This window comes from Pseudomonas sp. P4_B3, assembly GCF_056402295.1.
This window is the reverse complement of record NZ_JBFUHR010000008.1, coordinates 1-55,743: the sequence shown is the minus strand read 5'-3', so window position 1 is coordinate 55,743 and position 55,743 is coordinate 1. Positions and strand designations below refer to the sequence as shown.

Below are 55,743 nucleotides of genomic sequence, written 5' to 3'. Positions count from 1 at the left end.
GGCGGCCATGATCAGGTCGCCTTCGTTCTCGCGGTCTTCGTCATCCATGAGGATGACCATCTTGCCTTGGCGGATGTCTTCAACCAGTTCTTCGATGCTATTGAGCGCCACAAGGCACCCCCTTGAGTCAGGATTTGAGATAGCCATTGGCGGCCAGAAAGCTTTCGGTGATGTTACCTGGCCTTTGCGAAGAGTCGCTTGGTTCTGCGGCCTTGTCGCCGAGCAACAGGCGCTCCAGGTAACGGGCCAGCAAGTCCACTTCCAGATTCACCCGGCGGCCTGGCTGGTACGACGCCATGATGGTTTCGCTCAGGGTGTGGGGAATGATGGTCAGCAGGAACTCGGCGCCATCAACTGCGTTCACGGTCAGGCTGGTGCCGTCGACGGTGATCGAGCCTTTATGGGCGATGTACTTGGCCAGGTCCTTCGGCGCGCGGATGCGGAACTCCACGGCACGCGCGTTCTCGGTACGGGCAACCACTTCGCCCACGCCATCGACATGACCGCTGACCAGATGCCCGCCGAGGCGAGTGGTCGGGGTCAGGGCTTTTTCCAGATTGACCGGGCTGCCGCTTTTCAGGTCGTTCATGGCGGTGCAGTCGAGGGTTTCGCGACTGACGTCCGCCGCAAAGCCATTGCCGGGCAATTCCACGGCAGTCAGGCACACGCCGTTGACCGCGATGCTGTCGCCCAGTTTGACGTCGCTCAGGTCGAGCTTGCCGGTTTCGACGTGAACCCGCACATCACCGCCCTTTGGGGTCAATGCACGAATACTGCCGATGGATTCGATGATGCCGGTAAACATGAGGTTCTCCTCGAGAACAAAGCCAAAGCTTGCGCGATGGCCGGAAATTATACGCTTGCTGATGGCAAAGGAATGGCGATGACTCGCCAGTCATCGCCAACCGCACGAATTTCGATGATCTTAAGCTCAGGCGCATCCTTCATTTGCGCGAGTGGCCAGTCCAGCAGCGGCCGCGCCGAGGAACCCAAAAACTTGCCGGCGATGAAAATCTGGAACTCGTCCACCAGTCCGAGCTGGGCAAACGCACCCGCCAGACGCGGACCGGCTTCGACCAGCACCTCGTTGACGCCACGGTTGGCGAGTTCGACCAGCAGCTGACGCAAATCGACCTGGCCGTCATAGCCCGGCACGATCAGGCATTCCGGACCGTTGGCATATTGCTCTTCCACCGCCACGCAGGTGGCGACCAGCGCCGGGCCGACCTTGAAGAACGGTGCATCCAGCGGTACCCGCAGGCGTCCGTCAATCAGGACTCGAAGCGGGGGACGACTCATGGCCAGTGCGGTTTGCTCGGCATCAAGCCCCAACTCATCGGCGCGCACGGTCAACCGCGCGTTGTCCGCCAGTACCGTATCGGCGCCGGTCAGTACCACACTGGCTTGCGCGCGCAGACGCTGAACGGCCGAGCGCGCCGCCGGGCCAGTGATCCACTGGCTTTCGCCACTTTCCATCGCCGTTCGCCCGTCCAGGCTCATCGCCAATTTGACCCGCACGAACGGCAAGCCGTGTTCCATGCGTTTCAGGAAACCTTGATTGAGCTTTCGCGCTTCACCCTCCAGCACACCACTTTCGGTGGTGATACCAGCCTGAGCCAGGCGCTGCAGACCGCGACCGGCGACTTCCGGATTCGGGTCCTGCATCGCCGCGACCACCCGCGCCACACCGGCATTCACCAGCGCATCGGCACAGGGCGGCGTACGGCCGTGATGGCTGCACGGTTCAAGCGTGACATAGGCAGTAGCGCCACGGGCCAACTCACCGGCCGCGCGCAGGGCGTGAATTTCGGCATGGGGTTCACCGGCGCGCTCGTGCCAGCCTTCGCCGACAATCTGCCCACCCTGCACGATCACGCAACCGACCCGCGGATTGGGGTGCGTCGTGTAATGCCCCTTGCGCGCCAGTTCCAGGGCACGGGCCATGAAATGGGCATCGAGGATGGCTTGTTCTGCGGGCGTGTTCATTCTTTCACCGGTTCACGGGCCAGGCGATCGATCTCTTCGCGGAACTCGTTGAGGTCCTGGAAGCGCCGATATACCGAAGCGAAGCGGATGTAGGCGACTTCGTCGAGTTTCTGCAGCTCGGCCATCACCAGTTCACCGACCACGAGGGATTTGACCTCGCGTTCGCCGGTGGCGCGCAGTTTGTGTTTGATGTGCACCAGCGACGATTCAAGGCGCTCGACGCTCACCGGGCGCTTTTCCAGCGCCCGCTGCATGCCGGCGCGGAGTTTTTCTTCGTCGAACGGCTGGCGACTGCCGTCGGTTTTGATCAGGCGCGGCAACACCAGTTCAGCCGTCTCGAACGTCGTGAAACGCTCGCCGCAGGCCAGGCATTCACGCCGGCGGCGCACCTGTTCGCCCTCGGCGACCAGACGCGAGTCGATGACCTTGGTGTCGTTGGCACCGCAGAAGGGACAGTGCATGGTGGCAGGCAACAAAAAAAGGGAGGGCCATGGTAGCGCATCCCGGTGGCAAGACAAGCCATAGGGTTTGCGGTATACAGACGGGATGATCACTTGATCCATGGAATTCAGCTTTATGGAGCCACCAATGTCGTTACGTCCGCTCATTTTGCTCAGTATTTTCAGCCTGCTGGTGGCTTGCGGCAGCGACGCACCCAAGCCCCAGCCGCCAACGCCAGGCCCGGCGCCACAGCAAGCGCAGAAGAAAGCCCGGGAGGCCGCCGAACTTGGCCCGCTGCCCGCGTATCAGCGCGAATTGAGCGGCACGTTGCAAGGTGTGCCGGCCGGCGCCGAGGTCGAGCTGGCACTGTTGGTGATCGACGATAAAGACCGTCCGCAACAATTGCTCGCCAGTTCCAGCCTGATCGGCAACAACCAGGTGTTGCCGTTTCACCTGCGCTTCAACCCGGATGCCTTTCCGGTCGGCGCCCGCGTTGAACTGCGAGGCCGCGCCAGCCAGTCCGGGCAATTGATCCTGCACTTGCCATCGCAGCTGATCACCCAGCCGACCACCCAGGCCCTGGGCCAACTGCAATTCGTCAAAGCCCCATGAGTGCACCGCTCGACCTGCAAATGGCCTTGGAGGATCTGCTCGGTGACGCGCGATTGGTGGACTGTGATTTACCGGGAACCGATTTGAAACTGTGGCTGATCGACGGCGATAACATGGACCGCGCTTTCAGCCCGGAAGAAACCCGGCGCATCCTGCATGAGCCGCCGTACTGGAGCTTCTGCTGGGCCAGCGGCTTGGCCGTGGCCCGTTATCTGGCCGCAAACCCGCATTGGGTCGAAGGCAAGCGGGTACTGGATTTCGGTGCCGGTTCCGGGGTGGCGGGGATTGCCGCTGCCAAGGCCGGCGCGCTCGAGGTGCTGGCCTGCGACCTCGACCCGCTGGCGATTGCCGCGTGTCGGGCCAATGCCGAGCTCAATGACGTGCAGCTCAATTACTCGACGGATTTTTTCGCCGAGGCCGATCGCTTCGATCTGATCCTGGTGGCGGATGTGCTGTACGACCGGGCCAACCTGCCATTGCTCGACCAGTTCCTCAGTCGCGGCCGGGAGGCGCTGGTGGCGGATTCCCGAGTGCGGGACTTTCGCCATCCGTTGTACCGGCGCATAGAGATGCTGGAGGCGATGACCCTGCCGGACCTGGCCGAGCCCCACGAGTTTCGGCATGTGAGCCTCTACCACGCGCAGCGCGCTTGAAATCGCAAAAAGATCGCAGCCTTCGGCAGCTCCTACAGGATTGAATATTTACACGGCCAATGTAGGAGCTGCCGAAGGCTGCGATCTTTTACGCCAGCCCTTATAGTGAGCATATTCACGCTTCCAAGAGATTGCCCATGAGTCAGGAAACGCCGTACATCTTCGACGCCACGACTGCCGATTTCGACCAGTCGGTGATCGAGAACTCTTTCCACAAACCGGTGCTGGTGGATTTCTGGGCCGAATGGTGCGCACCCTGCAAAGTGCTGATGCCGATGCTGCAAAGCATTGCCGAGAGCTACCAGGGTGAGTTGCTGCTGGCCAAGGTCAACTGTGACCTCGAACAAGACATCGTCGCCCGCTTCGGCATCCGCAGCCTGCCGACCGTGGTCCTGTTCAAGGACGGCCAGCCTGTCGATGGTTTTGCCGGTGCCCAGCCGGAATCCGCCGTGCGTGCCCTGCTCGAACCCCATGTGCAGATGCCGCCGCCGGCCGCTGCCGATCCGTTCGAACAGGCCCAGGCACTGTTCGATGACAGCCGCTTTGCCGATGCTGAAGCCCTGCTCAAAGTACTGCTGGGTGAAGACAACACCAACGCCAAGGCGTTAATCCTGTACGCCCGCTGCCTGACCGAGCGCGGCGAGCTGGGCGAAGCGCAAGCAGTGCTGGATGCGGTCAAGAGCGACGAGCACAAGGCTGCGCTGGCCGGCGCCAAGGCACAGATCAAGTTTCTCGGTTTAGCCAAGGACTTGCCGGATGCCGCCGACCTGAAGGCCCGACTGGCGAAAGACCCGCTGGACGATGAGGCGGTCTATCAACTGGCGATCCAGCAACTGGCCCGTCAGCAGTACGACGCCGCGCTGGACGCATTGCTCAAGTTGTTCATCCGTAACCGCAGCTACAGCGAAGGCTTGCCGCACAAGACCTTGCTGCAGGTGTTCGAGTTGTTGGGCAATGATCACCCGCTGGTCAGCACGTACCGCCGCAAATTGTTTGCTGCTCTCTACTAATCACGACCTTGTAGGAGCAGCCGGTCGACGCTCGATTGCTCGCGATGGTCGTCAACGATGGCGAGGGCTGCCTGCATGACCGCAGCGCCCTGACGCCCTTCGCGAGCAAGCTCGCTCCTACAACCAGCTGTAGAGCGGTGTATCCCCGCCGCTCAATACCTTCACGTCCGAACTATGGCGCAGGCGCACCAGCAGGCGTTTGCCCGCCGCCGCACTGCCAGTCAGGCCTTCGAGTTGATCGAGCAGATCCGGCCCGCTGAGCTGCCCGGCCTTGCGCAGCAAATCCCTGGCGATCTGCCACAGCGCATCATCCTGATTCAGCGGTTTCGCCGCTGGCGCGCTGACCTCGGATTTTTCCACCTGCAACTGCGCTCCTAGTCGCGCCCAGTCCGCGTCGTCCATCTCCAGGGTCAAATCCACCGGCCAGTCGCCGATGCTTCCGCGAATTCGCAACATAGGTCTGCTCCCGCACTTTTCTTCCCCGCATGCTCCCATGGGACTTGTGCAACGCCAAGCAGGCAGTCAAACTCTCCGCGCTTACGTTATAAGATTACATAACATTTTCTTCATTTTACTTTTCGGAGACTCGCCATGCGTCGTCTGCTTCTCGCCCTGTCGTTTGCCATGTTGCCGCTGACTGTCGCCCATGCCGCCGACGAACACGATCATGAGCATGGCAGCCTGGGTGCCCACGAACATGGCGTGGGACGCCTGAACGCGGCGCTGGACGGCAAGACCCTGGAGCTGGAGCTGGAAAGCCCGGCCATGAACCTGGTGGGTTTCGAGCATGTAGCCACCAGCGACGCAGACAAAGCCAAAGTCGCCGCCGCCCGCGCCCGGCTTGAGCAACCACTGGCCCTGTTCAACCTGCCCAAAGCCGCCGGATGTGTGGTGGAAAACCAGGAACTGGAAAGCCCGCTGTTCGGCGACCAGCCCGATGCCGACGATGATCACGATGAAGACGCCAAGGACGAAGACGGCCACGAACATCACCATGATCACAGCGAAATCCACGCTCGCTATCAGTTCACTTGCGCCACGCCGGCGGCCCTGAAGTCGCTGGACCTGGCGAATATCTTCACCAGCTTCCCGGCCACCCGGACAATTCAGGTACAACTGATCGGCCCGAGCGGGCAGCAAGGGGTTGATGTGACGGCCAAGGCTGCCAACCTGAAGTTCTGAATCCACTGAAGATCCCCTGTAGGAGCGAGCAAGCTCGCTCCTACAAGGGTTCACCACCAACCACACCGGTTTCACATGACCCAAGCACTCATCGAACTGTCCGACCTGGGCTTCAGCTGGCCCGGTCACCCGCCACTGCTGGACATCCCGGCGTTTCGCCTGGAGCGCGGGGAAACCCTGTTCCTCAAAGGCCCCAGCGGCAGCGGCAAGACCACCCTGCTCGGCTTGCTCGGAGGCGTGCAGAAGCCTGATCGCGGCAGCATCCGCCTGCTCGGCCAGGAACTGACGCAACTCTCGGCCGGCGCCCGCGACCACTTCCGCGTCGATCACACCGGCTACATTTTCCAGCAGTTCAACCTGCTGCCGTTTCTGTCGGTGCGCGAAAACGTCGAACTGCCCTGCCACTTCTCGAAACTGCGCGCCGAACGGGCGAAACAACGTCACGGCAGCGTCGACAAAGCGGCCGCGACGCTGCTTGCCCACCTGGGGTTGAAGGATGAAAACATCCTCGGTCGCCGCGCTGATGCGTTGTCCATCGGCCAGCAGCAACGGGTCGCCGCCGCCCGCGCACTGATCGGGCAACCGGAACTGGTGATCGCCGACGAGCCAACCTCGGCCCTCGACTACGATGCCCGCGAGAACTTCATTCGCCTGCTGTTCGCCGAGTGCCGCGAAGCCGGGTCGAGCCTGTTGTTCGTCAGCCACGACCAGAGCCTGGCGCCGCTGTTCGACCACAACCTGTCGCTGGCCGAACTCAATCGCGCCGCCACCCCGTCCGAGGTCTGAGATGTATCTGTTTCGTCTAGCCATGGCCAGCCTGGCTAACCGCCGCTTCACCGCGATCCTCACCGCGTTCGCCATCGCCTTGTCGGTGTGCCTGTTGCTGGCGGTGGAGCGTGTGCGCACCGAAGCCAAGGCCAGTTTCGCCAGCACCATCAGCGGCACCGACCTGATCGTCGGCGCCCGCTCCGGCTCGGTGAACCTGCTGTTGTACTCAGTGTTCCGCATCGGCAACGCCACCAACAACATTCGTTGGGACAGCTTCGAACACTTCGCCAGCAACCCGAAAGTGAAGTGGGCAATCCCGATGTCGCTCGGCGACTCCCATCGCGGCTACCGGGTGATGGGCACCACCGAAGCCTACTTCGAGCATTACCAGTACGGCCGCCAGCAACACCTGGACCTGGCCGATGGCCGGGCGTTTGCCACCGACCCGTTCGAAGTGGTGCTTGGTGCCGAAGTGGCCGAGGTACTGCACTACAAACTCGGCGACAAACTGGTGCTGGCCCACGGTGTGGCGGCGATCAGCCTGGTCAAGCACGACGACAAACCGTTCACCGTGGTCGGCATTCTCAAGCGCACCGGCACGCCGGTAGACCGCACGCTGCACATCAGCCTTGGCGGCATGGAAGCGATTCACATCGACTGGCATAACGGCGTGCCGGCCCGGGGCGAGGGTCGCATCACGGCCGATCAGGCGCGCAACATGGACCTCACGCCGCAAGCGATCACCGCGTTCATGCTCGGCCTCAACAACAAGATTTCGACTTTTGCCCTGCAACGGGAAATCAACGAATTCCGCGGTGAGCCGATGCTGGCGATACTGCCGGGCGTGGCGTTGCAAGAGCTGTGGAGCCTGATGGGCACTGCGGAAAAAGCGCTGTTCGTGGTCTCGCTGTTTGTGGTGCTGACCGGGTTGATCGGCATGCTCACGGCCATTCTCACCAGCCTCAACGAACGCCGCCGGGAAATGGCGATCCTGCGCTCGGTGGGTGCTCGGCCATGGCACATCGCAACGCTGTTGGTGCTCGAAGCCTTTGCCTTGGCACTGTCGGGCGTGATCGCCGGCGTGGCGCTGCTGTATGTGTGCATCGCCGCCGCCCAAGGGTACGTGCAAGCCAATTACGGTCTGTATTTGCCACTGAGCTGGCCGAGCGAATATGAATGGACGCTGCTCGGTGGCATCCTGATCGCCGCGCTACTGATGGGCAGCGTGCCGGCCTGGCGCGCCTATCGCCAATCCTTGGCCGATGGCCTGTCGATCCGTTTATGAGGACGTTGAAAATGCCCCGCGCTGTACTTGCGCTGTTGATGCTGGTCGCCCTGCCTCTGTGGGCGGCCCAGCCAAAAGACCTGACCTGGTCGGAGATGATTCCGCCCGACGCGCCGAAAGAAGTGCCGAACATGACGCCGCTGCACGATCTGTCGCAGATGAGCAGCACGCTCTCGGCAGAGTCGGCGCCAGCAGCCAAACAGGACATGCCCAACGCACCGGTGGTCAAGACCCTCGACGGCCAGAACATTCGCCTGCCGGGCTACATCGTGCCGCTGGAAGTGAGCGAGGAAGGACGTACCACGGAGTTCCTGCTGGTGCCGTATTTCGGCGCCTGCATCCATGTGCCGCCACCGCCGTCGAACCAGATCGTGCACGTCAAAAGCGAAGTCGGCGTGAAGCTCGACGAGCTGTATCAGCCGTACTGGATCGAAGGCGCGTTGCAGGTCAAGGCGTCCACCAGCGAGCTGGCGGATGCGGGGTATCAGATGGAGGCGGAGAAGATTTACCTGTATGAACTGCCGGAGTGAATACCAACCAGCCTGAAGTTGCAGGGTTGCCCTGCAACATGGAACCTCCCACCTGGCTAGTGATTATCTGAAAGGTATTGGGCACACTGACGGTCTGTTTATTTACAACCCAACCTGACTGAGAGGACTGATCATGGTTCTGCGCTCGGAAATCCTGGTGAACAAAAACGTGCTCCCGACTAAAGAACAAGCTCTGCCCGGCCGCGAAACCGCGATGACCCTGCCCGAAAAGCACTTTGTGTTTAAAGACACCCCCTTGCTCGGCCCGTTCTTCGAAGATGTCGACTTCGCGATCTTCGGCCTCGGCTGCTTCTGGGGCGCGGAACGCCGCTTCTGGCAACGTGAAGGCGTGGTCAGCACCGTGGTCGGCTACGCCGGCGGTTTCACGCCGAACCCGACCTACGAAGAAGTCTGCTCGGGCCTGACCGGCCACGCCGAAGTGGTGCTGGTGGTGTATGACAAGGCCAAGGTCAGCTACGAAGAACTGCTGGCGATGTTCTGGGAACTGCACAACCCGACGCAGGGCATGCGCCAGGGCAATGACATCGGCACCCAGTACCGTTCGGTGATCTACGCCACCAGCCAGGAACAACTGGACGCGGCGCTCAAGAGCAAGGAAACCTACCAGGCCGAGCTGTCCAAGGCCGGTCTCGGTGAAATCAGCACCGAAATCGACCAGGCCCCGACCGTCTACTTTGCCGAAACGTATCACCAGCAGTACCTGGCGAAAAACCCGGAAGGCTATTGCGGGATTGGCGGTACAGGCGTGACCTGCCCGATCTGATCGCTAAAGCAAAAGATCGCAGCCTGCGGCAGCTCCTACGGGTGTACGCACAACCCTGTAGGAGCTGCCGCAGGCTGCGATCTTCTGATCATGCAGCTTGTTACTCGGCTATCAGCCAATCCATCCGCCACCCACCCTGGGTCTGCCCCAGCTTCTGGGACAACCACGGCAGCAACTCACGCAACTCTTCCTCAAGCCCCCAAGGCGGATTGGCAATCGCCAACCCGGAACCGTTCAGGCTGTTCGGCGTATCCAGCGGATGCACCAGCAACTCCACCCGCAACAACTTCGGCGCACCGGTACCGGCCAGGTCCTGGTAGAAACGACGCAGCGCACGCTGATCCTTCACCGGGTACCAGATTGCCGCCACGGTCTGGCGCATCCGGCCAATCGCTTCCTTCAACGACGCGGCACAGCGCTGCATCTCGTCGAGCTTCTCGAACGGCGGATCGATCAACATCACCGCACGCTTTTCCGGCACCGGCAGCAAGGCTCGCGGCACATGCCAGCCTTCACCCAGGTGCACCTTGACCCGGCGATCACCGGCCATGTTGTCCTTGAGCAGCACGCCGTCTTCCGGGTGCTTCTCGTTGAGCAACACACGGTCCTGCGGGCGAGTCAGGCGCCGCGCCAACTCTGGCGACCCCGGGTAATAGCGCAACTGGCCATCCGGGTTCATCTCGTGCAGCACCTGCATGTAATCAGCGGTCAGGATCGGCAGATCCGGCTGATCCCACAAACGCGCAATGCCCTCCAGGTACTCACCGGTACGGTTGGCCTGATCGCCTTGAAGGTCATACAGACCAATGCCGGCGTGGGTGTCGAGATAGGCAAACGGCTGCTCCTTGCGCGACATCAGGGCGATGAGGCGGGTCAAGGTCAGGTGTTTGAACACATCGGCGTGATTGCCGGCATGGAAGGCGTGACGATAATTCATGGTTGCTCCTGCGAAGGGCGGGGAGTTTACCTTTTACCGGCCGGCAAGTCAGGGGTTCGCAGCCAAGCGGACACTTCGAGCATTCATAGCGGCACCAAGCATGCACCATCACTCGACAAATTCAGAAACGCCTCACAACAGGAAGATTCCCGAACCTGCAAACCGGCGTGATAGCGTTCTTTGTCGAAACAAGCAAAGGACGCACAAATGAGCATTCGCTACGCAAAGATTGCAATGACCCTGGCGCTCGCCGCATTCGCCTTCATGACCGTGTTCAACAACATCACCGACTACGGTTCCAACTTCAACTTCGTCCAGCACGTGCTGAGCATGGACACCACCTTCCCTGACAACGCCGCCCGGTATCGCGCAATTGATCTACCTTGGGTGTGGCATGGAGCCTACTGGCTGATCATCCTTGGCGAAGCCATTACCTGTGGACTTCTTGGCTACGGCGCACTACAGCTCTGGCGCTCACGGTCAGCCGGTGGGCATGAATTCAGACTGGCCAGGAAGTGGGCCGTAGCGGGTTTGACGACAGGGTTTTTCGTGTGGTTTTTCGGCTTCATGGTTGTTGGAGGTGAGTGGTTTCTGATGTGGCAATCCGACATCTGGAATGGTCAGGACGCAGCCTTCAGGTTCTACATGGCAATACTGGGCGTGCTGATCTTTCTGAATCAGCCCGATGCCGATCTTGACTGATCCCCAATAAAAAACCGCCCGCATCCATCGGTTGCGGGCCGTCTTCTTCAATCAGGAAGCTAAATGCCTCGCTGAAAGCCTTATTTGTTCAGCATGAAGTCCTTTTCCGCCGCAGCAATCGCTGCAGCATGCCGGCAGACAGCGCACCCAATTTGCTGACGATATAGATCGCCAGGCTGGCGAAGATGAAGCCCGGGATCTTTTGATATTGTGGCGACGCCTACGCCGCCGCTGTAGGCCGCGCCCGCAACCGCCGCCCAACCACATCCAGCACATCACAGCCATCGCGCAACGTAATGGCGCAGAGCAAGGCGAAATCGCTGAGGATGAAGGACTCGCACTCAATCGAACCGCGCATCGACAGGTTCTCAAGCACCTGGGTTACTGCGCGGACTCTGTAGTTGGCGGCGTCGGTGAGGATGTCGAGTGGCGCGTAGGTGTCGACGAACAGGGTGGGCATATCGGAGCAGTTGCTGGTCAATGCCATGAAGCGGTTGTCGGGATGGGGGATTGGTTTTTCGTAGGGTGGGTCGGGATGTATTGATTTCATTTTTAATGCTCTAAGGAAGAAATGGACCTGCCATTAGCCTTCCTACGGGCCAGGGTGGCAGCTATGCACGGGGTAGGAATATCGAGACCCTTAGAGCAAAACTCGACCACGCCGAAGCGTGCCCGCGCATAGCCGCCGCAACTGATCTTACGGCCGCATGCAAACGGCCGCAAACCAGGCAGTGACGCCAATGTAGCTCTAACGGTCTTGAGAGGTTCCTACACCCCACCACTGAATTGTCAGTGACCGCCAAAGACTATCGACGGAACTCAGGTCGCACCACTTCATGAAAACCGCTACGTTTTGAAGGAAACGTCCGAAGACCTTGCCCGGAAATTTCCTACATCTGACGCTGCTGCAGACTCGGTTCTGAAGCACTGCCGAACTGAATTCAGGGTTGATCGATTAAATCCCAGCCTCCCAAAAAACGGCCCGCCACCTGTTGGAGACGGACCGCTTTCTTTTTGGTCGGCATACATACACCGCTGCAACATGTTATGCCTGAGCACAAAATTTACGACGCTGCCCCAGCAAGTTGGCTTGATACCACATGAAGTTTGTCTATCGAAACAACTCTGACTTTCTAATAGCGAAAAGAAAAACCATTGCAGCTAATAAAGCTATAGAAGTCCATTTGATCCATTTCAGCTTTCGCTTCAGGGAAGGCGGGAAATTGTTCAAATCTTCGACGCTAACCCCGCCACGTTTCAGGTAATAACCCGGAAACGTAAGCACTCCGGATATCCATCCAACCAATAGTAGCCGCCCCCAGAGTCCGCCATGCCTCAGAGGGACCTGAGTCATGACGGCCGGACAGTTTTTCAAATGCTCCAGCATAAAATCCATCTTCGTGTAAGCCAAATGAAGGGCGACTGCAAGGCAAATAAATATGCCACCGAAATTCATTAGCCCTACAACAAGAAATATTTTATCAGCTGCGCTCAAGCTCATTGAATAGCCTCATATACGACCTCGCCAATATCCTCTCCAAATGCACTGCCAAGAGTGCCTGCGGCAAAACTGCCTATACCAATCACTATGACGCCACAAGCCAAAGTAGCTAAACCGCCAGTTGGCACACCCAGTCCGACACATATAGCTGTGCTTGCGGTACCTGTTGATGCCAGCCCAAAAAGCGCACCACCTGCCACCCCGCCAGCAAAGCTACCTGACTCAGTAAATTTAATTCGCTTACAGGCCTCAGCATTTCCCGCAGTACACACATCTTGAACCTTCAATGCAGATGCACCACCGCCAATGGCTGTGCCGACCCAACCACCGTAATTAAGGTATTTGGAAGCCTTGGCTACCCCATCAAGATGGGAAGCGTATCCCGGTATATGCTGTGCGCTGCCGGCTTCAGTCCAACGGTGAACCAAACTGCGACTTGAAATGCCCAGCGCACGCTTCAAGTTTGGATGATCAGGGAAACCAATGCCTTTGCGTGTCAGGCTGGTCATATGAGTATCGAGTTTCGCGAACAGCTGTTGGCGCTCTACAAAAAATGTCGGCAAACTCAGGTGTCCATCGCGCAGAAATGAACGCTGGTGCAACGCTTCGATTTCACGCAAGGTTTATCTACGTTATCCAGGTTGTTCTTGAAAATGCTCGCACCGATGCCAATAGCGTCCGAGCCATAGGTCAAGAAGGTCTGGATGACATCCCGGTGTTGCACCATGAAATCCGCCTCTTCCGGGCTAAGCGTTTCAAGCACCCGATTGGTCTTGGCCGCCACGTCCATGAGCAGGGCTTCTTCACGGGTGCACTGGTAGTTGCTGGGGTCGCTCAATACGATCATCGAGCCGGCTTTGATCTCGCCCTGGAGGGGATTGAGCAGCTTGAATTTACCCATCACCGCCGGGTCGCGCAGGGTGAACAACGAGGCCTCGAGCTGTTCGCGGGTGGTGCTCTTGGGCACGATATAGAAGCCAGGCTCTGCTGCCTGGATGCTGTTATCACGCGTTGGCAGGGGAGGGTTTGGCGCAGGCGCGAAGCTGGAAGATCGTGAGGCTACCGGGTTGCTGGCGGCGGTGGGTGTCGCCTGTGGAGCGGCGGTCTGCATGGCGTGCGGTGCAGCACTGCGGCTGGACTCGTAGGTACCCTTGAAAAACGATGGGATCAGCCCGGCTTTACAGGGACAGCTGCTGTAGCTGTCCAGCGAGCCCGCCACCAACCTTCCGTGACTCTTGATGTATGAAACGCCGCCCTCAATGACGTAGGTTTTGTTGTCCTTACCACAGGAAACCTGATCCCCCACACGAGCATGGGCGATGCCAAACATCATGATATTTGTAGCGCCCTCCAGAACCTTGCCACCGCAGGTAGTCTCGTCGTCTTTGCGAATGAAATGTCCCTTTGCCATTACTGATCTCCCTCTCTACTGGCGCCCCAGTCATGGGCAGCGCACCACTGTTAACGATCGGTAAGCCGACTCGGGATGAGTGGCTTAACGCAAAGTACGTGGACAGAGAGGAAACTCAAGATGGCCGAGAAAATCAGGAAATGTCTCACGACCAATACTGAAAAGGACCACGGATATTGGAGGGCCAATGCTTGTTTTTCGGACTTGGCTTGCAAAAAAAACGGCCCGCACTGTTAAAGCTGCGAGCCGTTCTTTTATCAGAGTTGGGAAGAGTTCAACCCATCACCCATCACTTGTTCAAACGATAATCACTCTCGGCAGCAGCAAAACGCTGGAACATGCCGGCAGTCGGCGTGCCCATTTTGCTGACGAAGTAGATCGCCAGGCTGGCGAAGATGAAACCAGGGATGATTTCGTACAGGCCCAGCAGTTCGAAGTGTTTCCAGACGATCACGGTGATCGCGCCGACCAGGATACCGGCCAGTGCGCCGTTGCGGGTCATGTCTTTCCAGATCACGGAGATCAGCACGACCGGACCGAATGCGGCACCGAAACCAGCCCAGGCGTAGCTCACCAGACCCAGTACACGGTTTTCCGGGTTGGCTGCCAGCGCGATAGCAATCAGGGCAACCAACAGCACCATGGCACGGCCGACCCACACCAGCTCAACCTGGGAAGCGGATTTACGCAGGAAGGTCTTGTAGAAGTCTTCGGTCAGGGCGCTCGAGCACACCAGCAACTGGCAGCTCAGGGTGCTCATGACGGCAGCCAGGATGGCCGACAGCAGGATACCCGCGATCCATGGGTTGAAGAGGATCTTGGCCAGTTCGATGAACACACGCTCGTGGTTCTCGGAGACTGCGCCAGCCATGTCCGGGTGCGCCGAGAAGTAGGCGATACCGAAGAAGCCGACGGCCACGGTGCCGCCCAGGCACAGGATCATCCAGGTCATGGAGATGCGACGGGCCTTGGCGATCGACTTAACCGAATCGGCAGCCATGAAACGCGCCAGGATGTGCGGCTGGCCGAAGTAGCCCAAACCCCAGCCCATCAGCGAGATGATGCCGATGAAGGTGGTGCCCTTGAGCATGTCGAAGTTGCCTGGATCTTGCGCTTCGATGGCCAGGAAAGTGGTGTCGACGCCGCCAGTGGCCAGCAGCACGATAACCGGCGTCAGGATCAACGCGAAGATCATCAGGGTGGCTTGTACGGTATCGGTCCAGCTCACGGCCAGGAATCCGCCGATAAAGGTGTAGGCAATCGTCGCCGCAGCACCGGCCCACAGCGCCGTCTCGTAGGACATGCCGAAGGTGCTTTCGAACAGACGGGCACCGGCCACGATGCCGGAAGCGCAGTAGATGGTGAAGAACACCAGGATCACGACCGCGGAGATGATCCGCAGCAGGCCGCTCTTGTCTTCGAAACGACTGGAGAAGTAGTCCGGCAGGGTCAGTGCATCACCGTTGTGCTCGGTCTGTACACGCAGACGGCCGGCGACGAACAGCCAGTTCAGGTAGGCGCCGACGATCAGGCCGATGGCGATCCAGCTTTCGGAAAGACCGGACATGTAGATCGCGCCGGGCAAGCCCATCAACAACCAGCCACTCATGTCGGAGGCACCGGCGGACAGTGCAGTCACGACGCTGCCCAGGCTACGGCCGCCCAGGATGTAATCGGAAAGGTTGTTGGTGGAGCGATAGGCCATCAAGCCGATCAGCACCATTGCTGCGATATAGATCACGAACGTGATCAGGGTTGGATTGCTTACGCTCATTAAGTTACGCCCTGGCTTTGTTTTTATGTAGCGGCGGCTGGTGAACCGCTCGCAAACGCATACGTTTGACAGACGATCCGGATTCCCGCGCATTTATGACTGATGTTTCCCCAGGAAAGCCATCAGCCGGAGCACCCGGATTTTGTCCGGGTTGCACCTTGGACGCGAATGCTATTCAACAAAGCAAATAAGGTGCAACCAGTTTCTCGGGTTTAAGTTGCACCTAGCGGGAAATAAACGTTAAAAATCGTTTTTTGCTCCTTTTCGGAGCAAAAACGAGTGTTAACTCACCGGAAAAGCACCAAGCAAATGCAGCGCAGCCTTACCAGAATTTATTTCCTGACGAGCTGCGTAATATTCCGACAAAAAAAAGGGTTGCACCCGGTTGCACCTCGACAGTCTCACGGCTAATCTTGCCGCCAGCTGATGCCACGCAGTCGTGGCAAACATGAGGATACAAACATGGCTACCACCACCCTTGGGGTCAAACTTGACGACCCGACCCGCGAACGCCTCAAGGCCGCCGCGACCTCGATTGATCGCACGCCGCACTGGCTGATCAAGCAGGCAATCTTCAATTACCTGGAAAAACTCGAGGGTGGTGCAACCCTGACCGAGCTGAGCGGTTTGACCAAGGACTCCGACGACAGCGTCGACGCGCCTCTGGATCACGCCCACCAGTGCTTCCTCGAATTCGCCGAAAGCATCCTGCCGCAATCGGTACTGCGTGCCTCGATCACCGCCGCCTACCGTCGCCCTGAGCCGGAAGTCGTGCCGATGCTGATCGAGCAGGCGCGCCTGCCGGCACCGATGTGCGACGCCACCAACAAACTCGCCGCCTCGATTGCTGAAAAACTGCGCAACCAGAAGAGCGCTGGCGGCCGTGCCGGCATCGTTCAGGGCCTGCTGCAGGAGTTCTCCCTGTCGTCCCAGGAAGGCGTGGCGCTGATGTGCCTGGCCGAAGCGCTGCTGCGCATCCCGGACAAAGGCACCCGCGATGCGCTGATCCGCGACAAGATCAGCACCGGCAACTGGCAGCCACACCTGGGCAACAGCCCGTCGTTGTTCGTCAACGCCGCCACCTGGGGCTTGCTGCTGACCGGCAAACTGGTGTCGACCCACAACGAAGCTGGTTTGACGTCGTCCCTGAGCCGCATCATCGGCAAGAGCGGCGAGCCGATGATCCGCAAGGGCGTCGACATGGCCATGCGCCTGATGGGCGAGCAGTTCGTGACCGGCGAAACCATCGCCGAAGCCCTGGCCAACGCGAGCAAGTTCGAAGCCAAAGGCTTCCGTTATTCCTACGACATGCTGGGTGAAGCCGCACTCACCGAGCACGACGCGCAGAAGTACCTGGCCTCGTACGAACAAGCCATCCACTCGATCGGCAAAGCCTCCCACGGTCGCGGGATTTATGAAGGCCCGGGCATTTCGATCAAGCTGTCCGCCCTGCACCCGCGCTATAGCCGTGCGCAGTACGAGCGCGTGATGGAAGAGCTGTACCCGCGCCTGCTGTCGCTGACCCTGCTGGCCAAGCAATACGACATCGGCCTGAACATCGACGCCGAAGAAGCCGACCGCCTCGAGCTGTCGCTGGATCTGCTCGAGCGCCTGTGCTTCGAGCCGCAACTGACTGGCTGGAACGGTATCGGTTTCGTGATCCAGGCTTACCAGAAGCGTTGCCCGTACGTGATCGACTACGTGATCGACCTGGCTCGCCGCAGCCGTCATCGCCTGATGATCCGCCTGGTGAAAGGCGCGTACTGGGACAGCGAAATCAAGCGCGCCCAGGTCGAAGGCCTGGAAGGCTACCCGGTCTACACCCGCAAGGTGTACACCGACGTGTCCTACATCGCTTGCGCCCGCAAACTGCTGTCGGTGCCGGAAGTCATCTACCCGCAGTTCGCTACGCACAACGCCCACACCCTGTCGGCCATTTATCACATCGCTGGTCAGAACTATTACCCGGGCCAGTACGAGTTCCAGTGCCTGCACGGCATGGGTGAACCGCTGTACGAACAAGTTGTAGGCAAAGTTTCCGAAGGCAAGCTGAACCGTCCGTGCCGTGTGTACGCTCCGGTCGGCACCCACGAAACCCTGCTGGCTTACCTGGTGCGTCGCCTGCTGGAGAACGGCGCGAACACCTCGTTCGTCAACCGCATTGCCGACCAGTCGATTTCGATCCAGGAACTGGTGGCCGATCCGGTGGCAAGCATCGAGCAGATGGCGACCGTGGAAGGTGGTTTCGGCCTGCCACACCCGCGCATTCCGCTGCCGCGTGACCTGTACGGTTCCGAGCGCGCCAACTCCAGCGGCATCGACATGGCCAACGAACATCGTTTGGCGTCCCTGTCCTGCGCGCTTCTTGCTACCGCACACAACCACTGGAAAGCGGCGCCGATGCTCGGTTGCGCCTCCAGCACCGAAGCGCCGGCACCGGTGCTGAACCCGTCCGATCTGCGTGATGTGGTCGGCCATGTGCAGGAAGCGACCGTCGAAGACGTCGACAACGCGATCCAGTGCGCCCTGAACGCTGCGCCGATCTGGCAGGCCACCCCGCCCGCCGAACGCGCCGCGATCCTGGAACGTGCCGCCGATCTGATGGAAGCCGAGATCCAGCCGCTGATGGGCCTGCTGGCTCGCGAAGCCGGCAAGACCTTCGCCAACGCCATTGCCGAAGTGCGTGAAGCCGTGGACTTCCTGCGTTATTACGCGGTGCAGGCGCGCAACGACTTCACCAATGACGCTCACCGTCCGCTGGGCCCAGTGGTGTGCATCAGCCCGTGGAACTTCCCGCTGGCAATCTTCAGTGGCCAAGTGGCTGCTGCGTTGGCCGCTGGTAACCCGGTATTGGCCAAGCCTGCGGAACAGACTCCGCTGGTCGCCGCTCAAGCCGTGCGCCTGCTGCTCGAAGCAGGGATTCCGGAAGGCGTACTGCAATTGCTGCCGGGTCGCGGTGAAACCGTCGGTGCCGGCCTGGTCGGCGACGAACGCGTCAAAGGCGTGATGTTCACCGGCTCCACCGAAGTCGCGCGCTTGCTGCAACGCAACATCGCCGGCCGCCTGGACAGCCAGGGTCGTCCGATCCCGCTGATCGCCGAAACCGGTGGCCAGAACGCAATGATCGTCGACTCTTCGGCACTGACCGAACAGGTGGTGATCGACGTGGTTTCGTCGGCGTTCGACAGCGCCGGCCAGCGTTGCTCGGCCCTGCGCGTCCTGTGCCTGCAGGAAGATTCCGCTGATCGCGTCATCGAAATGCTCAAAGGTGCCATGGCGGAAAGCCGTCTCGGCAACCCTGAGCGCCTGTCCGTGGACATCGGCCCGGTGATCGACGCCGAAGCCAAGGCTGGCATCGAGAAGCACATCCAGGCCATGCGCGACAAAGGTCGCAGCGTGTACCAGGTGGCCATCGCCGACGCCGAAGAAGTCAAACGCGGCACCTTCGTGATGCCGACGCTGATCGAACTTGAAAGCTTCGACGAGTTGCAGCGGGAGATCTTCGGCCCGGTGCTGCACGTGGTTCGCTACAAGCGCAAAGACATCGATCAACTGATCGGCCAGATCAACGCTTCCGGCTACGGCCTGACGCTGGGCGTTCACACCCGCATCGACGAAACCATCGCCAAGGTGATCGACAACGTCAACGCCGGTAACGTCTACGTCAACCGCAACATTGTGGGTGCCGTGGTCGGCGTGCAGCCATTCGGCGGCGAAGGCTTGTCGGGTACCGGCCCGAAAGCCGGTGGCCCGCTGTACCTGTACCGCCTGCTGTCGACGCGTCCTGCGGATGCGATCGAACAATCCTTCGCTCGCGGCGATGCTGCCGCAGCACCGGACGTTCGTCTGCGCGACGCCATGAGCAAGCCGCTGACCGCCCTGAAAGCCTGGGCCGACAGCCACAAGTTCGCCGACCTGAGCACCCTGTGCGTGCAGTTCGCCGCGCAATCGCAAAGTGGCATCACCCGTGTCCTGGCCGGCCCGACCGGCGAGCGCAATAGCTATGCGATCTTGCCGCGCGAGCACGTACTTTGCCTGGCGGAAGTCGAAGGCGATCTGCTGACCCAACTGGCGGCGGTACTGGCTGTCGGTGGTTCAGCGGTGTGGCCGGAAGCTGACTTGACCAAGGCCTTGTTCGCACGCCTGCCGAAGGACATTCAGGCGCGCATCAAGCTGGTTTCCGACTGGAACAAGGACGAAGTGGTGTTTGATGCGGTTGTGCATCACGGCCACTCCGACCAGTTGCGTGCGGTGTGCCAGCAGGTTGCCAAGCGTGCCGGCGCCATCGTCGGTGTCCAGGGTCTGTCGCAAGGCGAAACCAACATTGCGCTGGAACGCCTGGTGATCGAGCGGGCGTTGAGCGTTAACACGGCTGCGGCGGGTGGTAATGCCAGTCTGATGACGATTGGCTAAACCGCAACACGACCGGGCAGTTACGGCTGCCCGAGCTTTAAAAGCAAGATCAAAAGATCGTCCGAAGGCTCGGGCCGCGTTCGGACGATCTTTTGCTTCTGTATCACGCACATCAATCATCCTGTTCAGTCTTTATTCCCAAGCCTAGACTCGGCCCACTCCAATAAAAGGTAGGCCGCCATGTCCGAGACGTTGCTCAGTTCCCGCAATCTGGCTTTCGAGCTGTATGAAGTCCTTGATGCCGAGGGCCTGACCCAGCGTGAGCGTTTCGCCGAGCACAACCGCGAAACCTTCGATGCGGCCATTGGCACCGCCCGCAGCATCGCCGAGAAGTTCTTCGCCCCGCACAACCGCAAGGGCGACGAGAACGAGCCGCGCTATGAAAACGGTCAGGCGATTCTGATTCCGGAAGTGAAACCGGCGGTGGATGCCTTCCTCGAAGCCGGTTTCCTCAACGCCGCGCGCAGTTTCGACGCCGGCGGCATGCAGCTTCCTACGCTGCTGTCCCAGGCCTGCTTCGCGCACTTTCAATCGGCCAATGCTGCTTCGACGTCGTACCCGTTCCTGACCATGGGCGCGGCCAACCTGATCGAAAGCTTCGGCACCGAAGAGCAGAAGCGCCGCTTCCTGCAACCGATGATCGACGGCCGTTTCTTCGGCACCATGGCCCTGACCGAACCCCACGCGGGCTCGTCGCTGTCGGATATTCGTACCCGCGCAGAGCCGGCGTCCGACGGCACCTATCGCCTCAAAGGCAACAAGATCTTTATCTCCGGTGGCGATCATCCGCTGTCGGAAAACATCGTGCACATGGTGCTCGCCAAGCTGCCGGACGCGCCGGCCGGGGTGAAGGGAATTTCGCTGTTCATCGTGTCCAAGTTCCTGGTCAACGATGATGGCAGCCTCGGCAAGCGCAATGACGTGTTGCTGGCCGGGCTATTCCACAAGATGGGCTGGCGTGGCACCACGTCCACGGCGCTGAATTTCGGCGATAACGGCGAATGCGTCGGCTATCTGGTGGGCAAGCCGCACCAGGGCTTGAGCTACATGTTCCAGATGATGAACGAAGCGCGGATTGGCGTCGGCATGGGTGCCGTGATGCTTGGTTACGCGGGCTATCTGTATTCGCTGGAATACGCCCGCGAGCGCCCGCAGGGCCGCGTGCCGGACAGCAAGGACCCGAACACCGCGCCGGTGGCGATCATTCAGCACGCCGACGTCAAACGCATGCTGCTGACGCAGAAGGCCTACGTCGAAGGCTCGTTCGACCTCGGCCTGTACGCGGCCCGGCTGTTCGATGACACCACGACGCTTGCGACCGAAGGCGAACGCAAGCAGGCCCATGAATTGCTGGACCTGCTGACGCCAATCGTCAAATCCTGGCCATCGGAGTTCTGCCTGAAGGCCAACGAACTGGCGATCCAGATCCTCGGCGGCCACGGCTACACTCGCGAATACCCGGTGGAACAGTACTACCGCGATAACCGCCTGAACCCGATCCACGAAGGCACCCACGGCATTCAGTCGCTGGACCTGCTGGGCCGCAAACTGGCGCAGAACGGCGGTGCGGGGCTCAAGCAGCTGATTCGCCTGATCGCCGACACCGCCGAGCGCGCCCAGGCGTTTGAGTCGCTGACGTCGCTGCGCGAACCTCTGGAAAAGCTGGTGGCGCGCCTGCAAACCGTGACCATCGGCCTGCTGACTGATCTGGCACAAGGCAAGGTCAACAGCAGCCTGGCGAACTCGGCGCTGTACCTGAAGGTGTTTGGGCACACGGTGATTGGTTGGCGCTGGCTGGAACAGGCGATTCGTGCCGAGGAAGGCCTGGCCAAGGGTAATGCGGCGGATGTGAGCTTCTATAAAGGCAAGCTGCAGGCGGCGCGGTACTTCCTGACGTGGGAAGTGCCGGGTTGCCACCATGAGCTGGAGATTCTCGAGGCACGGGATGATGTGTGCCTGGGGATGCAGGATGAGTGGTTCTGATCAGGTATAGATTGGCGTAACGGCCACAAAAAAGATCGCAGCCTTCGGACGATCTTTTGATCTTTTAATTCAACCGAAACCCACCCATCTGCCGCGCCAGATCATCCGCCAACCGCTGCAACGTCTGACAATCATCCCGACAAGCCCTGACCTCCCCCGCCGTCGCCCGCGCCAGATCGGAAATCCCCTGCACGTTACGATTGATTTCTTCGGTCACCGCCGATTGTTCTTCCGTCGCCGTCGCCACCTGATGATTCATATCGCTGATGCGTTCCACTTGCCCGGTAATCGCGGTCAACGAAGCCCCGGTACGCTGGCTCGACTCGACACCCGTGCCGGTCGCGGCCTGCCCGGAATGCATCGACGACACCGCGTTTTCTGCACCTTGCTTGAGGCTGCCGATCATCTGCTGGATTTCATCGGTGGAGGCTTGAGTGCGCCGCGCCAGGGTGCGCACTTCATCGGCCACCACGGCAAATCCACGCCCCATGTCTCCGGCTCGCGCCGCTTCGATAGCGGCGTTGAGCGCCAGCAGGTTGGTCTGCTCGGAAATCCCGCGAATCACCGCCAGCACCTGATCGATCGACGCCACCTGATGCGCCAATTCACCCACAGCGCTGGCGGCGACGCCGATTTCGTCGGACATGCTTTCAATATGCCGGATCGAGCCACCCACCACTTCCCGTGCCTGCATCGCCTCATCCCGAGCCGTTTGCGACGCGACCGCCGCATTGCCGGCGTTTTGGGCGATTTCCTGAACGGTCAGACCCATTTCGTGAACCGCAGTGGCGACCATGTCGGTCATTTCCTGCTGGCGGCCGGAGCGTTCGGCGGTGTTGTCCACAACTCTGGCCACTTGCCCCACAGCCGTACGCAATCGTTCGCTGGTGGTCAGTACTTCGCCGATCATGTCGCGCTGGCTATCCAGGAACCGATTGAAACCGCGAGCCAGATCGCCCAGCTCATCGGCGCGGCTGGAATCTAACCGCTGGGTCAAATCGCCACCACCGCTACCGATGGCCACCAGTGCCGCTGTTACCTGACGAATCGGTCGTACCAACCCACGGGCCAGCAACACCACCAGCAGCAGGCACACAATCGCCACCGCCAGGCCGATGCCACTGCTCATCCACATGGCGCGGCGGGCTTCGGCGTAAATCTGTGATTGCGGCACTTCGGCCACCAGGGTCCAGCCGAGATCACGTAATGGCAGGCTTAACGCGAGGAAGTCTTCACCGTCACGCTGGAAGCCGCTGCTGGTGGCAGCTTTTTGACTCATCACCGATTGTGCCGCCGTAGCACCAATCTGCTCGGTCAAAGTTCGTTTGCCACTCAATTGCGCCTCGGGATGGACCTGGATCAAACCGTCGGAACGCACGAGATAGACCTTGCCGCGCTCACCGAAGCTGAAGTTGTGGATCAGCTCCGACAGCTCTTTCATACTCAGGCCCAACCCGGCAACGCCCACGACTTTACCGGCCTGCTCGACTTTGAAGTCGATGAAAAGCGCCAATTCTCCGGTGGCCGTGTCGTTATCGATGTTGAGAGTGCGCGGCTGGTTGCTGTCGAGGAACGAGTAGAACCAGGCATCTTTCGGATTGGAACGACTGAGGGTGCGGTCCAGGCCTTTTTCGGTGAAGTAATGGTTGGACGTGGTGCCGACAATAATCGCGGTAAAGGCCTTGTGCTCGGCGCGAACACCTTCGAGATAGGTAGTGAACGTGCCGGCCTGGGCACGGTCTTCCCCCCCAGCCAGCCAGTCGCGCACCATGCTGTTGCTGGCGATGTCCTTGGCGGCGGTGAGCGGTTGGACAAGGATGCGTTCGATGTCGTTGCGCATCGCTTCGATGCTCGACGGCAAGGCTTGCTCGACCAGATAGCTCTGGGCGAGGCGGTTAACCACCAGGGTATAGATGCCAACCACGATCAGAATACTGACCAGCAAGGCGCTGCCCATACTCAGGATCAACTGCCATTGAATACTGCGTCGCCAGAACTGCATGGAGCACCCCCAAAGAATAAGAGGCTGAAACACTGCAACAGCCGTGCCGATTGTATACAAGCCAAACGACAATTTATTCTTTGGTTGTGCGCAAAGCCGATCAGGCCTGATTGATCGTCTTGGAGATCACTTCAACCGTGGCGCTGACTTGCTCTTGGTAACGGTCGAGTTCGAGCTTGTGCTGTTTCTGCATTTCGATCTGCTGGGAGCACAGATTCATCGCCGCCAGCACCAGCAGGCGGTCACCGATCAGCGTCGGGTACTTCCTCTTGGTTTCGGCCAGGGCTGCCTTCAACATCATCGCGGCGTCCAGCAGGGTCTGTTCTTCCCCGGCCGGTGCCTTGATCGAATAGTCCTCTCCCAGGATCGAGACGACTTTTACCCCTGCGGCGTTGTAACTCATGCGCTGACAGGACCTGCGCTGACGCGTTCAACCAGGGCCTGAATGCGAGCCGCCGTGGCGCCTTGCTTCTCTTCGTGTTCCATCAGGCTCAGTTGCAGGCTTTCGTTTTCATCTTTGGCCTGGGCCAGTTCCGCGGTCAGGTTCTGGTTCTGTTGCACCAGGTCGCTGACCAGTTGTTCCAATTGGCTTAGGGATGCTTCCAACATTTTGATTTTCCGGGCTTTTTCAAAGGGCGCGTACGATAAAGAAAAGTCACCCTGGATGCCAGGGTTATACAGGCGCAAAGCCTTGATTTTGCTGACGGGCGACCTTCCTCGCGAGTTTTAAAGACTGTGATTGGCCAATCTGGTTCCTGCACTTCGTCGCCACAAGGTGCAACCGGCTAAAACACGGGGGGCTCAAGACTTCAGCCAGGCGACCGATAAGTCATCCATACAGCAGCCTCAGCCCCGCACGGATGCGCTCTTTTCGGTGATCGCCATGTCCCTTCGTAATATGAATATCGCCCCTCGGGCGTTCCTCAGCTTTGCCCTGATCGGCGGCTTGATGATGGTTCTGGGGGTGTTTTCCTTGAATCAGATGAGCAAGATCCGCGGCGCCGCCGAAAACATCACCAACAACAGTGTGCCGAGCATCAAGAGCCTGGACGAGTTCACCCAGCTCACCTTGCGCCTGCGCGTGCTGTCCTACCGTTTGCTGGTGAATCGCGAGCCTGACGTGCAGCAGAAAACCGTGGAATTGCTGGAGACGCGTAACCAGCAGATTCGCGCCGCCCAGGCGACCTACGAAAAGCTGATCGCCAGCCCGCAGGAACGTGCGGCCTACGATCAATACGTACAGCTGCTGGGTCAGTACCGCCAGATCGAAGACCGGATGAAGACCCTGTCGCGCAACAATCAGGTCGACGAACTGCGCAGCTTGCTCAACACCGATTTGCTCAACAACTCCGAAGCGATCAACGCCGTGTTGAACCGCCTGCTGGAGATCAACACCCAGCAGAGCCACGACACTAACCAGCAGGCAGCCGATCAGTATGATTCGGCGTTCAACCTGGTGATCACCCTGTTGGTGATCGCCACCGCCCTGACGTTGCTGTTCGCCTGGTTGCTGACCAACAGCATCACCCAACCGATAGCCAACGCCCTGAGCGCCGCCGAACAGATTGCCGAAGGCAACCTGACGCGCCCGATCAACGTCGACGGCAAAGACGAAGCCGGCCGCTTGCTGCTGGCCATGTCGAAGATGCAGGACAAGCTGCGTGACACGCTGCAGCGCATTTCCGGCTCGGCCACGCAGCTGGCGTCCGCTGCCGAAGAACTCAACAGCGTTACTGACGAAAGCGCCCGAGGCCTGACCCAACAGAACAACGAAATCGAACAGGCCGCCACGGCGGTCAACGAAATGACCAGCGCCGTGGAAGAAGTCGCGCGCAACGCGGTCAGCACGTCCGAGGCGTCGAAGAACGCCACCACATCTGCCGGCGACGGCCGTGACCTGGTACAGGAAACCGTGAGCGCCATCGAACGCATGAGCGCCGACGTGCAGAGCACCGCCACCCTGATCGGCGACCTGGCCAACGAGTCCCGCGACATCGGCAAGGTGCTGGATGTGATCCGTGGCCTGGCCGACCAGACCAACCTGCTGGCCTTGAACGCCGCCATCGAGGCCGCACGCGCCGGTGAGGCCGGTCGTGGTTTCGCCGTAGTGGCCGACGAGGTTCGTGCCCTGGCCCACCGCACCCAGCAGTCGACCAGCGAGATCGAACGCATGATCGGCAGCATCCAGAGCGGTACCGAGCACGCGGTGGATTCGATGCGCAACAGCACCGAACGCGCCGAATCGACCCTGAACATCGCCCGCGGCGCCGGAATGTCGCTGGACACCATCAACAGCGCCATCGTCGAAATCAACGAACGCAACCTGGTGATCGCCAGCGCCGCCGAAGAACAGGCGCAGGTGGCCCGTGAAGTGGATCGCAACCTGGTGAACATTCGTGACCTGTCGGTGCAGTCGGCCACCGGGGCAAATCAGACGAGTGCGGCGAGCAATGAGCTGTCGCGCCTGGCGGTGGACCTGAACACACTGGTTGGGCGGTTTAGCCTTTAAGCTATAAAGCAAAAAGATCGCAGCCTGCGGCAGCTCCTACAGGAAAACACACATCCCTGTGTAGGAGCTGCCGCAGGCTGCGATCTTTTGAGCAGCAAAAGCTTTTTGACAGCATCACATTTCAACAGGTTAGAATCGCTGGCACGCAGACTGCATGGTCAGTTTGCGCCCGCCTTTCAGCTTTCTGGAGTACTGCCTTTGAATGCGACGACCATCAACAGCCTGTTCTTGATCGGCGCGTTGCTGGTAGGTGCGAGCATTCTGGTGAGCTCACTTTCGTCCCGTCTCGGCATCCCGATTCTGGTGATTATCCTGGCCGTCGGCATGGCGGCCGGTGTCGATGGCGCCGGCATTCTTTTTGATAACTACCCCACGGCCTATCTGGTCGGTAACCTCGCGCTGGCGGTGATCCTGCTCGACGGTGGCCTGCGCACCCGGGTGTCGAGTTTTCGCGTGGCGTTATGGCCGGCGCTCTCGCTGGCCACGGTCGGCGTGTTGATTACCACCGGGCTGACCGGCATGGCGGCCGCATGGCTGTTCAACCTGAACCTGATCCAGGGCCTGCTGATCGGCGCCATCGTCGGCTCCACCGATGCCGCGGCGGTGTTCTCGCTATTGGGCGGTAAAGGCCTGAACGAACGGGTAACCGCCAGCCTTGAAATCGAATCCGGCAGCAACGACCCGATGGCGGTGTTCCTCACCGTTACCCTGATCGACATGCTCGCCAGCGGCCAGACCGGCCTGCACTGGAGCCTGCTGACCCACCTGTTGCGCGAATTCGGCATCGGTGGCGTCATCGGCCTGGGCGGCGGCTGGCTCATGCTGCAACTGGTCAACCGCATCAACCTGGCCACCGGCCTGTATCCGATTCTGGTCATCGCCGGTGGCCTGGTGGTGTTTGCCCTGACCAACGCCCTGCACGGCAGCGGCTTCCTCGCCGTGTACCTGTGTGGATTGATGATTGGCAACCGCCCGGTGCGCAGCCGCCACGGTATTTTGCACATGCTCGACGGCATGGCCTGGCTGGCGCAAATCGGCATGTTCCTGGTGCTGGGGCTGCTGGTGACGCCTCACGACCTGCTGCCTATCGCCTTGCCGGCACTGGCCCTGGCGCTGTGGATGATTCTGTTTGCCCGGCCACTCTCAGTGATGGTTGGCCTGTTGCCGTTCAAGGCGTTCCATGGTCGCGAAAAAGCGTTCATTTCCTGGGTCGGCCTGCGCGGCGCGGTCCCGATCATTCTCGCGGTGTTCCCGCTGATGGCCGGCCTGCCCAACGCCCAGCTCTACTTCAACCTCGCGTTCTTTATCGTGCTGGTGTCGCTGCTGGTTCAGGGCACGAGCCTGCCGTGGGTCGCCAAGCTGCTGAAGGTGACGGTGCCCCCGGAGCCTGCACCCATCTCCCGCTCGGCCCTGGAAGTGCACGTCACCAGCGAGTGGGAGCTGTTCGTCTATCGCCTCGGCGCGGAAAAATGGTGCATCGGCTCGCCCCTGCGCGAGCTGAAAATGCCCGAAGGCACCCGTATCGCCGCCCTGTTTCGTGGCCAACAATTGCTCCATCCGTCGGGTAGTACGGTGCTCGAAGTCGATGATTTGCTGTGTGTTATCGGCCATGAACACAACCTGCCGGCCCTCGGAAAACTCTTCAGCCAGGCGCCACAACGGGGCCTCGATCTGCGCTTCTTCGGCGACTTCGTACTCGAAGGAGACGCCCAGCTGGCCGCGGTTGCGGCCCTCTATGGCCTGAAGGTCGAAGGCATCGATCCGGACATGTCCCTGGGCCACTTCATTGCCCATAAGGTCGGCGGCGCGCCGGTGGTGGGTGACCAGGTTGAATGGAACAACACCATCTGGACCGTGGCGGTCATGGACGGGAACAAGATCGGCAAAGTGGGCGTCAGATTCCCCGAAGGAAGTCGCCCGGGTCCCGGACTCTTCCTCTAAACTGCTTCCACTATCACTTGCTTGACCGGTCTTTATGCCTAACCTGCGCTCCATTTTCGCCATTGCCCTTTTGGGCTTGAGTCTCTCTGTCGGCCCCCTTGGTTTATCGCAAGCGGCGCAAGCGGCCGAACCACCCTCCAGCGAAGCCGTGCAGGCGAGCCTGGACAAGATCGCCGACCGCAAACTGCCGGAAGCCGATCAGAAGGCCCTGCAAACCGTCCTGCAAAGCACGCTGAACCAGCTCAACAACAAGCGTGACTACGAGCAGAAACTGACCGCGCTCAAGCAGCAATTGAACAATGCGCCCAAACAGACCGTCGAGAACCAGCGGGAACTGACCCGCCTCAAAGCCAGTAACGTGGTGCCGGTGGCGCAGCGATTCGCCAAAGAACCGATCCAGCAGCTTGAGCAAATGCTCACCGAGCGTTCCACCCAGCAAAGCGACCTGCAAAAAGCCCTGGCCGATGCCAACAGCCTGATCATCACCGCCCAGACCCGCCCCGAGCGCGCCCAGGCGGAGATCTCCAGCAGCCAGACGCGCATTCAGCAGATCAATACCATCCTCAAGAACGGCAAGGACGGCGGCAAGGCCTTGAGCGCCGAGCAGCGCGACCAGCTCAATGCCGAGCTTGCAGCGCTGAACGCGCTGATCCCGCTACGGCGCCAGGAACTGGCCGGCAATACCCAATTGCAGGACCTCGGCAACAGCCAGCACGACCTGTTGTCGGAGCGATCCGACCGCCTGGATCGGGAAATCCAGGAACTGCAAACCCTGATCAACCAGAAGCGTCTGGCGTTGTCCCAGGAAACGGTCACCCAGCAATCCATCGAAGCGCAGAAGGCCGGCGGCAGCAGCCTGCTGGCCACCGAAAGCGCGACCAACCTGAAACTTTCGGACTACCTGCTCAAAAGCACCGACCGTCTCAACGAAGTCACCCAGCAAAACCTGCAGACCAAGCAACAGCTGGACAGCCTGACCCAGAGCGACTCGGCCCTGGACGAGCAAATCAACGTGCTCAAAGGCAGCCTGCTGCTCTCGAAGATTCTCTACAAACAGAAACAGGCGTTGCCGCGCCTGCGGCTCGACCGCAACCTGGCCGACCAGATCGCCGACATACGCCTGTACCAATTCGAAGTCAGCCAGCAACGGGAGTTGCTGAGCAATCCGACCACCTATGTCGAAAACCTGCTGTCGACCCAGCCGCCCGAGCAAGTCACGCCACAACTGCGCAAAAGCCTGATGGAGCTGGCCACCACCCGCACCGACCTGCTGGAACGCCTCAATCGCGAACTGAGCGCGGTGCTCAATGAATCCATCACCCTGCAACTGAACCAGAAACAACTGCTCAGCACGGCGCAAAGCCTGCGGGCGACGCTCGATGAGCAAATGTTCTGGATTCCCAGCAACAAGCCGCTGGAGCTGGAGTGGATCAGCAGTGTGCCGGATCGCCTCCAGCGGCAACTCGATTCACTACCGGTTCTTTCAAGCCTGAGCGAACTGACCGACGGCCTGACCCAGCGCCCGCTGCTGTTCCTGCCGCTGGCCCTGCTGATCGGCGCACTGCTGTGGCGGCGCAAGAATCTGTACGCGCGACTGAACAAGGTTCACCAGGACATCGGTCACTTCAAACGCGATAGCCAGTGGCACACGCCGCAGGCGATTCTGATCAATATTCTGCTGGCGATGCCGGTTTCCCTGGGCCTCGCCTTGTGCGGGCTGGCCCTGCGAATCGACGCCCGTGGGCAGAACGCCAATATGGGCGCGGCGCTGCTGCAAATGGCCGGGGCCTGGCTGGTGTTCTACACCGCCTACCGGATCCTCGCACCGGGTGGTGTGGCAGAACTGCATTTCCGCTGGGAAAAGCCCCAGGTGGAATTCCTGCGCAGATGGATCCGCCGCCTCGGCATAGTGGTGATGGCACTGGTGACCGTAGTCGCCGTTGCCGAACAGCAACCGGCGGCGCTGGCCGATGACGTGATCGGCATGCCGGTGGTGCTCACCTGCTACGCCTTGATGACCTTGCTGCTCAGCCGCTTGCTCATCAGCAGCCCGACCCACGAGAACGCCTCGCTGTTCCGCAAGTTCGTGGGGATCTTGTTCACCGCCCTGCCCGTCGCGCTGTTCGTGGCGGTGTGCTTCGGCTACTACTACACCGCGCTGAAGCTCAGCGACCGCTTGATCAACACCCTGTACCTGCTGATGTTCTGGCTGGTGATCGAAGCCACGTTCGTGCGCGGCCTTAGTGTCGCGGCCCGGCGGCTGGCCTACCAACGCGCCCTGGCCAAACGACTGGCCGCAAAAGAAGCCAGCGATGGCGAAGCGGTTATCGAAGAACCGACGATGGACATCGAGAAGGTCAACGAACAGTCCCTGCGCCTGATCCGCCTGGCATTGCTCGGCGGCTTCATGGCGGCACTGTATTGGGTCTGGGCCGACCTGATCACGGTGTTCTCGTACCTGGACAATGTCACGCTCTACGAATACACCAGCGGCACCGGCGCTAATATGAGCATGGTGCCGATCAGCATCGGCGACATGCTCGGCGCGCTGATCATCATCGGTATCACCTTCGCCCTGGCGCGCAACCTGCCCGGTCTGCTGGAAGTGTTCGTGCTGTCGAAACTCAACCTGGCCCAGGGCAGCGCCTACGCGACCACCACATTGCTGTCCTACGTGATCGCCGGCGTCGGTTTCGTCTCGACGCTGTCGACCCTCGGCGTAAGCTGGGACAAGTTGCAATGGCTGGTGGCGGCACTGTCGGTCGGTCTCGGTTTCGGCATGCAGGAGATCTTCGCCAACTTCATTTCCGGCATCATGATCCTGTTCGAACGCCCGGTGCGGATCGGTGACACCATCACCATCGGCAACCTGTCGGGGACCGTAAGCAAGATCCGCATCCGTGCCACGACCATCACCGACTTCGACCGCAAGGACATCATTGTCCCGAACAAGACGTTCATTACCGGGCAACTGATCAACTGGTCGCTGACCGACACCATCACCCGGGTGACCCTCAAGCTCGGTGTCGACTACGGCTCGGACCTGGACCTGGTGAAAGAGCTGTTGCTCAAGGCCGCGCGCGATAACCCGCGCGTCCTGAAAGACCCGGAGCCACACGTGTACTTCCTGAATTTCGGCGAAAGCACCCTCGACCACGAGTTGCGCATGCACGTGCGCGACCTCGGCGACCGCAACCCGGTACTCGACGAGGTCAACCGCTTCATCAACCGCGAGTTCAAGAAGCAGCACATCAACATCTCGTTCCGGCAGATGGAGGTCTACCTCAAGAACCTCCACGGCCAGGAATACAAGATGGTGCCGATCGAGCCGGAAGCGAAGACCATCGTGCCACTGGTCGATGGCAAGCCACCGAAAGAGCCGCCCGCCGCCGAACTCGACTAACCAGCCATTCCCCAGCAGAATGCTCGGACATTCTGCTGGAGCCGGCCCTTGAAAGCCCTCGACGAACTCACTTTCGATAACCGTTTCGACCGCCTGGGCGATGCGTTTTCCGCCCATGTGCTGCCCGAGCCCATCGATAATCCGCGCCTGGTCGTGGCCAGCCCCGCCGCCATGGCGCTGCTGGACCTCGATCCGGCCGTGGCCGAAACCCCGGAGTTCGCCGAACTGTTCAGCGGCCACAAGCTCTGGGCCGACGCGATCCCAAGGGCGATGGTCTATTCCGGGCATCAGTTCGGTGCCTACAACCCGCAACTGGGCGACGGTCGCGGCCTGTTGCTTGGCGAGGTGTACAACGAGGCCGGCGAACACTGGGACCTGCACCTCAAGGGCGCCGGCCAGACACCGTTTTCACGCATGGGCGACGGCCGGGCGGTGCTGCGTTCGTCGATCCGCGAATTCCTCGCGTCCGAAGCCCTGAATGCCCTGAACATCCCGACCACCCGCGCCCTGTGCGTGATCGGCTCCGACACCCCGGTGTGGCGCGAAAAGCAGGAGCGCGCGGCCATGGTCCTGCGCCTGGCGCCGAGCCATGTGCGCTTCGGGCACTTCGAATATTTCTACTACACCAAGCGCCCGGAGCAGCAGAAAGAGCTGGGTGATCACGTGCTGGCCATGCACTTCCCGGAGTGCCTGGAACAACCAGAGCCGTACCTGGCGATGTTCCGCGAAGTAGTCGAGCGCAATGCCGAACTGATCGCCAAATGGCAGGCCTATGGCTTCTGCCACGGGGTGATGAACACCGACAACATGTCGATCCTCGGGATTACTTTCGACTTCGGCCCGTTCGCCTTCCTCGACGACTTCGACGCCAACTTCATCTGCAATCACTCCGACGACCAGGGCCGCTACTCCTTCAGCAACCAGGTGCCGATAGGCCAGTGGAACCTCAGCGCGTTGGCCCAGGCCCTGACGCCGTTCATCAGCGTCGAAGCCCTGCGCGAAACCCTCGGCCTGTACCTGCCGCTGTTCCAGGCCCATTACCTGGACCTGATGCGCCGCCGCCTCGGCCTGACCACTGCTGAAGACGACGACCAGAAGTTGCTGGAGGGCCTGCTGCAACTGATGCAAAACAGCGGCGTCGACTACAGCCTGTTTTTCCGTCGCCTGGGTGATGAAGCACCGCAACAGGCCATCACCCGCTTGCGTGACGACTTCGTCGACCTCAAGGGCTTTGATGCCTGGGGCGAACTCTACGTCGCCCGGGTGGCCCGTGAAGGCACGCTTGATCAACATCAGCGCAGCCAGCGGATGCACGCGGTCAACCCGCTGTACATCCTGCGCAACTACCTGGCGCAAAAGGCCATCGAGGCGGCGCAGAACGGCGACTACTCGGAAGTCCGCCGACTGCACGCGGTGCTGAGCAATCCGTTCGTGGAACAACCGGGGATGGAAAGTTATGCCGAGCGACCACCGGAGTGGGGCAAGCATCTGGAGATCAGTTGTTCGTCGTGAGGCGAGTCAGATAAAGACCTCTGCCGACACACCAAAGCGCTCGGCCAGCCAGCGGATCTGTCGCAGGTTGAGCTGGCGCTTGCCACTCAGAATCTCGGAAACCACAGACTGAGGGCCGATGCCAGGCAGGTCACTCTGACTCAGGCCGTGTTCACGCATCAAGTAGCCAAGAACCTCGACCCCGCCAGGCTTCGGCATCGGGTGATGCTTATGGTCCCACTCCTCAATCCAGTCACCGATGATATCCACCAGACTCATCAGCGGGTGGGACTCATCATCGCCGGTCATCTCGAGCAACTCGTCCAGCGCATGCGCCAGCAGGTCATAGTCATCTTCGCTTTGCGGCTTTCGAAGCAGCGGTGAGACGAACTCCCAGTGCTCGGCAGCTCTTTTGATCAGGACACTCATGCTCTTTCCTCCTTCCATTTGCCGCGGTCATATTCGCGGTGATCCAGCCCATGCTTGATATAAAGCTTTTGCGATCGATATCTGACAAAAGCTATCAGCCGCAACTTGTTGCCACCAATATCGAAAACGTGAAACTCACCTACCTTGTCGACAGCAGGGAATGTGGCTCTCATCGCCGCAAAATCCGGCGGTTTGCTTCCTTTGGCTAATTGATACCAATGATCCAGCGCGTTGGCTGCCATTGGCCATTTGGCCTTGGCTTCACGTACTCTTTTTTCGGTGAGAACATGCATGCAACATCCTTATCGCATTTTGCTATGGTGGGTTAATCACAGATCAAAAATATCGCAAGTTGCGATAATCCTTGACAGACCAGCGGTGTGGCTCGGCACGACCCAGCCTGGTTTCATCGCCCGACACTGCGCGATTGAAAACATGAGCAAACGTCTCCAACTAGGTGTTATCAGCTTCCCATTGGATATCGCTCATGACCGACCCACTCCACATCCCCTGCCCCCACTGCAACGGCCTCAACCGCATTCCCGCCACGCGTCTCGACGATCATCCAAAATGCGGTCGCTGCAAGGCCGAAGTCCTGCTGAACAAGCCGTTTGAATTGAAGCAAGGCGACTACGCCAGCCAGATCAAGGGCGATCTGCCGCTGCTGGTGGACGTGTGGGCGGACTGGTGCGGGCCGTGCAAGTCGTTTGCGCCGGTGTTCGAGCAGGCAGCCGGGCAACTGGAGGGCAAGTGTCGGCTGGCCAAACTGGACAGCGAGGCGAACCAGCAGTTGTCGGCGCAATTGGGGATTCGCTCGATTCCGAGCCTGATCCTGTTCAAGAACGGCCGGGAAGTCGCCCGGCAGAGCGGGGCTTTCCCGTTACCGCAACTGATGGGCTGGTTGCGTAGCCAGGGGATCTGAGACAGCCCGGAAAGATCGCAGCCTGCGACAGCTCCTACAAGGACATCAGCGCCCAATCTGTAGGAGCTGCCGCAGGCTGCGATCTTTTGATCTTCAGGCGTTTTCCAGCAAGTTGTGCAGCTCAACGAATTGCTGGGTCAGCTTGTGCCGCGGGTCGAGATGGATCAGCGGCGTGTTGGCCTGGTGGGATTCGCGCATGCGTACCGAGCTGGCCAGGTACACCGGCAACACCGGCAGGCCTTCGGCGATCAGTTCGTCGAGGATTTGCTGGGGCAGGCTGGCGCGGGCCTGGAACTGGTTGACGACGATGCCTTCGACTTCCAGGCCTTCGTTATGGTCGTCCTTCAACTCTTCGATTTCGGCCATCAGGCCGTACAGTGCCTGGCGTGAAAAACTGTCGCAATCGAAGGGAATCAACACACGATCGGCGGCAATCAACGCTGAAACCGCATAGAAATTCAGCGCGGGCGGAGTATCGAGGTAAATCCGGTCATAGTCTTCGCCCAGTTCTTCAAGCAACTTACGCAGCTTGTTGATCTTGTGCTTGGCCTCAAGCTTTGGCTGCAAGTCCGCCAGCTCGGCGGTGGCGGTAATGACATGGAGGTTATCGAACGGGGTTTCGTAGATGTCGACCTGATTCTTTTTGGAGAACGGCCCGGAAGACAGCGTCTGCTTGAAGAAGTCGGCGATGCCCATCGGGATATCGTTACCGGTGAGCCCCGTCAGGTATTGAGTGGAGTTGGCTTGGGCATCGAGATCCACCAACAAGGTGCGAAAACCCTCGCTGGCACTGACCGCCGCCAGATTACAGGCAATGCTGGATTTGCCAACGCCACCTTTCTGATTGAACACCACGCGCCGCATGTCAAAACCTCCGTGTACCAAAGAATGACCGAGTGTAGTGGTCCACCGCGTTGCTTCGCTACCTTGTCGGCACAGGGACTACACAGTCAGTTGCCTTCTCTTGCTTGAAAAGCCCTGAACGGCTCGGTGATTCGACGCCAGAACCGACAGACGGAGCAAAAAACCTTGTGAATAGTTACCAATCGTTCAATTTTTTCGAGTCAGCCGCTTCATCTTATTGAGCAAAATGTAACCAGCATTTGCTACACGTTCCCGGCACCGGGATAATGCGCGCCACTCGGCGCCAAACGCCACGCAGGGTAAGTCTCGGCCCTCGGCCACTCCCCCGCGTCAAGTAAGCCCGTGAGGGTGGGATGAATGTCTGTGATCAACTTCAACATCGCCCAATGGCGCGCCTGGGCCCCAGGGCTTGAAAGCGTGAGCGATTGGCAGGCCTGGAGCCGACAACCGGCCGTGCTGCCGGACAGCGATGCCGCTCCCGACGTTTCTTTTCTGCCGGCCATGCAGCGCCGCCGGCTCAGCCGCCTGGCGCGGATGGCCTTCAGTGTCGGCTGGCCATTGGCAGAAGGTCGGCAGGATCTGCCATTGGTCTTTGTTTCCCGTCACGGCGAAACGCCCCGCACCGTCGACATTCTCAGTGATCTGGCCGCCGATCAGCCGCTGTCGCCGACCCGGTTCAGCTTGTCGGTGCATAACGCGATCATTGGCTTGTGGTCGATCATGCGGGGGGAAACCAGCGAAATGACGGCCCTGGCCGCCGCAGGCGATGGCCTGGAACACGGCATGCTGGAAGCTGCCGCGCTGCTGGCTGAAGGCGCTCGCGCGGTACTGCTGGTGGTCACCGAAGAGCAGCCGCCCGAGGCTTACTCAACCTGGATCGACGACGTGCCGTTCCCTTATGCCGTCGGCCTGCTGATCACCCCCGGTACCGACTGGCAGTTGTCCCTGAACAGCCCCTCGGATGTGTTGTCCAAATCCCGCTGGCCACACGCGCTGAATCTGTTGCGTATGCTGCTCGGCCAGCAAACCACCTGCCAACATGCCTGGAAAAATCGTGTATGGACCTGGCAACGCAACCCGTGACCGAGAAAAACCGCGACGCCTATTACTGGCGCTTGCTGGCCACCGCCGCGAGCTTTGCCCTGTTCGGGCTGGGCGGGCTGTGCCTGCGCCTGGTGATTTTCCCTGTGCTGAACTGCCTGCCGGGCGACGCCCGGACCCATCGGCTGCGGGCCCGGCAAACGGTCAGCCGCTGTTTCTGGATTTTCGTGCGTTTCATGGCCCGCACCGGCGTACTGACCTACACCATTGAAGGCGCGGAAAAACTCGGTCGCCCCGGGCAAATGATCATTGCCAATCACCCATCGCTGATCGATGTGGTGTTTCTGATCGGCCTGGTGCGTCACACCAACTGCGTGGTCAAGCAAAGCCTCTGGGAAAACCCTTTTACCCGCGGGCCGCTGCGATGCACCGAATACATCAGCAACGACGGCAGCATGGACATGCTCGACGCGGCTGCCGACGCATTGAAAGACGGCCAGACCCTGATCATTTTCCCCGAAGGGACGCGCACTCGGCCCGGCCAGGCGCCGGCCTTTCATCGGGGCGGCGCGGCAATCGCCCTGCGTGGTGCGAAAATCCTCACCCCGGTCATTATCAAGGTCAGCCCGACCACATTGACCAAGGCCGAACCCTGGTATCGCATCCCCAAGCGGCGCGTGCACTTCAGTTTCCGGGTCGGGGCCGATATAGACCCACAGACCTTCGCCACGCAGGGGCCGGCTCCGCAGGCCTCGCGCAGGCTCAACGAATATCTACATTCTTACTTTATTAAGGAGCTCGCCGAAGATGAGCGATCTGCACCGTGATATCAAAATGCTTATTATCGACGCCCTTGGCCTGGAAGACATCAGCGCCGAAGACATCGGCAACGAACAGACGCTGTTCGGCGAAGGCCTGGGCCTGGACTCGGTGGACGCACTGGAACTGGGCCTGGCCATCCAGAAAAAGTACGGCATCAAGATCGACGCCGATGCCAAGGACACACGCAATCACTTCAGTAACGTGGCGAGCCTTGCGGCGTTCGTCACCGCAAAACAGGCAGCTTGAGACCGGACCATGCAAACTCGTGACGACATTTTCAACACCCTGCGCGATGCCTTGGTCGAGCTCTTCGAACTGGACCCTGAGCGTGTGAGCCTGGATTCCAACCTGTATCAGGACCTGGAAATCGACAGCATCGACGCGGTCGACCTGATTGATCACATCAAACGTCAGACCGGCAAGAAAATCGCCGCCGAAGAATTCAAATCGGTGCGTACCGTCAGTGACGTGGTCGAGGCGGTCTACCGTCTGGTTCAACCGGCCGCATGAATCGACTGATTGGCCTCGGCCTGCTGCTGGCAGGCCTTTTGTATCCCTTTGCGGTGTATTTCGGCATGGAGCATTTCGCCCCGTGGCAGTTCGGTCTGCTGCTGGGCGGACTGTGGCTGGCCCGGGCACTGACCGGCAAACGTCGGCCTGGCAGCCTGTGGATGTCCACGGTGGCCATTGTGTTCTGCCTGTTGCTGGCACTGTTCGACAGCCCGGCGCTGTTGCGTTGGTATCCGGTGTTGATCAGCGCCTTCATGTTGGCGCTGTTCGGATCGAGCCTGACATTCGGCCCACCGATCGTTGAACGCCTGGCCCGGGTACGCGAGCCGCAATTGCCGGCCGAGGGCATTCGCTATACCCGTCAGGTAACCATCGCCTGGAGCGTTTTTTTTCTCTGCAACGGTGTGTGCGCCGCCGCCCTGACCCTCTGGGCGCCGCTGAGCTGGTGGACGCTGTACACCGGCCTGATTTCCTACGGATTGATAGGCCTGATGTTTGCCATTGAATGGCTGATAAGACTAAGGGTACGAGGCCGCCCATGAATTGGATAAAACTTGAGCACCTGCTGCTCAAGGCTCCGCCGGAGCGCGCCGTAGCGACCGCTCCGGCACTTGATCACGCCCAACTGTGCGAACAGGCGCTGCGCCTGGCCGCCGGCCTGCAAGCCCGGGGTGTCCGGCAGATGGCCGTGCACCTCGAGGATGCCGCCGATCTGGCGATCGCGTTGCTTGGCGCCTGGCGTGCCGGGGTCAGTGTGTTGCTGCCGTCTGACCTGCAACCGCAGACTCGCCAACGTTGGTCAGATGAAGTCGATCTGTGGCTGAGCGATCAGCCCGACGATGTGCACCTTGGCGACCTCCAACAGCCGCCGCTCAGTGCCGCCGCGCTGGACCTGGATAACTGCCAACTCAGCCTGTGCACATCCGGCTCCAGTGGCGAACCCAAGCGTATCGAAAAAAACCTGCGCCAACTGGCCAATGAAGTCGAAGCCCTGGAGCAGCTGTGGGGCGCTGATCTGGGCCCGGCGTGCATCATTGGCAGCGTCGCCACCCAGCACATCTACGGTCTGCTGTTTCGGGTGCTGTGGCCGCTGTGCGCCGGGCGCCCGTTCGTACGTCGGCAGCTGGCCTTTCCGGAAGACCTGCAACGCGCCAGCCGCGAGTACCCGGCCTTCGCCTGGGTGGCCAGCCCGGCGTTGCTCAAGCGCATGGGCGACAACCTCGACTGGCCTGCCTTGAGCTCAGTGCGCCGGGTTTTTTCCTCCGGCGGTGCATTGCCGGTCGAGGCCGCACAGAGCCTTCACGAACGTCTGGGGCAATGGCCAACGGAAATTTTCGGCAGTTCGGAAACCGGCGGAATCGCCTGGCGTCAGGGCGCTGAACTCTGGCGGCCCTTTGCCGAAGTCACGCTGACTCAAGACAGTGATGGCGCGCTGTTGATCGCTTCGCCCTACTTGCCTGGCGGTCATGTCGAACAGACTGCCGATTCGGCGCGCATCGCCGTCGATGGGCGCTTCGAATTGCTCGGGCGACTGGACCGGATCGTCAAACTGGAAGAAAAACGCATCTCGCTGCCAATGCTGGAACAGGCGCTGACAGCCCATGACTGGGTCGTCGAAGCGCGGCTCGGTGTCATTCAGGAAAACCGTGCCTCCCTGGGAGCGTTGCTGGTGCTGAGCGAGGCCGGTTTGCATGTGCTGCGCAATCAGGGCCGACGCAGTCTCACCGAGCAATTGCGCCAACACCTGAGCCAACACTGCGAAGCACTGGCCCTGCCAAGACGCTGGCGCCTGCTGCGACAACTGCCGACGAACACTCAGGGCAAACTGCCCCAGGCCGACGTCGATGCCTTGCTGTTGGCACCGCGCCCCAAAGCGCCGGAGGTCTTGGAGCAAGTCGAAAGCCATGGCGAGTGGAGCCTGCAACTGGCCGTTCCTCCGGACCTGGCCTATTTCAGCGGCCACTTCCCCAAGGCGCCGGTGTTGCCTGGCGTGGTGCAGGTGGACTGGGCGCTGAGCCTGGGCCAGCAACTGATGAACCTGCCGAAAAAATTCGCTGGCATGGAAGTCTTGAAGTTTCAGCAACTGGTGCGTCCGGGGGATGAAATCCAGCTGCACCTGCGCTTTGACCCGGTACGCGGCAAACTGTACTTCGCCTATCGCAACGAAACCGCCACTTGCTCAAGCGGGCGGATCTTGCTGGAGGTGGCGCATGCATAAGCTGGGTGAGTGCTGCTTGCGATGCAGACACCTCGGTCCCGAAGAGGTGAGCCAACATGCATAGCCCCTGCGCCATCATCCCGGTGTACAACCACGAAGACGCAATCACCACGGTGGTCGATGCCCTGATCGCCAGCCATCTGCCGTGCATTCTGGTGGACGATGCCAGCAGCCCGCGCTGCGCCCGGGTGCTGGATCGCCTGGCCCAGCGTGAAATGGTTTACCTGATCCGCCTCGCCGAAAACCAGGGCAAGGGTGGCGCGGTCATGACCGGCTTGCGCGAAGCTTCGCGCCTGGGTTTCAGCCATGCCTTGCAGGTGGATGCCGATGGTCAGCACGACTTGCAGGACGTCAAACGCTTCATCGAACAATCACGCCGCTACCCACAGGCGGTGATTTGCGGTTATCCGCTATATGACGCCAGCGTGCCGAAAGGCCGTTTGTATGCGCGCTACCTGACCCACGTCATGGTCTGGATCAACACCCTGTCGTTGCAGATTCGCGACTCCATGTGCGGTTTCCGGGTCTACCCATTGCCACCGGTTCTGGCGTTGATCGAGTCAGCGAAAATCGGCAAGCGCATGGACTTCGACTCGGACATCCTGGTGCGCCTGGCTTGGCGCAATCTGCCGATGCAATGGCTGCAAACCAAAGTCCATTACCCGCTGGACGGCGTTTCGCATTTTCGGATGTTCCACGACAACGTGCTGATTTCCAGCATGCACACGCGGCTGTTCTTTGGCATGTTGCTGCGGGCGCCAGTGATCCTCTGGCGACGGTGGCGGGCATGAGCGCAGACAAACAACACTGGGCCGACCGCGAAGAACGGGGCAGTTTCTGGCTGATGAAGCTCACCGCCTTCGGCGCCAAAGTGCTGGGCCGTCGGGTACTGAGCCCCGTGTTGTACGGCATCGTCTTGTACTTTTTCCTGTTCGGTCGCAGCGCACGCAAAAGTGCCTGGCAATATCAACAACGCCTGGCCGACTGGAGCGGACGCAGCGAGCTACGCCCGAGCCATTGGCGGGTGTTTGGCCAGTTCATGGCCTTCGCCGATTCCATGCTCGACAAACTCGACGTATGGAACGGCAAGCTGAGCATCGAACAAATCGAAATCATCGACCCGGCGCTGCTGCGTGACCAGTTGCGCGGTGCCCGCGGGCAGATGCTGGTGGGCGCGCACCTGGGCAATCTGGAAGTCTGCCGCGCACTGGCGGAAATCGGCGAGAAGGTCACGATGAACGTGCTGGTGCACACCAAGCACGCCGAACAGTTCAACCGTTTGCTGGGTGAAGCCGGAGCGACCAATTTGCGCCTGATTCAAGTCAGCGAACTGGACCCCGGGATCATGCTGCAACTGAGCGAGCGCCTGGAGCGTGGCGAGTGGCTGGCGATTGCCGGCGACCGCGTGCCGCTGCATGGCGGACGCAGCGTGACCGTGGACTTCCTCGGTCATCCGGCCAGGTTCCCCCAGGGCTCGTGGCTGCTGGCCGGTTTGCTGAAATGCCCGGTCAACCTGCTGCTGTGCCTGAAAAAGCCCGACGGCGATTATCGACTGACCATTGAGCCGTTCGCTGAGGCAATCACCTGGAAACGCAGCGACCGCGAACAGGTCATTCATCAGTGGGCCTCCCGCTACGCCGAACGCTTGGGTCACTATTGCCTCGAAGCGCCCCAACAATGGTTCAACTTTTACCCTTTCTGGAAGACCGATGACGACGCCAACGCTTGAGCCGGTAACCTTCGGCGAACGCCCTTTGCGCATTGAAGATGTGCTGGCACTGGCCAACCGCAAGGTGCCGACGCAGTTGCAAAGCGATCCCGCCTACCGCGAGCGCATCGCCAAGGGCGCGCGTTTTCTGGACTCTCTGCTGGACAAGGAAGGCGTGATCTACGGCGTGACCACCGGTTATGGCGATTCCTGCGTGGTCGCGGTGCCACTGCATCACGTCGAGGCGCTGCCCCGTCATCTGTACACCTTCCACGGCTGCGGCCTGGGCAAACTGCTCGACGCCCAGGCCACCCGCGCGGTACTGGCGGCGCGTTTGCAGTCGTTGTGCCACGGTGTTTCCGGGGTGCGCGTGGAGCTGCTGGAGCGCCTGCAGGCGTTCCTTGAACACGACATCCTGCCGCTGATTCCGGAAGAAGGTTCGGTGGGTGCCAGTGGTGACCTGACGCCGCTTTCGTACGTTGCCGCCACGCTGTCCGGCGAACGCGAAGTGATGTTCCGCGGCGAGCGCCGGCAGGCCGCCGATGTGCACCGCGAACTCGGCTGGCAGCCACTGGTGTTGCGTCCGAAAGAAGCCCTGGCATTGATGAACGGCACCGCGGTGATGACCGGTCTGGCTTGCCTGGCGTACGCCCGCGCCGATTACCTGCTGCATCTGGCCACACGCATCACCGCGCTGAACGTGGTCGCCCTGCAAGGCAACCCGGAGCACTTCGACGAGCGCCTGTTCGCCGCCAAGCCACACCCGGGGCAGATGCAGGTCGCCGCGTGGTTGCGCGAGGATCTGGCCATCGACGCACCGACCGCGCCCTTGCATCGCCTGCAAGACCGTTATTCCCTGCGCTGCGCACCCCACGTGCTGGGCGTACTGGCCGACAGCCTGAACTGGCTGCGTTCGTTCATCGAGACCGAACTCAACAGCGCCAACGACAACCCGATCATCGACGCCGAAGCCGAGCGCGTGCTGCACGGTGGGCACTTCTACGGCGGCCACATCGCGTTCGCCATGGACAGCCTGAAAAACCTCGTGGCCAACGTCGCCGACCTGCTGGACCGGCAACTCGCGCTGCTGGTGGACGAGCGCTATAACCATGGCTTGCCGAGCAACCTGTCCGGCGCCACGGCTGACCGCGCCATGCTCAACCATGGTTTCAAGGCGGTGCAGATCGGCACCAGTGCCTGGACCGCCGAAGCGCTGAAAAACACCATGCCGGCCAGTGTCTTTTCGCGCTCCACCGAATGCCACAACCAGGACAAAGTCAGCATGGGCACCATTGCCGCCAGGGATGCGATCCGCGTGCTGGAGCTCACTGAACAGGTGGCGGCCGCCACGCTGCTGGCGGCCAATCAGGGTGTCTGGCTGCGCGGTCAGGCTGAAGATGCACGACCACTGCCACCCGCATTGGCCACCATGCATGAAGCCTTGGCCAAGGACTTCCCACCGGTCATCGAAGACCGCGCGCTGGAAGGCGAATTGCGCCTGTGCCTGCTACGCATCGCCGAACAACACTGGAGGCTGCATGCGTAGCAAGGGATTTCTCTACACCGACACGGAAATCGTCGTACCGTTCTTTGACGTCGACAGCATGCACGTGGTCTGGCACGGCCATTACGTCAAATACCTGGAAGTCGCCCGCTGTGCGCTGCTGGACAAGATCGGCCACAACTACACGGCGATGAACGAGTCAGGCTACGCGTGGCCGGTGATCGACCTGCAATTGCGCTACGTGCGCGGTGCGGTGTTCGGCCAGACACTCAACGTGCGCGCCAACCTGGTGGAGTGGGAGAACCGCTTGAAGATCAACTACCTGATCAGCGACCTGCAAACCGGCGAACGTTTGACCCGGGCCATGTCGGTACAAGTCGCCGTCGACCTCGCCAGCCGCGAGATGCAACTGGCCTCGCCGACAGTGTTCACCGACGCCGTAGAGAGAGCTCTGCGATGATTTTCTACCCCTCCCGCTTCCCTGTAGGAGCGAGCTTGCTCGCGATGGTCGTTAACGATGACACCGGGCACCTGACAGTCCGCGGCGCCCTCAGGTTTTTCGCGAGCAAGCTCGCTCCTACAGTGTTCTGCGTGCTACTGGGCATTCCTGGACTAGCCCATGCCTTCGACCTGCAACAACTCAGCGATCAACTGGCCAGGCCCGAGGTGATCCACGGCAGTTTCACCCAGGAAAAACACCTGCGCGCCCTGCCCCAGCCGCTGGTCAGCAAGGGCACGTTCGTCCTGGCAAAAAACCACGGCTTGTTGTGGTTGCTGAAAACGCCACTGCAACAGGACTATCGCATCACCGCCAAAGGCATTGCCCGGCGTGACGGCATTGTTTGGCAAATGCTGCCGGGCAAAAGCGCCGGTGCCGAGCAGAACCGTTTGTTCCTGGCCGTGCTGCAAGGTGACAGCAGCGGCCTGCAACGGGATTTCGAATTGTCCCTGAGCGGCGATGCACAGAACTGGAAGCTCACGCTGGTGCCGCGCTCAATGCTGCTCAAGCAGGTGTTCAACCAGATCAACATTGCCGGCGCAGAACTGGTCCACAGCATCGAACTGCTCGAAACCCAGGGCGACAGCACATTGTTGCGCATGCAGGACAGCACCAGCACCCAACCCTTGAGCGACGCGGAGCAACATGACTTTGCCGAGTGAACGGTTACTGCCACGACTGTTTCTGATCCTGCTGCTGGCCGTACTGGCGCTCGCCGGTTGGCAATGGCGTGACGGCGCGCCACTGTCGGCCAACCTGATGGAACTGGTACCCGGCACGGCGCCCGATGCCCTGGAACTGCGCGCCGAACAACGCATGCAGGAACCGCTGAACCGTGAAATGCTGGTGCTGGTCGGCCACACCGATCGCCAGCAGGCCGTCGCCATGGCGCAGACCCTCGGCGAGCAATGGCAGGCCAGCGGAATATTCGAAAAGGTCCAGTGGACCCTGCAAGCCGACTTGCCGGCACTGCGCACGCAGTTGCTGCAAGGTCGCCTGGCGATGCTCCAGGCGGCGGACCGACAACTGCTGATCGAGCACCCCGACACCTTTATCCAGCAACGGGTGCAGGCGTTGTTCGACCCGTTCAACGGTTACAGCCTGGTGCCGAGCCAGGACGACTGGCTGGGCCTGACCGGGCGCATCCAGAACAGCCAGCCGCAACGCGGTTCGGTGCAACTGGACATCGGCAGCGGCGCCCTGGTCGCTGATGCCGATGGCAAGAGCTGGGTGCTGCTGCGCGCGCGCACCACCGGCAACGCCTTCGACATGAACCTGCCGCTGCAAGTGGCCGACCTGCTCGAGCACAGTCGCGAAGAAGCCGCCCGGCACGACGTGCAACTGCTCGCCGCCAGCGGCTTGTTGTACGCAGCCAACGGTCAACAGCAGGCTGCCCGGGAGATGACCTGGGTCGGGGGCGGTGCCACCGTCGGGATTTTGCTGTTGCTGTTGTTGGCCTTCCGGCGCTGGCGCGTCTTGCTGGCGTTCGTGCCGGTGGTGGTCGGCATGCTCTTCGGAGCGGTGGCCTGCGTGGCGTTGTTCGGCCATATGCACGTGATGACGCTGGTGCTGGGCTCGAGCCTGATCGGTGTTGCCGTCGATTATCCGCTGCATTACCTGTCCAAGAGCTGGAGCCTGAAACCCTGGCACAGCTGGCCTGCCCTGCGCATGACCTTGCCCGGATTGACCCTGAGCCTGATCACCAGCGGTATCGGCTATCTGGCCCTGGCCTGGACCCCCTTCCCGGCGCTGACCCAGATTGCCGCATTCTCTGCCGCCGGCTTGCTCGGCGCCTATCTGTCCGCGGTGTGCCTGCTGCCGGCATTACTCAAGGGCGTAGACCTGCGCCCGGCGCAGTGGCCATTGCGTGTTTGCGAGCTTTTGCTGGACTGTCGTGAAGCGCTGCTCAAACAGGCGAAAACACCCGTCTTGCTGGCGCTGCTGATTGCCTTTTGCGTGGGCGGACTGTTACAGCTCGGCAGCAAAAACGACATCCGCCAGTGGATCAGCGCGCCGCAACAATTGACCGACGAAGCCCGGACCATTGCCCGGATCACCGGCTATCAACCCACCAGCCAGTTCTTCCTGATACGCGCCGCCAATCAGCAGCAGTTGCTCGAACGCCAAACCGCCCTGAGAGAGCGACTGGATCAATTGATTGGCCTGGAAAAGCTCCAGGGCTATCTGTCGCTCAATCAACTGGTCAGCCCGCCGAACGAACAGCAACAGGTGCGCGCAGCATTGAGCAAACTGCCGTCGTTCTGGCAACCGTTGCTCGACATCGGCATACCGGCTGAGGCGCTGCAAGCCGAGCTAACGAAGTTACAGGCATTGCCTGTCGAGGACATCGACGCCGCGCTGGCCGGCCCGTTGGCAGAACCCTACCGGGCCCTGTGGCTGGGGCCGACCGATGACGGCGTGGCGGCGATGGTCAGCCTGCAAGGCATCAACAACCCTGCCTTGCTGCGGCTCCAGGGTGAGGATTTACCCGGCGTGACACTGGTAGATCGACTGGGTGAATTGAACAATGTGTTCGCGGCCACCCAAATCAGTGCCGCGGAACTGAAACTCGCCTCCTGCGTGCTGATCGTGCTGGTGCTGATCCTGCCCTTCGGCCTCGGCGGCGCGTTGCGCATCGTGTCCCTGCCACTGCTGGCAGCGCTGTGCAGCCTGGCCAGCCTCGGCTGGCTGGGGCAGCCGTTGACCCTGTTCAGTCTGTTCGGCCTGCTGCTGGTGACGGCGATCAGTGTCGATTACGCGATCCTGATGCGCGAACAGGTCGGCGGCGCGGCCGTGAGCCTGCTGGGCACCCTGCTGGCGGCGTTGACCACCTGGCTGTCGTTCGGTTTGCTGGCGGTGTCGAGCACCCCGGCGGTGAGTAACTTCGGACTGTCGGTGAGCCTCGGCCTGATCTTCAGCTTCCTGCTCGCGCCGTGGGCCGGTCGCCAGGTGCATGAGCCCACGGCCGTGGAGCGGGCAGCGTGATGGTCGTGCTGTTCTGGGCGATGGCGCTGGCGTTGTTCGCGGTGGCGACCCGTGTCGGCCGGCATTTCGGCCTGATTCCCATCGTCAGCCAGTTGTTGCTGGCGACCCTCGGCTTGCCACTGTTGATGTATTTCTGGATCGAGCCCCAATGGCAATTGAGCGGTGCGCTGCTGGTGTCGCCGGGCTGGCTGAAGAACCTCTACAGCCTGAGCTTTGCCCTGTTGCTGGGCTACATCCTCAGCGATGTGATCGACCTGCAACTGGATCGCCAGAGCCTGAAAATCGCCCTGCCCAGCTTTTGCCTTCCGTTTGCCTGCGGCCTGGCCACGGCGGTCTGGTTGTTGCCGGCGCAACCGTGGATCAGTTCGCTGGCCGTCGGCCTGTTGTTCGCCATCACCGCGATTCCGGTGTTGTACCTGTACCTGCGGCACATCGATTACCCACCCGCCGCCACCCGGCGACTGGTGCAAACCGCGATCCTCATCGACCTCGCCTGCTGGACCCTGTTCGGCATCGCCCAAGGCAGCCTGCACCTGAGCAGCCTGTTGCTGCCGCTGGCCGGCGCGTGCCTGCCGGTGCTGCTGCGGTTGCTCGGCTTGCGCCAGACATGGCTTTACAGCCTGAGCTTTTTCGCCCTGCTGGTCGTCGCCGAACACTTCAAGCTCAATGCGCTGATTTTCGGCATCGGCTATGTGTTGATCATGGCCGCACTGAAAGCGCCGCTGGTGCTGCCGTTGCCGGCCTTGTGGATGATCCGGTTGCAGACGTACATCGCCATCCCGCTGATCCTCACATTCGGCATCGTGCAGATCAACGTGCACAACGCGATCGACAGCCTCGGCTGGGGGCAACTGCTGGCCCTGCTGCTGTTGCCGATGCTGAGCAAACTGCTCGGTAACTGGCTCGGCCTCGGCTGGGCCGGGGCCTCGTTCCAGGGCGCCAGCCGTTGGCGGGAAAGTGTGCTGCTGAACATCCGCGGCTTGAGTGAGATCGTCTTTCTCAACCTGCTGCTGCAACAGCAACTCATCAGCCCGCCGCTGTACTTTGCCCTGATGCTGATGGGCCTGATCGCTACACTGCTGCCTGCCCTGACCGGCATGCACCGAATCCCCCTGAAAGCCGCTGTCCCGGCAAGGAGCCCCCATGCCAACCGTTGAAATGGAATGTCGCCAGGTCGTGGTCATCGGCGCCGGCCCTTCCGGTGCCATCGCCGCCGCGTTGCTCAAGTGCAAGGGCCACGATGTGCTGGTGATCGAGCGTCAGCATTTCCCACGGTTCTCCATCGGTGAAAGCCTGTTGGCCCATTGCCTGGATTTCGTCGAAGAAGCGGGCATGCTCGACGCCGTCAACGCGGCCGGTTTCCAGGTGAAAACCGGTGCCGCGTTTGCCTGGGGCGAGCGCTACAGCGCATTCGACTTCGGCGAGACGTTCAGCCACGGCAAATCGACGACGTATCAGGTCCAGCGCGCCGATTTCGATAAGCTGCTGGCCGATCAGGCCGCGCTGCAAGGCGTGGAGATTCGCTATGGCGAAACCATCGTCAGCGTCAACAATGCCCCGGAAAAACCGCAGCTCGGCGTGCGCCGCGAAGACGGTAGCGAATACCGCATCGAGGCTGATTTCCTGCTCGATGCCAGTGGTTACGGCCGCGTGCTGCCGCGCTTGCTCGACCTCGAGGCACCGTCGAATTTCCCGGTGCGTCAGGCCGTGTTCACTCACGTCGAAGACCGTATCGACCTCCCGGCCTTCGACCGCAGCAAGATCCTGGTGACCACTCATCCGTCCCAGCGCGACGTGTGGTTCTGGACCATCCCGTTCAGCAATGGACGCTGCTCGGTCGGCGTGGTCGCCGCCGAGGAACGTTTCGCCGGCCGCAGCGACAATCTGGACGAGTGTCTGCGCGGCTTTATCGCCGAGACGCCAAGCCTGGCCAGCGTGTTGCAAAATGCGCAGTGGGACACCGAGGCCCGGACCATCGGCGGTTACTCGGCCAACGTCAAAACCCTGCACGGCCCGGGTTTCGCGCTGCTGGGCAATGCCGCGGAATTCCTCGACCCGGTGTTTTCCTCCGGCGTGACTATTGCCATGCGTTCGGCAAGCATGGCCGCCGGGGTGTTGCACCGTCAGTTGCAAGGCGAAGCCGTCGACTGGCAAACCGAGTTCGCCGAACCGCTCAAGCGCGGCGTCGACACGTTCCGTTGCTATGTCGAAGGCTGGTACGCCGGGACTTTCCAGGATGTGATCTTCCATGAGGGCAGTTCGCCGGAAATCCGCGGGATGATCAGCTCCATTCTTGCCGGGTACGCCTGGGACCGACGCAACCCGTTCGTCAGCGAAGCCAGGCGCCGGTTGAAGGTGATATCGGAGTTCTGTGCGATGGATGCGTCATGAACTACTTGAGCGACCACTACGTCGAAGAAACCCGTTTCGGTTTGTGGTTCCTGCGCAGCCGGATCTGGCAACACTATGTGCTGCGGTTGGCGATCGACGATTTGCGCAACCTGTTCAGCGAAGCGCTACCGGTTAGCCCGGTGTTGCTGGATGCCGGTTGCGGCCAGGGCAAGTCATTCCCGCTACTGCACCAGGCCTTTGCGCCCGGTCGTCTGATTGGCGTCGATGCTGATCCCCAGAGCCTGGACCAGAGCCGCGCAGAAGCGGCCCGCCAGGGCATGGCAGTGGAGTTGATCGGCAGTGACTGCGCCAGCCTCAACCTGCCGGACGCCTGTATCGACCTGCTGTTCTGTCACCAGACCTTCCATCATCTGGTGGAGCAGGAACAGGCACTGGCCGAGTTCTATCGCGTGCTCAAACCCGGCGGTTATCTGCTGTTCGCCGAATCCACCGAGGCTTACATTGATACCTGGGTGATCCGCTGGTTGTTCCGCCACCCCATGCATGTGCAGAAAAGCGCCGCGCAGTATCTGCAAATGATCCGCCAGCAGGGTTTCGAATTTACCGAGAAAAACGTGTCTTATCCGTACCTGTGGTGGAGCCGCGCCAAAGACTTCGGCCTGCTCGAACAATTGGGTGTGTGCAAGCCAAAACCCTTTGGCCAACGGGAAGAAACCCTGGTCAATGTGGTGGCGCGCAAACCTTTTGAAGGAACTGTGTGATGTTGATTACCCGTCGCTTGAACTGCACAACCTGTGGGAGCGAGCCTGCTCGCGATAGCGGTGGGTCAGTCAAAATGGATGTCGACTATAAAGCCGCCATCGCGAGCAGGCTCGCTCCTACAGGGGTAACCGGTGCTATGCGATTTCTGTTAATCGCCGCGGCCCTGCTGCTGAGCGCCTGCGCCGGCCGGGCGCCGCTGCCCGAAAAAAATCCGGATCTGCCGTTGCCGCTGCAACTGCACATCCAGCTCTTACAGCCCGACGATCGCCAGGACTGGATACTGGTGATCCAGCGTGAAGAGGCGGGTATTCGCTGGTCGATGATGGACCTGCTGGGCATTCCCCAGGCCCGCCAGAAATTGGTCGATAAAACCTGGGAGTCCGATGGTTTCTTGCCACCCAATCCGCGAGCCCGCGAGCTGTTCGCGGCGCTGCTGTTTGCGCTGACGCCGAAAGACGAACTGGCGGCCAACTATCCCGACGCCTGGCAGCACGGCAGACAACGGTCCCTGCCCGAGCGCTGGGACATTCGCTACGCACAACCGCAGAATTTTGAATTGAAGTTTCCAAGTGGTCCGACCTATCAAGTCACGCCCCTGACGGGTGAAACGCCATGACGGCTTACCTCAATGCCCTCGGATTGGTCTGCGCGCTGGGCCGCGACAAGCAGGAAGTGGCCAACAAGCTCTTTGCCGGCGACTGCGGCGGCATGCGCGAACAGACCGGGTGGGTGCCTGAACGCACGCTGCCGGTCGGCGCGGTCCAGGGCAAACTGGCAAGCATTCCAACCGACATGTCACGCCATCACAGTCGCAACAATCAGTTGTTGCTGGAAGCCACGCTGCAAATCCGCGCGGACATCGACAGCGCGATCCAGACCTACGGCCGCGACCGCATCGGTGTCGTGCTGGGCACCAGCACCTCGGGCATCGACGAGGCCAGCCAGGGCCTGGCGCATTACCTGCGCGAAAAGCAGTTCCCTGCCGAGTACGACTATCAGCAACAGGAACTCGGGGCACCGGCGAACTTCCTCGCCGAGTGGCTGCAATTGAGCGGGCCGGCCTATGTCATTTCCACGGCCTGCACCTCCAGCGCCCGGGCCTTGATGAGCGCCCAGCGCCTGTTGAACCTGGGCATTTGCGACGCGGTGCTGTGTGGCGGTGTCGACACCTTGTGCAAACTGACCCTCAACGGTTTCTCGGCGCTGGAAGCGGTCTCGGAACAACGCTGCAATCCGTTTTCGGTGAACCGCCATGGCATCAACATTGGCGAAGCGGCGGTGCTGTTCCTGATGACCAGACGTGCGGGCGACAGCCAAGCGATTGCCTTGCTCGGCAGCGGCGCCAGCTCCGATGCCCATCACATCTCCGCCCCGGAGCCGACCGGTCGTGGCGCCCTGCAAGCGATGCGCAAAGCCTTGGGCCGCGCCAACCTGCAACCGGGGCAGATCGCTTATCTGAATCTGCATGGCACCGCCACCCAGCACAACGACGCCATGGAAAGCCAGGCCGTGGCGACGCTGTTCCCGGCTGGCGTTCTCTGTTCGTCGAGCAAACCCATGACCGGTCACACCCTCGGTGCCGCCGGGGCGCTTGAAGCGGCGTTCTGCTGGTTGAGCCTGAGCCCGGACAATCGCGAGCATGCCCTGCCGCCCCACGTCTGGGACGGACAGCCCGATCCCGAATTGCCGCCACTGCAATGGGTGACCCCGACCACTCGCCTGGCGTCCATTGCACCCCGCTACCTGATGAGCAATTCCTTTGCCTTCGGTGGTAATAACGTCAGCCTGATTATCGGAGACGCCCCATGATTGACTGGCCGCTCGCCGAATTGCTGCCCCACGCTGGCGACATGATCCTTATCGATCAGATCCTGGCGTTCGATGAAGAGCAGATCCACACGCGCCTGACCGTCAAGCCCGATGGCCTGTTCAACCTCCCCGACGGCAGCCTGCCGGCCTGGGTCGGCATCGAACTGATGGCCCAGAGCGTGGCCGCCTTCGCCGGTTGCCATGCGCGCCAGCGTGGTGATGCGGTGGAGTTGGGCTTCCTGCTCGGCAGCCGAAAGTTCGAATGCAACGTCGAAAGTTTTCCGGCCGGTACCGAGCTGACCATCCACGGGATTCGCTCCCTGGAAGACGACAACGGCATGGGCGTGTTCGAGTGCCACATCAACGCCCCCGGGATCCACGTTACCGCCCGTCTGAACGTGTATCGCCCACCCCAGGCCGCTCAATATCTCCATGAACCCGAAGGAGTCCAGTCATGACTGAATCCATACTGGTCACCGGCTCCAGCCGTGGCATCGGCCGCGCCATCGCCTTGCGCCTGGCCCAGGCCGGGCACGACATCGTGTTGCATTGCCGCAGCGGCCTGGCCGACGCCGAAGCCGTCAAGGCCGAAGTCGAGGCCTTGGGCCGTCGTGCGCGCATCCTGCAGTTCGATGTGGCCGACCGCGCCCGTTGCAAGGAAATTCTCGAAGCCGACGTGGAAACCCACGGCGCCTATTATGGCGTGGTGCTCAATGCCGGCCTGACCCGCGATGGAGCCTTTCCGGCCTTGAGCGAGGAAGACTGGGATGTGGTGATGCGCACCAACCTCGACGGTTTCTACAACGTGCTGCACCCGGTGATGATGCCGATGATCCGTCGTCGCGCCGCCGGGCGGATTGTCTGCATCACCTCGGTATCCGGCCTGATCGGCAACCGTGGCCAGGTCAACTACAGCGCCTCCAAGGCCGGGTTGATTGGCGCAGCCAAGGCATTGGCGATCGAACTGGGCAAGCGCAAAATCACCGTTAACTGTGTCGCACCCGGCCTGATCGACACAGCCATGCTCGACGAAAACGTGCCGGTGGAAGAACTGATGAAAATGATCCCCGCACAACGCATGGGCACCCCTGAAGAGGTGGCCGGCGCGGTGAATTTCCTGATGTCGGCGGAAGCCTCGTACATCACCCGGCAGGTTCTGGCCGTCAACGGAGGCCTGTGCTGATGAAGCGCGTCGTCGTCACCGGCATGGCCGGCATCACCTCACTGGGCAGCGACTGGGAGACCATCGTCGGCAACTTCGCGGCCAACCGTAGCGGCATCCGCCGGATGGACGAGTGGGATCGTTTTACCGAGCTCAACACGCGCCTGGCTGGCCCCATCGATGACTTCAAGGTCCCAAGCCATTGGACCCGCAAGCAACTGCGCAGCATGGGCCGGGTTTCACGGTTTGCCGTGGGCGCAGCCGAGCAAGCGTTGGCCGACGCCGGCCTGTTGGGCGACGAGTCGATCAAGGACGGGCGCATGGGCGTCGCCTGCGGCTCCTCCACCGGCAGCACCGACGAGATCAAGGCGTTCGGCAACATGCTGCTCAACTCGGTGGCCGAGGGCCTGAACGCCAATTCCTACGTGCGCATGATGCCGCACACCACGGCAGCCAACATCAGCATCTTCTTCGGCCTCACCGGTCGACTGATCCCGACGTCCAGCGCCTGCACCAGCGGCAGCCAGGGCATCGGCTATGCCTACGAGGCGATCAAGTTCGGGCGCCTGCCGCTGATGCTCGCCGGCGGCGCCGAGGAGCTGTGCCCGACCGAAGCCATGGTCTTCGATGCGCTCTACGCCACCAGCCTGAAAAACGACACCCCACAACGCAGCCCACGCCCTTACGACACCGCTCGCGACGGCCTGGTGATCGGCGAAGGCGGCGGCATGCTGGTGCTCGAAGAACTGGAACACGCCCTGGCCCGTGGCGCGCGCATCCATGCCGAGATCGTCGGATTCGGCAGCAACGCCGACGGCCAGCACACCACCCGCCCCGAACAAGTCACCATGCGCCGGGCCATGGAACTGGCCCTGGAAGACGCCGGGCTGAAACCTTCGGACATCGGCTACGTCAACGGCCACGGCACCGCCACCGAACAGGGCGACATCGCCGAAACCCTGGCCACCAGCAGCCTGTTCGGCGAACACATGCCGATCAGCTCGCAGAAAAGCTTCCTCGGCCACACCCTCGGCGCCTGCGGTGCTTTGGAATCCTGGTTCAGCATTGAAATGATGAACAGCGACCTGTACGCCCACACCTTCAACCTTGACGAAGTCGACCCGCATTGCGGCAAGCTCGACTACTTGCGCGGCGAGTTTCGGCAGATGAGTAACCGGTATGTGATGAATAACAACTTTGCGTTTGGCGGGGTGAATACTTCGTTGATTTTCAAGCGCTGGTCGTAAGGCCAGAAACGACAAAGGGCGCCTTTCGGCGCCCCTTCACAGACAGGTCGGCTTGTCATCGCCCTTCACCTGCCTGGCTCTGTGATTGCTGGTTGCCCAGGATCCTCAGAGTCTCACAAGCCCCTTTCGGGAACGCCGTCAGTATTGTCCGAAATCATCCTGCGAACAACAGCTGGCAACTGGCCTGCCTCAATCAAACTTGCTGTGATTACAGGCCCAAGGCCTTGCGCACCGCGACTTTGATCGCAAAAAACTCGTCTGTTTCAAGTTGTAAAATGACGTAAGTGCGCTTCCCTCGACGATCTCGGCTCTTGATCCGGTCGAGCCTGGAAAGACTGACGGTGGCAACCATATCGCATTTAGCCCAACACGTCGGACTTGCTCCCTGCAGATGATTCGGCAGCTCCAGATGATGTTCAAGCATATGATCTGGAGCGGTTGTACTAAGCGGCACAACCGTCACCAACAAGTTGTTGGTTCTGTGTTTGCGAATCACTACAACAGGTCTGATCTTGATCATCTCGGGAACTTCATACCCCCTGAAATCACAAATCAGTACGCTGCCTTCCCTGGGTTGATATAGAAGTGGCATCCATGGCACTCAACTAAAGAAATCGATTCTGCTCAATAATCGGGTAAATCGCGAAACCGGATCCGTTACGCGAAGTGTCCCAACGCTCCCTGGGTGATTCAGGGTGGATCGAGGTTATCCAACACCCGATTCACCGCCAGCTCCCCCAACATGATCGATTGCTGAATCCCCAACAATGTATTGCTCTGCGCTCCGTTCAGATTCCTCGCGAAATCACTCGCCATGACATTGGCTGATGCCAGCGACACGCAGGCGTATTCCAGCAGGGTGTGGTTGTCGATATCGGGGGCGATGAGGAAGAGGTTGCTGGGTTGGCGTGGCGCGTCCGGATCGGTATCCGGTGGGTTTGGCGTATTGGTCATGACTCAGCGTCCTGAAAGTGGGGGCCACACCGAATCGCTACTGATCAAAAGGGTGGCAGCTGTACGCAGGTTAGCAGACCGGGCCACGATGAAACCGGCGCGCCAGAAGGCGCCCTGCGCACAGCTACCGTCAAAAGCAGGTATGGATATACCTGCCTATCAGGAGCGCAAATGCGCTTCATTGTGGACACGAGCTGCTAAACCCGATCACTGACCATCAGTGACCCGGATCAAGCTACCGATGGCCCTCAAAGCGCACAAGCCGGCGGATTCTGGAGTAGTTGTAGGCAACGCCGCAAGGCGCTATAGCCATTGCGAGGGATTTCGGAAATGTCCCACGATTAGGAGTGAAGCATCCTGCTGGATTGGACATTCCAGGTCCGTACAGGTGGGCTAATGAGATGGTCACCCCCACACCCTGCGAGGGCTACGCTTTCGCAGGGTGTTTTGTTTTCGGAGGCCATCATCATGATCCAGTCAGCACTGATCGGTATCGATCTCGGCAAACATAATTTCCACCTTCACGGCCAGGATAAATCAGGCCGCGAGGTGTTTCGCAAGAAGCTCTCTCGGGCGCAGATGATGCAGCTTTTCGGCAACGTGCCGAGTTGTATCGTGGTGATGGAAGCCTGTGCGG

The 55,743-nt window shown here is 60.7% G+C and carries 55 protein-coding genes and 4 pseudogenes (1 of these 59 only partly in view); 38 read left to right on the top strand and 21 right to left on the bottom strand.

Annotated elements, in window-relative coordinates; all coding sequences use genetic code 11:
* The 4 genes in view from ribBA to nrdR are tightly spaced (at most 47 nt apart) and all read right to left on the bottom strand, a layout consistent with a single transcriptional unit that may run on beyond the window.
* On the bottom strand, positions 1-111 hold the 5' end (the start) of the coding sequence (gene ribBA / locus AC1DWG_RS11510; protein ID WP_007984459.1) for a bifunctional 3,4-dihydroxy-2-butanone-4-phosphate synthase/GTP cyclohydrolase II. It extends 981 nt beyond the left edge of the window; 111 of the gene's 1,092 nt are visible here — the first part of the coding sequence; it begins with the start codon at positions 109-111; the stop codon falls past the left edge of the window.
* Between the two features lie 16 nt (positions 112-127).
* The gene (locus AC1DWG_RS11505) at positions 128-805 is read right to left on the bottom strand and encodes a riboflavin synthase (RefSeq protein WP_477752869.1); all 678 of its coding nucleotides are present in this window, start codon (positions 803-805) and stop codon (positions 128-130) included.
* A gap of 47 nt (positions 806-852) precedes the next feature.
* Complete coding sequence (gene ribD / locus AC1DWG_RS11500; RefSeq protein WP_477764457.1) at positions 853-1,986, bottom strand: bifunctional diaminohydroxyphosphoribosylaminopyrimidine deaminase/5-amino-6-(5-phosphoribosylamino)uracil reductase RibD; 1,134 nt, start codon at positions 1,984-1,986, stop codon at positions 853-855.
* Positions 1,983-2,447: a transcriptional regulator NrdR gene (gene nrdR, locus AC1DWG_RS11495; protein ID WP_003228656.1), complete on the bottom strand. Its 465-nt coding sequence runs from the start codon at positions 2,445-2,447 to the stop codon at positions 1,983-1,985. Before nrdR ends, ribD begins: the two co-directional genes overlap by 4 nt.
* Before the next feature lie 127 nt (positions 2,448-2,574).
* Here nrdR and AC1DWG_RS11490 point away from each other — a divergent pair, with 127 nt between their 5' ends.
* The 3 genes from AC1DWG_RS11490 (at position 2,575) to trxA (ending at position 4,702) form a co-directional block, all read left to right on the top strand.
* Complete coding sequence (locus tag AC1DWG_RS11490) at positions 2,575-3,039, top strand: hypothetical protein (protein ID WP_477787818.1); 465 nt, start codon at positions 2,575-2,577, stop codon at positions 3,037-3,039.
* Complete coding sequence (locus tag AC1DWG_RS11485) at positions 3,036-3,692, top strand: class I SAM-dependent methyltransferase (protein ID WP_477787817.1); 657 nt, start codon at positions 3,036-3,038, stop codon at positions 3,690-3,692. Before AC1DWG_RS11490 ends, AC1DWG_RS11485 begins: the two co-directional genes overlap by 4 nt.
* 137 nt (positions 3,693-3,829) lie before the next feature.
* Positions 3,830-4,702, top strand: coding sequence for a thioredoxin (trxA, locus tag AC1DWG_RS11480; protein WP_477752866.1), 873 nt, complete (start codon positions 3,830-3,832; stop codon positions 4,700-4,702).
* A gap of 117 nt (positions 4,703-4,819) precedes the next feature.
* Here the strand turns inward: trxA and AC1DWG_RS11475 are convergent, their stop codons facing one another.
* Positions 4,820-5,158, bottom strand: a complete 339-nt coding sequence (locus AC1DWG_RS11475; RefSeq protein ID WP_477764454.1) for a hypothetical protein — start codon at positions 5,156-5,158, stop codon at positions 4,820-4,822.
* Between the two features lie 135 nt (positions 5,159-5,293).
* Here AC1DWG_RS11475 and AC1DWG_RS11470 point away from each other — a divergent pair, with 135 nt between their 5' ends.
* From AC1DWG_RS11470 to msrA, 5 genes are all read left to right on the top strand, one after another.
* Complete coding sequence (locus AC1DWG_RS11470) at positions 5,294-5,884, top strand: DUF2796 domain-containing protein (RefSeq protein WP_477787816.1); 591 nt, start codon at positions 5,294-5,296, stop codon at positions 5,882-5,884.
* Between the two features lie 75 nt (positions 5,885-5,959).
* The gene (locus AC1DWG_RS11465; RefSeq protein ID WP_477787815.1) at positions 5,960-6,670 is read left to right on the top strand and encodes an ABC transporter ATP-binding protein; all 711 of its coding nucleotides are present in this window, start codon (positions 5,960-5,962) and stop codon (positions 6,668-6,670) included.
* 1 nt (position 6,671) lies between these two features.
* Complete coding sequence (locus AC1DWG_RS11460; protein ID WP_477764451.1) at positions 6,672-7,937, top strand: ABC transporter permease; 1,266 nt, start codon at positions 6,672-6,674, stop codon at positions 7,935-7,937.
* An 11-nt stretch (positions 7,938-7,948) separates the two neighbouring features.
* Complete coding sequence (locus AC1DWG_RS11455; RefSeq protein ID WP_108216290.1) at positions 7,949-8,467, top strand: DUF3299 domain-containing protein; 519 nt, start codon at positions 7,949-7,951, stop codon at positions 8,465-8,467.
* Positions 8,468-8,600: 133 nt separating this feature from the next.
* Positions 8,601-9,251, top strand: coding sequence for a peptide-methionine (S)-S-oxide reductase MsrA (msrA, locus tag AC1DWG_RS11450; protein ID WP_477752862.1), 651 nt, complete (start codon positions 8,601-8,603; stop codon positions 9,249-9,251).
* A gap of 100 nt (positions 9,252-9,351) precedes the next feature.
* Here msrA and AC1DWG_RS11445 read toward each other — a convergent pair whose 3' ends face one another.
* Complete coding sequence (locus tag AC1DWG_RS11445; RefSeq protein WP_477787814.1) at positions 9,352-10,188, bottom strand: 23S rRNA (adenine(2030)-N(6))-methyltransferase RlmJ; 837 nt, start codon at positions 10,186-10,188, stop codon at positions 9,352-9,354.
* Positions 10,189-10,395: 207 nt separating this feature from the next.
* Between AC1DWG_RS11445 and AC1DWG_RS11440 the strand changes: the two genes are divergently transcribed.
* Entirely contained in the window at positions 10,396-10,890 is a 495-nt protein-coding gene (locus tag AC1DWG_RS11440; RefSeq protein WP_477787813.1) for a DUF2165 family protein, read from the top strand.
* A gap of 80 nt (positions 10,891-10,970) precedes the next feature.
* On the opposite strand, the pseudogene AC1DWG_RS11435 reads toward AC1DWG_RS11440, so the two are convergent.
* The 6 genes and pseudogenes from AC1DWG_RS11435 to putP form a co-directional block, all read right to left on the bottom strand.
* Positions 10,971-11,098 (bottom strand): annotated as a pseudogene (locus tag AC1DWG_RS11435) (sodium:solute symporter family transporter); the annotation flags it as partial.
* A 12-nt stretch (positions 11,099-11,110) separates the two neighbouring features.
* Complete coding sequence (locus tag AC1DWG_RS11430) at positions 11,111-11,440, bottom strand: hypothetical protein (protein WP_477787812.1); 330 nt, start codon at positions 11,438-11,440, stop codon at positions 11,111-11,113.
* Positions 11,441-12,001: 561 nt separating this feature from the next.
* Positions 12,002-12,391 (bottom strand): hypothetical protein, encoded by a 390-nt coding sequence (locus AC1DWG_RS11425; protein ID WP_477787811.1) that lies wholly within the window; start codon positions 12,389-12,391, stop codon positions 12,002-12,004.
* Positions 12,388-13,011, bottom strand: coding sequence for a hypothetical protein (locus AC1DWG_RS11420; protein ID WP_477764448.1), 624 nt, complete (start codon positions 13,009-13,011; stop codon positions 12,388-12,390). The genes AC1DWG_RS11425 and AC1DWG_RS11420 overlap by 4 nt, the downstream gene beginning before the upstream one ends.
* The gene (locus AC1DWG_RS11415) at positions 12,957-13,802 is read right to left on the bottom strand and encodes a PAAR domain-containing protein (protein WP_477787810.1); all 846 of its coding nucleotides are present in this window, start codon (positions 13,800-13,802) and stop codon (positions 12,957-12,959) included. Before AC1DWG_RS11415 ends, AC1DWG_RS11420 begins: the two co-directional genes overlap by 55 nt.
* Before the next feature lie 289 nt (positions 13,803-14,091).
* A complete protein-coding gene (gene putP, locus AC1DWG_RS11410) occupies positions 14,092-15,576 on the bottom strand; it encodes a sodium/proline symporter PutP (RefSeq protein WP_477787809.1) in 1,485 nt (494 codons plus the stop codon).
* A 462-nt stretch (positions 15,577-16,038) separates the two neighbouring features.
* Between putP and putA the strand changes: the two genes are divergently transcribed.
* Positions 16,039-19,989 carry a trifunctional transcriptional regulator/proline dehydrogenase/L-glutamate gamma-semialdehyde dehydrogenase gene (gene putA / locus AC1DWG_RS11405; RefSeq protein WP_477764446.1) on the top strand — a complete coding sequence of 1,317 codons (3,951 nt, stop codon included), beginning with the start codon at positions 16,039-16,041 and terminating at the stop codon, positions 19,987-19,989.
* A 180-nt stretch (positions 19,990-20,169) separates the two neighbouring features.
* Positions 20,170-21,972 carry an acyl-CoA dehydrogenase gene (locus AC1DWG_RS11400; RefSeq protein ID WP_477787808.1) on the top strand — a complete coding sequence of 601 codons (1,803 nt, stop codon included), beginning with the start codon at positions 20,170-20,172 and terminating at the stop codon, positions 21,970-21,972.
* Positions 21,973-22,036: 64 nt separating this feature from the next.
* Here AC1DWG_RS11400 and AC1DWG_RS11395 read toward each other — a convergent pair whose 3' ends face one another.
* From AC1DWG_RS11395 to AC1DWG_RS11380, 4 genes and pseudogenes are all read right to left on the bottom strand, one after another.
* Complete coding sequence (locus AC1DWG_RS11395; protein WP_477759729.1) at positions 22,037-22,768, bottom strand: methyl-accepting chemotaxis protein; 732 nt, start codon at positions 22,766-22,768, stop codon at positions 22,037-22,039.
* A 132-nt stretch (positions 22,769-22,900) separates the two neighbouring features.
* Positions 22,901-23,929 (bottom strand): annotated as a pseudogene (locus AC1DWG_RS11390) (HAMP domain-containing protein); the annotation flags it as partial.
* Positions 23,930-24,074: 145 nt separating this feature from the next.
* Entirely contained in the window at positions 24,075-24,377 is a 303-nt protein-coding gene (locus tag AC1DWG_RS11385) for a cell division protein ZapA (protein ID WP_007981180.1), read from the bottom strand.
* Positions 24,374-24,583: a hypothetical protein gene (locus AC1DWG_RS11380; RefSeq protein WP_095943263.1), complete on the bottom strand. Its 210-nt coding sequence runs from the start codon at positions 24,581-24,583 to the stop codon at positions 24,374-24,376. The genes AC1DWG_RS11385 and AC1DWG_RS11380 overlap by 4 nt, the downstream gene beginning before the upstream one ends.
* A gap of 274 nt (positions 24,584-24,857) precedes the next feature.
* Between AC1DWG_RS11380 and AC1DWG_RS11375 the strand changes: the two are divergent.
* From AC1DWG_RS11375 to selO, 5 genes and pseudogenes are all read left to right on the top strand, one after another.
* Positions 24,858-25,628 (top strand): annotated as a pseudogene (locus tag AC1DWG_RS11375) (MCP four helix bundle domain-containing protein); the annotation flags it as partial.
* Positions 25,611-26,483, top strand: coding sequence for a methyl-accepting chemotaxis protein (locus AC1DWG_RS11370; protein ID WP_477759728.1), 873 nt, complete (start codon positions 25,611-25,613; stop codon positions 26,481-26,483). The pseudogene AC1DWG_RS11375 and the gene AC1DWG_RS11370, both read left to right, overlap by 18 nt.
* 198 nt (positions 26,484-26,681) lie before the next feature.
* Positions 26,682-28,424, top strand: coding sequence for a potassium/proton antiporter (locus AC1DWG_RS11365; protein ID WP_477764444.1), 1,743 nt, complete (start codon positions 26,682-26,684; stop codon positions 28,422-28,424).
* Positions 28,425-28,458: 34 nt separating this feature from the next.
* On the top strand, positions 28,459-31,827 hold the full coding sequence (mscK, locus tag AC1DWG_RS11360; protein ID WP_477764443.1) for a mechanosensitive channel MscK: 3,369 nt from the start codon (positions 28,459-28,461) through the stop codon (positions 31,825-31,827).
* A 48-nt stretch (positions 31,828-31,875) separates the two neighbouring features.
* Entirely contained in the window at positions 31,876-33,339 is a 1,464-nt protein-coding gene (gene selO, locus AC1DWG_RS11355) for a protein adenylyltransferase SelO (protein ID WP_477764442.1), read from the top strand.
* Positions 33,340-33,345: 6 nt separating this feature from the next.
* On the opposite strand, the gene AC1DWG_RS11350 is transcribed toward selO, so the two are convergent.
* Together AC1DWG_RS11350 and AC1DWG_RS11345 are read right to left on the bottom strand one after the other, a co-directional pair.
* A complete protein-coding gene (locus AC1DWG_RS11350; protein WP_477764441.1) occupies positions 33,346-33,747 on the bottom strand; it encodes a helix-turn-helix domain-containing protein in 402 nt (133 codons plus the stop codon).
* Positions 33,744-34,040 (bottom strand): type II toxin-antitoxin system HigB family toxin, encoded by a 297-nt coding sequence (locus AC1DWG_RS11345; protein WP_477764440.1) that lies wholly within the window; start codon positions 34,038-34,040, stop codon positions 33,744-33,746. The genes AC1DWG_RS11350 and AC1DWG_RS11345 overlap by 4 nt, the downstream gene beginning before the upstream one ends.
* A gap of 194 nt (positions 34,041-34,234) precedes the next feature.
* On the opposite strand from AC1DWG_RS11345, the gene trxC reads away from it, so the two are divergent.
* Complete coding sequence (trxC, locus tag AC1DWG_RS11340; protein ID WP_477764439.1) at positions 34,235-34,669, top strand: thioredoxin TrxC; 435 nt, start codon at positions 34,235-34,237, stop codon at positions 34,667-34,669.
* Between the two features lie 93 nt (positions 34,670-34,762).
* Here the strand turns inward: trxC and AC1DWG_RS11335 are convergent, their stop codons facing one another.
* Complete coding sequence (locus AC1DWG_RS11335) at positions 34,763-35,533, bottom strand: ParA family protein (protein ID WP_477752135.1); 771 nt, start codon at positions 35,531-35,533, stop codon at positions 34,763-34,765.
* A 357-nt stretch (positions 35,534-35,890) separates the two neighbouring features.
* Here AC1DWG_RS11335 and AC1DWG_RS11330 point away from each other — a divergent pair, with 357 nt between their 5' ends.
* Genes AC1DWG_RS11330 through AC1DWG_RS11235 form a run of 20 tightly spaced genes read left to right on the top strand, consistent with a single transcriptional unit; the run spans position 35,891 to position 54,152 of the window.
* Positions 35,891-36,616, top strand: a complete 726-nt coding sequence (locus AC1DWG_RS11330) for a beta-ketoacyl synthase chain length factor (RefSeq protein WP_477752136.1) — start codon at positions 35,891-35,893, stop codon at positions 36,614-36,616.
* Positions 36,592-37,401, top strand: coding sequence for a lysophospholipid acyltransferase family protein (locus AC1DWG_RS11325; protein WP_477764438.1), 810 nt, complete (start codon positions 36,592-36,594; stop codon positions 37,399-37,401). The genes AC1DWG_RS11330 and AC1DWG_RS11325 overlap by 25 nt, the downstream gene beginning before the upstream one ends.
* Entirely contained in the window at positions 37,382-37,642 is a 261-nt protein-coding gene (locus tag AC1DWG_RS11320) for a phosphopantetheine-binding protein (RefSeq protein ID WP_095943238.1), read from the top strand. Before AC1DWG_RS11325 ends, AC1DWG_RS11320 begins: the two co-directional genes overlap by 20 nt.
* Positions 37,643-37,651: 9 nt before the next feature.
* Positions 37,652-37,906, top strand: a complete 255-nt coding sequence (locus AC1DWG_RS11315) for an acyl carrier protein (protein ID WP_008025124.1) — start codon at positions 37,652-37,654, stop codon at positions 37,904-37,906.
* Complete coding sequence (locus tag AC1DWG_RS11310; protein ID WP_477764437.1) at positions 37,903-38,448, top strand: COG4648 family protein; 546 nt, start codon at positions 37,903-37,905, stop codon at positions 38,446-38,448. The genes AC1DWG_RS11315 and AC1DWG_RS11310 overlap by 4 nt, the downstream gene beginning before the upstream one ends.
* Complete coding sequence (locus tag AC1DWG_RS11305; protein WP_477764436.1) at positions 38,445-40,124, top strand: ApeI family dehydratase; 1,680 nt, start codon at positions 38,445-38,447, stop codon at positions 40,122-40,124. The genes AC1DWG_RS11310 and AC1DWG_RS11305 overlap by 4 nt, the downstream gene beginning before the upstream one ends.
* 56 nt (positions 40,125-40,180) lie before the next feature.
* Positions 40,181-40,915 carry a glycosyltransferase family 2 protein gene (locus tag AC1DWG_RS11300; RefSeq protein ID WP_477752140.1) on the top strand — a complete coding sequence of 245 codons (735 nt, stop codon included), beginning with the start codon at positions 40,181-40,183 and terminating at the stop codon, positions 40,913-40,915.
* The gene (locus tag AC1DWG_RS11295) at positions 40,912-41,853 is read left to right on the top strand and encodes an LpxL/LpxP family acyltransferase (RefSeq protein WP_477764435.1); all 942 of its coding nucleotides are present in this window, start codon (positions 40,912-40,914) and stop codon (positions 41,851-41,853) included. Before AC1DWG_RS11300 ends, AC1DWG_RS11295 begins: the two co-directional genes overlap by 4 nt.
* Positions 41,834-43,378, top strand: coding sequence for an HAL/PAL/TAL family ammonia-lyase (locus AC1DWG_RS11290; RefSeq protein ID WP_477787807.1), 1,545 nt, complete (start codon positions 41,834-41,836; stop codon positions 43,376-43,378). Before AC1DWG_RS11295 ends, AC1DWG_RS11290 begins: the two co-directional genes overlap by 20 nt.
* Entirely contained in the window at positions 43,371-43,796 is a 426-nt protein-coding gene (locus tag AC1DWG_RS11285; RefSeq protein WP_477752143.1) for an acyl-CoA thioesterase, read from the top strand. The genes AC1DWG_RS11290 and AC1DWG_RS11285 overlap by 8 nt, the downstream gene beginning before the upstream one ends.
* Entirely contained in the window at positions 43,793-44,497 is a 705-nt protein-coding gene (locus tag AC1DWG_RS11280; protein WP_477764433.1) for an outer membrane lipoprotein carrier protein LolA, read from the top strand. The genes AC1DWG_RS11285 and AC1DWG_RS11280 overlap by 4 nt, the downstream gene beginning before the upstream one ends.
* A complete protein-coding gene (locus AC1DWG_RS11275) occupies positions 44,481-46,820 on the top strand; it encodes an MMPL family transporter (protein WP_477764432.1) in 2,340 nt (779 codons plus the stop codon). Before AC1DWG_RS11280 ends, AC1DWG_RS11275 begins: the two co-directional genes overlap by 17 nt.
* Complete coding sequence (locus AC1DWG_RS11270) at positions 46,820-47,977, top strand: sodium:proton antiporter (RefSeq protein ID WP_477764519.1); 1,158 nt, start codon at positions 46,820-46,822, stop codon at positions 47,975-47,977. The genes AC1DWG_RS11275 and AC1DWG_RS11270 overlap by 1 nt, the downstream gene beginning before the upstream one ends.
* A complete protein-coding gene (locus tag AC1DWG_RS11265) occupies positions 47,964-49,211 on the top strand; it encodes an NAD(P)/FAD-dependent oxidoreductase (protein WP_477764431.1) in 1,248 nt (415 codons plus the stop codon). Before AC1DWG_RS11270 ends, AC1DWG_RS11265 begins: the two co-directional genes overlap by 14 nt.
* Complete coding sequence (locus tag AC1DWG_RS11260; protein WP_477764430.1) at positions 49,208-49,933, top strand: class I SAM-dependent methyltransferase; 726 nt, start codon at positions 49,208-49,210, stop codon at positions 49,931-49,933. Before AC1DWG_RS11265 ends, AC1DWG_RS11260 begins: the two co-directional genes overlap by 4 nt.
* Positions 49,933-50,550, top strand: coding sequence for a hypothetical protein (locus AC1DWG_RS11255; protein ID WP_477764518.1), 618 nt, complete (start codon positions 49,933-49,935; stop codon positions 50,548-50,550). The genes AC1DWG_RS11260 and AC1DWG_RS11255 overlap by 1 nt, the downstream gene beginning before the upstream one ends.
* Positions 50,547-51,743, top strand: coding sequence for a beta-ketoacyl-[acyl-carrier-protein] synthase family protein (locus tag AC1DWG_RS11250; RefSeq protein ID WP_477787806.1), 1,197 nt, complete (start codon positions 50,547-50,549; stop codon positions 51,741-51,743). Before AC1DWG_RS11255 ends, AC1DWG_RS11250 begins: the two co-directional genes overlap by 4 nt.
* Positions 51,740-52,201, top strand: coding sequence for a hotdog family protein (locus AC1DWG_RS11245; protein WP_477764428.1), 462 nt, complete (start codon positions 51,740-51,742; stop codon positions 52,199-52,201). Before AC1DWG_RS11250 ends, AC1DWG_RS11245 begins: the two co-directional genes overlap by 4 nt.
* Complete coding sequence (gene fabG / locus AC1DWG_RS11240) at positions 52,198-52,926, top strand: 3-oxoacyl-ACP reductase FabG (protein ID WP_477764427.1); 729 nt, start codon at positions 52,198-52,200, stop codon at positions 52,924-52,926. Before AC1DWG_RS11245 ends, fabG begins: the two co-directional genes overlap by 4 nt.
* Positions 52,926-54,152 carry a beta-ketoacyl-ACP synthase gene (locus AC1DWG_RS11235; RefSeq protein WP_477764426.1) on the top strand — a complete coding sequence of 409 codons (1,227 nt, stop codon included), beginning with the start codon at positions 52,926-52,928 and terminating at the stop codon, positions 54,150-54,152. Before fabG ends, AC1DWG_RS11235 begins: the two co-directional genes overlap by 1 nt.
* A 208-nt stretch (positions 54,153-54,360) precedes the next feature.
* Here AC1DWG_RS11235 and AC1DWG_RS11230 read toward each other — a convergent pair whose 3' ends face one another.
* A complete protein-coding gene (locus tag AC1DWG_RS11230; protein ID WP_477764425.1) occupies positions 54,361-54,744 on the bottom strand; it encodes a type II toxin-antitoxin system PemK/MazF family toxin in 384 nt (127 codons plus the stop codon).
* A 98-nt stretch (positions 54,745-54,842) separates the two neighbouring features.
* Positions 54,843-55,106 (bottom strand): DUF6124 family protein, encoded by a 264-nt coding sequence (locus tag AC1DWG_RS11225; protein ID WP_477764424.1) that lies wholly within the window; start codon positions 55,104-55,106, stop codon positions 54,843-54,845.
* A gap of 468 nt (positions 55,107-55,574) precedes the next feature.
* Here AC1DWG_RS11225 and AC1DWG_RS11220 point away from each other — a divergent pair.
* Positions 55,575-55,743 (top strand): annotated as a pseudogene (locus AC1DWG_RS11220) (IS110 family transposase); the annotation flags it as partial.

Coding starts and splice junctions, on each gene's coding strand:
- AC1DWG_RS11290 (WP_477787807.1), top strand. CDS start 41,834: ATGACGACGCCAACGCTTGAGCCGGTAACCTTCGGCGAACGCCCTTTG.
- AC1DWG_RS11245 (WP_477764428.1), top strand. CDS start 51,740: ATGATTGACTGGCCGCTCGCCGAATTGCTGCCCCACGCTGGCGACATG.
- AC1DWG_RS11345 (WP_477764440.1), bottom strand. CDS start 34,040: ATGCATGTTCTCACCGAAAAAAGAGTACGTGAAGCCAAGGCCAAATGG.
- nrdR (WP_003228656.1), bottom strand. CDS start 2,447: ATGCACTGTCCCTTCTGCGGTGCCAACGACACCAAGGTCATCGACTCG.
- AC1DWG_RS11320 (WP_095943238.1), top strand. CDS start 37,382: ATGAGCGATCTGCACCGTGATATCAAAATGCTTATTATCGACGCCCTT.
- AC1DWG_RS11300 (WP_477752140.1), top strand. CDS start 40,181: ATGCATAGCCCCTGCGCCATCATCCCGGTGTACAACCACGAAGACGCA.
- trxC (WP_477764439.1), top strand. CDS start 34,235: ATGACCGACCCACTCCACATCCCCTGCCCCCACTGCAACGGCCTCAAC.
- AC1DWG_RS11285 (WP_477752143.1), top strand. CDS start 43,371: ATGCGTAGCAAGGGATTTCTCTACACCGACACGGAAATCGTCGTACCG.
- putA (WP_477764446.1), top strand. CDS start 16,039: ATGGCTACCACCACCCTTGGGGTCAAACTTGACGACCCGACCCGCGAA.
- AC1DWG_RS11460 (WP_477764451.1), top strand. CDS start 6,672: ATGTATCTGTTTCGTCTAGCCATGGCCAGCCTGGCTAACCGCCGCTTC.
- AC1DWG_RS11350 (WP_477764441.1), bottom strand. CDS start 33,747: ATGAGTGTCCTGATCAAAAGAGCTGCCGAGCACTGGGAGTTCGTCTCA.
- AC1DWG_RS11385 (WP_007981180.1), bottom strand. CDS start 24,377: ATGAGTTACAACGCCGCAGGGGTAAAAGTCGTCTCGATCCTGGGAGAG.
- ribD (WP_477764457.1), bottom strand. CDS start 1,986: ATGAACACGCCCGCAGAACAAGCCATCCTCGATGCCCATTTCATGGCC.
- AC1DWG_RS11465 (WP_477787815.1), top strand. CDS start 5,960: ATGACCCAAGCACTCATCGAACTGTCCGACCTGGGCTTCAGCTGGCCC.
- AC1DWG_RS11485 (WP_477787817.1), top strand. CDS start 3,036: ATGAGTGCACCGCTCGACCTGCAAATGGCCTTGGAGGATCTGCTCGGT.
- AC1DWG_RS11305 (WP_477764436.1), top strand. CDS start 38,445: ATGAATTGGATAAAACTTGAGCACCTGCTGCTCAAGGCTCCGCCGGAG.
- AC1DWG_RS11505 (WP_477752869.1), bottom strand. CDS start 805: ATGTTTACCGGCATCATCGAATCCATCGGCAGTATTCGTGCATTGACC.
- AC1DWG_RS11310 (WP_477764437.1), top strand. CDS start 37,903: ATGAATCGACTGATTGGCCTCGGCCTGCTGCTGGCAGGCCTTTTGTAT.
- AC1DWG_RS11270 (WP_477764519.1), top strand. CDS start 46,820: ATGGTCGTGCTGTTCTGGGCGATGGCGCTGGCGTTGTTCGCGGTGGCG.
- AC1DWG_RS11415 (WP_477787810.1), bottom strand. CDS start 13,802: ATGGCAAAGGGACATTTCATTCGCAAAGACGACGAGACTACCTGCGGT.
- mscK (WP_477764443.1), top strand. CDS start 28,459: ATGCCTAACCTGCGCTCCATTTTCGCCATTGCCCTTTTGGGCTTGAGT.
- msrA (WP_477752862.1), top strand. CDS start 8,601: ATGGTTCTGCGCTCGGAAATCCTGGTGAACAAAAACGTGCTCCCGACT.
- AC1DWG_RS11260 (WP_477764430.1), top strand. CDS start 49,208: ATGAACTACTTGAGCGACCACTACGTCGAAGAAACCCGTTTCGGTTTG.
- fabG (WP_477764427.1), top strand. CDS start 52,198: ATGACTGAATCCATACTGGTCACCGGCTCCAGCCGTGGCATCGGCCGC.
- putP (WP_477787809.1), bottom strand. CDS start 15,576: ATGAGCGTAAGCAATCCAACCCTGATCACGTTCGTGATCTATATCGCA.
- AC1DWG_RS11265 (WP_477764431.1), top strand. CDS start 47,964: ATGCCAACCGTTGAAATGGAATGTCGCCAGGTCGTGGTCATCGGCGCC.
- AC1DWG_RS11475 (WP_477764454.1), bottom strand. CDS start 5,158: ATGTTGCGAATTCGCGGAAGCATCGGCGACTGGCCGGTGGATTTGACC.
- AC1DWG_RS11295 (WP_477764435.1), top strand. CDS start 40,912: ATGAGCGCAGACAAACAACACTGGGCCGACCGCGAAGAACGGGGCAGT.
- AC1DWG_RS11255 (WP_477764518.1), top strand. CDS start 49,933: ATGTTGATTACCCGTCGCTTGAACTGCACAACCTGTGGGAGCGAGCCT.
- AC1DWG_RS11330 (WP_477752136.1), top strand. CDS start 35,891: ATGTCTGTGATCAACTTCAACATCGCCCAATGGCGCGCCTGGGCCCCA.
- AC1DWG_RS11440 (WP_477787813.1), top strand. CDS start 10,396: ATGAGCATTCGCTACGCAAAGATTGCAATGACCCTGGCGCTCGCCGCA.
- AC1DWG_RS11315 (WP_008025124.1), top strand. CDS start 37,652: ATGCAAACTCGTGACGACATTTTCAACACCCTGCGCGATGCCTTGGTC.
- AC1DWG_RS11225 (WP_477764424.1), bottom strand. CDS start 55,106: ATGACCAATACGCCAAACCCACCGGATACCGATCCGGACGCGCCACGC.
- AC1DWG_RS11455 (WP_108216290.1), top strand. CDS start 7,949: ATGCCCCGCGCTGTACTTGCGCTGTTGATGCTGGTCGCCCTGCCTCTG.
- AC1DWG_RS11490 (WP_477787818.1), top strand. CDS start 2,575: ATGTCGTTACGTCCGCTCATTTTGCTCAGTATTTTCAGCCTGCTGGTG.
- AC1DWG_RS11425 (WP_477787811.1), bottom strand. CDS start 12,391: ATGAGCTTGAGCGCAGCTGATAAAATATTTCTTGTTGTAGGGCTAATG.
- AC1DWG_RS11275 (WP_477764432.1), top strand. CDS start 44,481: ATGACTTTGCCGAGTGAACGGTTACTGCCACGACTGTTTCTGATCCTG.
- AC1DWG_RS11280 (WP_477764433.1), top strand. CDS start 43,793: ATGATTTTCTACCCCTCCCGCTTCCCTGTAGGAGCGAGCTTGCTCGCG.
- AC1DWG_RS11380 (WP_095943263.1), bottom strand. CDS start 24,583: ATGTTGGAAGCATCCCTAAGCCAATTGGAACAACTGGTCAGCGACCTG.
- AC1DWG_RS11250 (WP_477787806.1), top strand. CDS start 50,547: ATGACGGCTTACCTCAATGCCCTCGGATTGGTCTGCGCGCTGGGCCGC.
- AC1DWG_RS11335 (WP_477752135.1), bottom strand. CDS start 35,533: ATGCGGCGCGTGGTGTTCAATCAGAAAGGTGGCGTTGGCAAATCCAGC.
- AC1DWG_RS11235 (WP_477764426.1), top strand. CDS start 52,926: ATGAAGCGCGTCGTCGTCACCGGCATGGCCGGCATCACCTCACTGGGC.
- AC1DWG_RS11370 (WP_477759728.1), top strand. CDS start 25,611: ATGTCGAAGATGCAGGACAAGCTGCGTGACACGCTGCAGCGCATTTCC.
- AC1DWG_RS11470 (WP_477787816.1), top strand. CDS start 5,294: ATGCGTCGTCTGCTTCTCGCCCTGTCGTTTGCCATGTTGCCGCTGACT.
- AC1DWG_RS11445 (WP_477787814.1), bottom strand. CDS start 10,188: ATGAATTATCGTCACGCCTTCCATGCCGGCAATCACGCCGATGTGTTC.
- AC1DWG_RS11395 (WP_477759729.1), bottom strand. CDS start 22,768: ATGGTCGCCACTGCGGTTCACGAAATGGGTCTGACCGTTCAGGAAATC.
- AC1DWG_RS11400 (WP_477787808.1), top strand. CDS start 20,170: ATGTCCGAGACGTTGCTCAGTTCCCGCAATCTGGCTTTCGAGCTGTAT.
- AC1DWG_RS11325 (WP_477764438.1), top strand. CDS start 36,592: ATGGACCTGGCAACGCAACCCGTGACCGAGAAAAACCGCGACGCCTAT.
- trxA (WP_477752866.1), top strand. CDS start 3,830: ATGAGTCAGGAAACGCCGTACATCTTCGACGCCACGACTGCCGATTTC.
- AC1DWG_RS11230 (WP_477764425.1), bottom strand. CDS start 54,744: ATGCCACTTCTATATCAACCCAGGGAAGGCAGCGTACTGATTTGTGAT.
- AC1DWG_RS11430 (WP_477787812.1), bottom strand. CDS start 11,440: ATGAAATCAATACATCCCGACCCACCCTACGAAAAACCAATCCCCCAT.